This is a genomic window from Bradyrhizobium hipponense (genome assembly GCF_008123965.1).
Taxonomy (GTDB): domain Bacteria; phylum Pseudomonadota; class Alphaproteobacteria; order Rhizobiales; family Xanthobacteraceae; genus Bradyrhizobium; species Bradyrhizobium hipponense.
Genome location: NZ_VSTH01000012.1, coordinates 1 through 43,593, shown reverse-complemented (window position 1 = coordinate 43,593; position 43,593 = coordinate 1). Strand labels below are relative to the sequence as shown.

Genomic DNA, 43,593 nt, shown 5'->3' with positions numbered 1-43,593 from the left:
GTCGATCGCGTCCTCGAGCTTGCGCCCGAGATGATGGCGGCCTGATACGGCGGCATCGCCGCCGCCGGACTTGCAATTGGAAGTGCCCCCGCAAAAAGCGGGGAGGAAGCAGAGGTTCACATGCGAACTTGTCTCGTCGTTGATGATTCCAGCGTCATCCGCAAGGTTGCGCGCCGGATCCTGGAGGGCCTCGATTTCCAGATTCTCGAAGCCGAGGACGGTGAGAAGGCGCTGGAGGCCTGCAAGCGCGGCCTGCCCGACGCGGTGCTGCTCGACTGGAATATGCCGGTCATGGACGGCTACGAGTTCCTCGGCCATCTCCGGCGCATGCCGGGCGGCGACCAGCCCAAGGTCGTGTTCTGCACCACCGAGAACGACGTCGCGCACATCGCGCGCGCCCTGCACGCCGGTGCCAACGAATACATCATGAAGCCATTCGACAAGGACATCGTGACCGCGAAGTTCCAGGAAGTCGGCCTCATCTGAGCGACCGTCCGAAGGCCGAACGGAGCCCCCGGCGCTTGTTTTAACTGTACCGTTTCAGTCTGAGTTGGTGAGTAATGAGTGTTGCGTTCGCAGGAAGTTCGGCCACGAGCCCGTCGCGCGAAGCCGGGCCGCTACGCGTGATGATCGTCGACGACTCCGTCGTCATTCGCGGTCTGATCTCGCGCTGGGTCGGCGCCGAGCACGACATGGAGGTCGCAGCCTCGCTGCGCACCGGGCTCGAGGCCGTCAACCAGATCGAACGCATCAACCCCGACGTCGCCGTGCTCGACATCGAAATGCCCGAGCTCGACGGCATCTCGGCACTGCCGCAACTGCTGGCGAAGAAGCGCGATCTCGTCATCATCATGGCTTCGGCGCTGACCCGCCGCAACGCGGAGATCAGCTTCAAGGCGCTGTCGCTCGGCGCTGCCGACTACATTCCGAAGCCGGAATCGACCCGCGAAGCGTCCGCCGCCGACATCTTCCACCACGATCTGATCCAGAAGATCCGCCATCTCGGTGCGCGGCTGCGCAGGAAGGCTGCGGTCGCAAGCCCGCCGGTGGCGCCAGCCAGCCCAGCTCCCGCCGCGCGCGGACCGGTTGCGCGGCCTGCAGCGCCGGCACCCGCCGCGCATGCTGCGTCGTCGCTCTCATTGGTCACACGCCCGTTCTCGACCCAGGCACCAAAAGTCCTGCTGATCGGCTCTTCGACCGGCGGTCCGCAGGCGCTGATGTCGCTCGTGACCGAGCTCGGTCCGGTGATCGACCGCGTTCCGGTGCTGATCACCCAGCACATGCCGCCGACCTTCACCACCATTCTTGCCGAGCATCTGGCACGCTCGAGTCGCAAGCCGTCGAGTGAGGCGGTCGACGGCGAACCGGTGAAACCGGGCCGCATCTATCTGGCGCCGGGCGGCAGGCACATGCGCGTCGTGCGCAGCGGCGTGGACGCTGCGATCTCGCTCGACGACGGTCCCGCCGTCAATTTCTGCAAGCCCGCGGTCGATCCACTCTTCACCTCGGCCATCGACATCTGGCATGGCGCGATCCTCTCCGTGATCCTGACGGGCATGGGCTCGGACGGCATGCGCGGCGCCAAGGACATCGCCGCCGCGGGAGGCAGCGTCATCGCCCAGGACGAAGCCTCCAGCGTGGTTTGGGGCATGCCGGGCGCCGCCGCCAATGCCGGCATCTGTTCGGCGATCCTGCCGCTCAACCAGATCGGCTCCAAGGTCACTCGCCTGTTCGCGGGAGACCGCTCGTGACGCCCATGGACTATGAGTATCTGCGCAAGTTTCTGAAAGAGCGCTCCGGTCTCGATCTCTCCGCCGACAAGCAGTATCTGGTCGAAAGCCGGCTCTTGCCGCTGGCCCGAAAGGCGAGCCTTTCAGGCATTCCGGATCTCGTCCTCAAGATCAGGAACGGCGACGGCCGGCTTGCGAGCAGCGTGGTCGAGGCGATGACCACCAACGAGACCTTCTTCTTTCGCGACAAGATCCCGTTCGATCATCTGCGCGAGACCATCCTGCCCGGACTGATCCAGGCGCACGCGGCGCGCAAGTCGCTTCGCATCTGGTCGGCGGCTTCCTCGACGGGACAAGAGCCCTACTCGATCGCGATGTGCCTGAAGGAGATGGGCGCTTCTCTCGCCGGTTGGCGCATCGAGATCGTCGCCACCGATCTGTCGCAGGAAGTGCTGGAGAAATCCAAGGCCGGCGTCTACAGCCAGTTCGAGGTGCAGCGCGGCCTGCCGATCGGGTTCTTGGTCAAATACTTTACGCAGTCCGGCGACATCTGGCAGCTCAACGCCGACATTCGCTCGATGGTGCAGTTCCGCCAGCTCAATCTGTTGCACGACTTCTCTCATCTCGGCACGTTCGACGTGATCTTCTGCCGCAACGTGCTGATCTATTTCGATCAGGACACCAAGGCGGTGATCTTCGAGCGCATGGCGAAGTGTTTGGAGGCCGATGGCACGCTGCTGCTTGGTGCTGCCGAATCCGTCGTCGGCATCACCGATGCTTTCCGTCCCGTCGCGGACCGCCGTGGCCTCTACCAGCTCAATCCCGTTCGCTCCGGACGCCCGATGGGCGGATTGATGCCGCAGCCGCTGAAGATCGCCGCGGCGCGGTGATCTCTTATTTCCCTATTCCCTTGTGGGAGAGGGTGGCATAGGCGGCCTTCGGCCGCCGTCCTTAGAACGCCGATGCTTCGCATCGGCTATGGCGTAGCGACGAGACGGGTGAGGGGTTATCTCCGCGCTTGAACCTCTCGCATTGAAACGCGTGGATAGAACCCCTCATCCGGCGCTTCGCTGCCACCTTCTCCCACAAGGGGAGAAGGAAGAGCATCGTCCATCTCACAAAATCGCGTGCGGCAGGAAGCGCGAGCCGTTGCCGGTGATGGGGCTCTCGTCCTCGCGGATCGACATGCCGCACGGCTCATGGTTCACCAGCCAGCTTCCGATCACCGGATAGAAGTCTGAAAAGTTCGGCAGCGGCGCGAGCGCCTGGTGCACGAAGCCCTCAGTGCCGTAAGGGCCTGCGTGCGCGTCAAGCGGCACGCCGCCGCAGACCAACGTGACATTGGCGCCCTCGCGCGACAGCAGCGGCTTGCGCACGTAGGAGCTGCCAAGCTCGCCGGCGCGCGGATCGTCCTCGAAGAAGGCCGGCAGCAGATTGGGATGGTTCGGAAACATCTCCCATAACAGCGGCAGGATGCCCTTGTTGGAGAGCACCGCCTTCCACGGCGGCTCGATCCAGCATGTCCGCGCCTGGTCGAGCTTTGCGCCAAAGGCGTCGTGGAACATCCATTCCCAGGGATAGAGCTTGAAAGCGAGCGCGATGTTGCGGTCGTCGAGATCGACGAAGCCGCCGGCCTCATCGCGCCAGCCGATCTGCGCGATGTCGAGCAGCGTGGTCGATAGCCCCGCCTGGCGCGCGGTGTCCTCGAGATAGGCCAGCGTGCCGGCGTCCTCGTCATTGCCTGTGGTGCCGGTGAGATGCAGATGGCGGCCAGCGCCGATCGTCCTCCACGCTTCGATCAACCGCTCGTGGATGGAGTTGAACTGGTCGGCGCGCGCCGGAATGAGGCGCCGTTCGATGGCCTGCTCCAGCCAGGTCCACTGAAACACTGCGGCCTCGAAGATCGAGGTCGGCGTATCCGCGTTGTATTCGAGCAGCTTCGCCGGGCCTTTGCCGTCGAACTTCAGGTCGAGCCGGCCGTAGAGGCTGCGGTCGTCACGTGCCCAGCTCGCCGCGATCAGGTTCCAGAACACCTCCGGGATCTTCAATCGCCGCAGGTGGCGCTCGTCGCCGATGACGCGGCCGGCGAGCTCCAGGCACATCGCGTCGATCTCGCCGGTCGGCGTCTCGATTCCGCGCTCGATCTCGTCGAGCGTGAAGGCGTAGTAGGCCCGCTCATCCCAATAGCGCTCGCCGTCGATGGTGTGGAACGCGAAGCCGCATTGTTCGGCGGTCTGCCGCCAGTCGTCGCGTTCGCGGCAGACGATGCGTCGCATGTCTCAGCCGCCGCCGGAGAAGCCGTGGCCAAACGAGCCAAAGCCGCCACGGCTCACGCTACCGGAGCCCGAATCGGACGATGTCCCTGACGACGAATGGCCGGAGGAATCGCTGCTGAAGAAACTCGATCGTGACGACCATCGCGAGCCGCCGCTGCCACCCGAAGAACTGCGGCTGCTGCATGCGGTGCTCGTCTGCGCCGGCGCCGTTGCGGGAGGAGGGGGCTCGCAGCTCTGCCGCGGCATCAGCGTGTAGGCGGTGGTGCCGACCGCGATCGTGCCCATCACCAGCAGCGCAACCTGGCCGGAGCGTTTCACAGGCTCTCGCGGTGTTGGCGGCGGAGGCATCGGCCCGCGCTTGCCGAACTGTTTGCTGGGAGGCTTCGTTGCCATGTCAGTAGATCATGCAGGCGGCGTTCAGGAGGCCCGCGGCGAGCGAGGACAGCCCGAGCCAGATCGCCGGTGCAAGCTCGCCAGCGGCGATCTGCGCCGAAAGGTTCGGCACCGGCACCTTGACGAGAAAGAACACGACGATTTGGACGATCAGCGCGATCGTGGCCCAGATCAGGCAGTCCAGCACATTGGCCGAATGGGCAATCGCGCTGACCAGCGGGGCCACGAAGCCGAGCAGGCTGAGGCCGAGCGCAATCGCCGCCGCCGGGTCGTTGTTGCGGATGAGTTGGAACTCGTTGTGCGGGGTGATGCGGGTATAGACGAACAGATACGCCACGATCGCGATCAGCCCGGTGCAGAAATAGACCAGGAAAGCGGGCAGGCCGGCGAGTGATTGCAGGATCATCGTTCCCCCATCGTGCAGCGACCATTCGTCGGCGGGAGGAGGATAGCGGTTCAAATCTTAGAGGTGGGTGAAGCCGTATCGGCACAGTCGGTGCGACCTCTCCCGCCTGCGGGAAAGGTCGGCGCGAAGCACCGGGTGAGGGCTTTCTCAACACGAAGGCTCTCCCGATGCGGAGACACCCTCACCCCGCCCTCTCCCGCAAGCGGGAGAGGGCGAAGAGCCCCAAAAAACAAAACCCCGCCATTTGCGGCGGGGTCCAGGCTGGGAGGAGCAAGCCCCGAAGGGCTCGCGACGTAAACTGATCAGGCCGGAATGCGCTCTTCCTGCTCGTGCGGCTCGCGCAGCACGTAGCCGCGGCCCCACACGGTCTCGATGAAGTTGCGGCCTTCGGAGGCGTTGGCAAGCTTCTTGCGAAGCTTGCAGATGAAGACGTCGATGATCTTCAGCTCCGGCTCATCCATGCCGCCATAGAGATGATTGAGGAACATTTCCTTGGTGAGGGTCGTACCCTTGCGGAGCGAGAGCAGCTCCAGCATCTGGTATTCCTTGCCGGTCAGATGCACGCGCTGGCCGCCGACTTCGACCGTCTTGGTGTCGAGGTTGACGACGAGGTCGCCGGTCTGGATGACCGACTGGGCATGGCCCTTGGAGCGGCGCACGATCGCGTGGATGCGGGCAACCAGCTCGTCCTTGTGGAAGGGTTTCGTCATGTAGTCGTCGGCGCCGACGCCGAGACCCTTAACCTTGTCCTCGATGCCGGCGAGGCCGGAGAGGATCAGGATCGGTGTCTTGATCTTGGAGACCCGGAGCTGCTTGAGCACGTCGTAACCGGACATGTCGGGCAGGTTGAGGTCGAGAAGAATAATGTCGTAATCGTATAATTTACCGAGATCGACGCCTTCCTCTCCCAAATCGGTCGTGTAGACGTTGAAGCTCTCAGACTTCAGCATCAGCTCGATCGACTGCGCGACGGCGCTGTCATCTTCAATCAGCAAAACGCGCATGCCAGTTCCCCATAGTCGCCGCTCCTGGGCGTCAGGTCGGCCGCATTCGCGGCACTCAACAAAACGCCTTTGAACAACTGATTCGGATCCTGACGACAGATGGTTAACAAACTCTGATTCTGGAACGCAAGTCCCCTTGGTGCAATTTTTGTCGAATCGCCCTAAGGTCTTGCGCGTGAAGCAGCTTTCGTCACCCGATACCGTTCAAGTTCCACTTTAAGAGACGGGCCTAACCGACTCTCGCGACTCAGCCTTCTTTCTGAAGGGGAATCGCGCTCAGTCACAAAGACAGTGACGCAATGATTAACGATGCGGGTAAACACGAAGTTAAGCGCCGTTCAGAAATATGGCGAAACTTAAGGTTTGGGCCATGAAGCTCCAATTGATGAAGGCCTTAATGAAGACCCCACTCTTATGAAGGCTCTGGCCGAGCAGATCGGCGACATCGATGGTGTCAACATCTATGGCCGCGTGGTCGGCGTTCGCGGCCTGATGGTCGAGGTGGCCGGCCCGATTCACGCGATGTCGGTCGGTGCCCGGCTCGTGATCGAGACCGGCGCCAACCGTTTCATCCCCTGCGAAGTGATCGGCTTCTCCGGCAACAATGCCGTGGTGATGCCGTTTGCCGGGCTCGACGGCGTGCGCCGCGGCTGCAAGGCGGTCATCGCCAATGCCGCCAACCAGGTGCGGCCCTGTGCGGCCTGGCTCGGCCGCGTCGTCAATGCGCTGGGCGAGCCGATCGACGGCAAGGGGGCATTGCCGCAAGGCACCTCGCCGATGCCGTTCCGCAACGCGCCGCCGCCGGCGCATTCGCGCAAGCGCGTCGGCGCCCCGCTCGATCTCGGCGTGCGTGCGATGAACACCTTTCTGACCTGTTGTCGCGGCCAGCGCATGGGCATTTTTGCGGGCTCCGGCGTCGGCAAGTCGGTGCTGCTCTCGATGCTCGCGCGCAACGTCGATGCCGATGTCAGTGTGATCGGGCTGATCGGCGAACGCGGCCGCGAGGTGCAGGAATTCTTGCAGGACGACCTCGGCGAGGAGGGCCTGGCGCGCTCCGTCGTTGTGGTCGCGACCTCGGACGAGCCGGCCCTGATGCGGCGGCAGGCCGCATATCTGACGCTCGCGGTCGCCGAATATTTTCGCGACGAGGATCAGGACGTCCTCTGTCTGATGGACTCGGTGACGCGTTTTGCCATGGCGCAGCGCGAGATCGGGCTGTCCGCCGGCGAACCGCCGACCGCCAAGGGCTACACGCCGACCGTCTTCACCGAGCTGCCGAAGCTTCTGGAGCGCGCTGGCCCTGGCCTCGGCGTCGGCGCCATCACCGCGATCTTCACAGTGCTGGTCGACGGTGACGATCATAACGAGCCGATCGCGGACGCCGTCCGCGGCATTCTCGACGGCCATATCGTGATGCAGCGCTCGATCGCCGAGCGCGGCCGCTACCCTGCCATCAACATCCTCAAATCCGTCTCCCGCACCATGCCGAAATCGGCCGATCCGCAGTTCTGGCCGACCATCCAGCGGGCGCGCCAGGTCATGGCGACCTATGCCGATATGGAGGAGCTGATCCGGCTGGGCGCTTACCGGGCCGGCTCCAGCCCCGAGGTCGACGAGGCGATCCGCCTGCACGAGCCGCTGGAGGCCTTCCTGCGTCAGCGCAAGGACGAAAGCGCCTCGCTTGCCGACGGCTACCGGCAGTTGGCGCAAATCCTCGGTAATTTGGAAACGGAACGCTAACTTTGTCCCGTCATCATCCGTTCCACAGAGTAGCCAAGCCGGTCTGGGCCCAAATCGGCCCTGTGGGGAGACCGGTGTTGTCCCACGCGCAGCCAGGGGACTTCTGGGGAGTACGAGTCGATGAAGTCACGTGATACCCTTATTCGCCTGAAGAAGTTTCAGGTCGACGAGAAGCGCCGCAGGGTCGCCCAGATCGAGTCCATGATTGCCGACTTCCAGCGGATGTCGGTCGATCTCGAACGGGAGATCCAGACCGAGCAGGACCGCGCCGGGATCAACGATCCCTCGCATTTTGCCTATCCCACCTATGCCAAGGCCGCGATCCAGCGCCGCGAGAACCTGACCCGCTCGGCCGACGAGCTGAAGGGCCAGCTCGAGGAAGCCAAGGCCGCGCTCGGCGAGGCCTTCGAGGAATTGAAGAAGGTCGAGCTCCTGGACGAGCGCGACCAGGCCCGCGAACGGGCCGAGGAAAGCGCCCGCGAGCAGGCCGACCTCGACAGCATCGGCCTGATGCGTGCCCGCATGGGGGCCATCGCCTAAAGCGCAGCCAGCGACCAAGCCGCCGAGAATTTGAAAACCCGGACCCGCAAGGTCCGGGTTTTCGTCTTTGCTGTCCACAGCGTGACGCGCCCGCCCCTTGGTGGCGGGCTTTGCTGCGCGCTATGGTAGTGGGGATGAAGGCGGTGGCAGCGGCGGAGGTGTGTCCACTTCTCCCTTTGGGAGAGGTCGGCGAGGAGTGTCGGGTGAGGGATTACGGTCTCCCGTTCGCCCCGAGCCCCCTCACCCAATTTGCTGCGCAAATCGACCTCTCCCCGTCGGGGAGAGGTGAAGGAAGCGACGGGGCCGCGCGTTGGGGGACTGAATGCTGACGCCAGCAGAGCTGGTCGGGCTGATTGGGACGGTGGCGAAGGGCGATCAGGCCGCGTTCGAGCGGCTCTACGTCGCCACGCGCGCGAAACTCTATGGCGTCGTGCTTCGTATCTTACGCCGACAGGATCTCGCGGAGGAGGTCATTCAGGAGACCTACGTCAAGATCTGGAACAGCGCCGGCCAGTTCAATCCGGCGCTGTCATCGCCGATCACGTGGATGGCGTCGATCGCGCGCAACCGGGCTATCGACGTCGTGCGCAAGAAGACGGAAGTCTCGATCGAGGAAGAGCCCCAGGCGATGGAGGTCGCCGCCGAGAGTCCCGATCCGCTGGCGCGGCGAGAAATGTCCGAGGAGTTGAAGCGGCTCCTGGAATGTATCGGCCGGCTCGAGCCGGACCGTCAGAGGCTCGTGCTTCTCGCCTATTACAACGGCTGGAGCCGTGAGCAATTGGCGGAGAAATTCGCCGCGCCCGTCAACACCGTGAAGACGTGGCTCCGGCGCAGCATGTTGGATATCCGGGAGTGCCTCGGACTTTAGATGATGATGAGAGTGACTATGCAAGCGCGGCGTTCTCACGCCACCTCTCCCGCGGGGAGAGGTGAGGGACCCTGATGGCCTACACGGAGGACCATATCGCGCTCGCCGCGGAATATGCGCTCGGCACACTTGATGCCGACGAGCGCGCGCAGGTCGCGACCATGATGGCAGTGGACGAGGAGTTCGCCGCGATCGTGCGAGCCTGGGAATACCGGTTCGGCGTCCTCAACCAGATGGTCGGCACGATCGAGCCGCGGCCGATCGTGTGGGAGAATATCAGGTCCGAGATCGCGCGGACGGCCCATGCCGCGGAGCCGCCGGCGCTGCCGGAAGCCCCGCCGCCCCAGCCTGTACCGGAATCGTCCTCGGCGGACACCCCGTCGCAGGAATCTTCTTCGGAAGAGGTATCGCAGCCGGAGCCGCAGCCGCCACAACCGGATGCCATTCCCGACCTCGTCCCAATATTCATTCCGCAGGTCCATGCGCCGGACCTTGAGGTCGCGCGCGCGCCACCGGCGCCCATCGCTGACAATGGCAATGTGATCCGTCTCGAGAGCCGCGTGAAGCGCTGGCGTCGTATTGCCTCCGCCGTCGGCGCGCTCGCGGCCGCGCTGCTGGTGACGCTATCACTGCAGATCTTCCAGCCCGACGCGCTGCCGGGGCCTTTGCGTCCTGCGCCGCGCATCCAGACGGTCGAGGTGAAGGCGCCGCCGTCGCCGCTCACTGCGTCTGCGCAATATGTCGCGCTGTTGCAGGGCCAGGGCGGCGGCCCCGCCTTCATCCTCACCATCGACGGCGCGACGCGCAATTTCACGGTGCGCAAGGTCGGCGCGACACCGGAGCCCGGCAAGAGCTTCGAGCTCTGGCTGATTTCCGACAAGCTGCCGCGCCCGCGTTCGCTCGGCGTGATCGGTGCCGGCGATTTCACTGCGCGGCCGGTGCTCGGCTCCTATGATGCCGACGTCGTCAACGGCGCAACCTATGCCGTCACCATCGAGCAGGCGGGCGGCTCGCCCAACGGCCAGCCGACCTCGGCGCCGGTGTTTTCCGGTAAGCTGATCGAAACGGTGCCGCCCACACAGCCGCAGGCGCCGGCGAAGAAGTAGGATTCGCTGAAAGCCCCGCCGTCGTCCTGGCGAAAGCCAGGACCCATTACCCCGACGGCATGTTGTTGCAGCAAAACGCGGCCACAGCGTATCGTCGCAACGCAGGCCGGTGGTAATGGATCCTGGATCGGCGCTCACTCTGCACGCTTGTCCAGGACGACGCTGGAGTGGCATTGGGGGCTTCAACAAGCAATTTGGCGGCGCGAACCCAGCCTGTTCCTGTCGCCACGGTCCATCCCGTCGTCGCATTTCGACAAGCCCGAGCAAATCGGCCCTCCATTTGAACCTCCCCGCGATTCGCAGCGTCAAATCCGCGCAATCGAGTGTCGGCGTCGATTTTTGCGGCGCCCGAGAGGGGCGAGAAGTCAGATGGATGCAGCGAAGACGCCAGGCATCTTCATTCACCAATACGCAGGGCTGCCGCACGGCCCGGCATTCGAGCATTGGCGCGAGAGGGCCTGTGGTCCCTGCGGGCTCGATATCGGACCGAGCCATGGCGACAGCATCGATTGCCGCCTCCAGATCAGCGTGGTCGACAACATCGCACTCGCCGTTCCCGAAGGTGCCTCCGCGCAATATTCGCGTACGCAGAGCGGCCTGGCCGACGGCAATGACGATCTCGTGCTGATCTCGGCACATGCGGGCCTCGTCCGCGTGCGGCAGAACGGCCATGCCGTCGATCTCGAGCCCGAACAGATGATGCTGGTCGACATGAGCGTCACGGGCACCATCGGCCACACCGACGAAGATCGCTTCACCACCATCCGCATGCCGCGCCGCGCGTTGCTCGACATCAATCCGCGCGCCGAGGACAAGCTGTCCCAGGTGCTCTGCGACGGTGCGGTTGCCGAGACCGTCTTTCGCTATCACGCGCTCGCCGCCAATCACGCGCCGCATCTCGACGCCGTCGGCCAGCGTCTGACCGCGCAGCACATGGTCGATCTCGTCGGCCTCCTGCTTGGCACCGACGCCGAGCATGCAAGCCTGGCGCGTGGCAGGGGCCACGCGGCAGCGCGCCTCGAGCTCATGCGGGCCGATGTGATGGCCGGGCTTGGCCGCGCCGATCTCTGCCTGTCCGAGATCGCGACGCGCTCAAGCCTGAGCCCGCGGCAGGCGCAGCGCCTGTTCGAGCAGGCCGGCACCACCTTCACCGAATTCGTGCTGGAGCAGCGCTTGCTGCTGGCGCGAAAGCTGCTCGGCGATCCCCGCGCCAAGGCACGCAAGATCAGCGACATCGCGCATTCATCGGGCTTCTCCGATCTGTCCTATTTCAACCGCGCCTTCCGCAAGCGCTTTGGCGCGACGCCGTCGGAGATGCGGGAAGCTTGAGCTGCCTTCGATTTCGTTTGGAGGCCGGTGCTGGCGCTGTTGGTCCATCGGAGCGGATAGGCTATATCTGTCTGCGCGGGCAGACCGCTCGATCGCATATCGATCCCTCGGGAAAGCGTAGTAGACGGACATGGCGCGTATCGTCGTGCTCGGCGCCGGATTTGCAGGCCTGTGGGCGGCCATCGGCGCCGCGCGCAAGCGCGACGAGATCGGCAGAGCCGGCGACATCGACATTCACCTCATCGATCGCAACCCCTTTCACAATATTCGCGTGCGCAATTACGAGGTCGATCTCAGCGAGGTCGTCATTCCGCTTCCGCAACTGCTCGACCCCATCGGCGTCAGTCATGGTATCGGCGAGGTCGAGGCCATCGATTCCGCACGGCGCGAGATCGCGCTGGTCACGAGCAGCGGCGAGGAAACGCTGGCCTATGACCGGCTCGTGTTCGCGCTCGGCAGCGAAGTGATGCGCCCCGAAATTCCGGGCCTTTCCGACCACGCCTTCGACGTCGATAGCTATGCCGCGGCGCTTCGCCTCGAGGATCATCTCACAGTGCTCGGACGAAGCGCGCCGTCGCCTGGGCGTTCGACGGTCGTCGTGGTCGGTGCTGGGTTTACCGGTATCGAGGTTGCGGCCGAGATGCCCGACAGGCTGGCGCGTGCGGGTATCACCGGCAGCCGTCGCATTATCCTGGTCGATCCCAACGCCGCAGTGGGCGCCACCATCGGCGTGCACGCGCGCTCCGTGATCGAAACGGCGTTGTCGTCGCTCGACGTGGAGCTGCGGCTTGGCGCCCGCGTCGTGTCGATTGAGGCCGCCGGCATTCGCCTGAACTCCGGCGAGTTCATCGCCGCGCAGACCGTGATCTGGTGCGCCGGCATGCGCGCGAGTCCGCTCGCGGCGAGTTTTGCGGGCGAGCGCGATCGCCTCGGGCGCCTCCTGGTCGATCCCTTCATGCGGGTTGCGGATCTGCCCGGCGTCTTTGCGGCTGGTGACGTCGCCTCCAGCGTGGTCGACGGGCTGCATCCGACCGTCATGTCCTGCCAGTTCGCCCGCCCCATGGGTCGCTTCGCCGGCCACAATGTGGTGGCCGATATCCTGGGCTTGCCAATGCTGCCGCTGCGGATCGACTGGTACGTGACCGTGCTCGATCTTGGCAATTGGGGTGCGCTCTACACGGAAGGGTGGGACCGGGAGGTGCGGACGACGGGGCAGGCCGCCAAGGCAACCAAAGAGATCATCAACCGCAAGCGCATCTATCCGCCGCTCACCGGCAGCAAGGATGATCTTTTCGCAGCCGCCGCGCCCACAGTGCAGGCGCCGCCGCCGACCTATGGGGCGCGGTAGAGTCTGATGGGGTGCTTGTTGGAGGACGACCGCTGTGCCATTTGCTCCGTCATTGCGAGCGCAGCGAAGCAATCCAGAATCCCTCCGCGGAAAGATTCTGCATTGCTTCGTCGCAAGAGCTCCTCGCAATGACGAGTTTAAAGCGCGTGCGCTGGCAATGGGGTACCCCAGACATGAGAAAGCGCCCGTGGGGGGCGGGCGCTTTCTGTAGTCGACTTGGGGTTGGGGTCGTCTACATATCCACGTGGCGACTTTGGGGGGCTGGTAAAGAGCCGCGTGAATTCCTGAAACTCAAATCTCCTTAGCGAACGAGCGAAACGTTCGAGCTGGTGATAGCGACCGGCTTGCCGGCCTTCATAACGCGGGCGGTCTGGGTCAGACCTTCATCTGAACTCGTGCGCGCGGCGATACCGAGACCCGCCACCGCGATGCCGGCGACGAGCGCAACGACCACGATCTTCAGGTGGGTCGAACGATCCGCGCTGTAGATCGAGTGGTTCATGGAAGCCTCCTGCCGCCATCTACCCGAAGTAGTCACCCGCCAGTCCAGGCGGGTTCATGCTTCCGGTGCCCAACAACCTAGTATTGGGCGGATTCGTTCCCAAGGGGCGGTCACAAGAGCGTGACAGGACGTGAACTGCCGCGACCAAAAGCGGCGCCTGATCGTGCGATTTTACAATTATTTCAATGCGGTAATGTACATGCAAAGTGCCTGATCGGCTTTTGGTTCACAGGGCGCCAGGAACTCAAAAATCATTTGCCTGTGGCCGAAAAACATACGGCTTCTTAAGGCAAATCAGACGCTTCCGACCGTTTTCAACCTCGCCCTAGGGTGGATTTCTGCCTGCGACAGCACCGTGGTCTGGGCACGGAACCGCTCGACGAGCGAACGCACGAACGGACGAATTGCCGCAGACGTAACCAGTACCGGCGCCTCGCCTTCGCGGGCCGCGCGCTCGAACGCCTCGCGCACCGCGGTCATGAACTCCGACAGTTTCGACGGCTGCATCGCGAGGCTGCGCTCCTCGCCCTGGCCGGTGATGGATTCGGCAAAGGCCTGCTCCCATCGCGCCGACAGCGCGATCAGCGGGAGATAACCGCTGTAGGAGGTGTTCTGCGCGCAGATCTGCCGCGCCAGCCGGGCACGGACGTGTTCGACCATGGTCGCCGGATTGCGCGAGAAAGCCAGCGAGTCCGCGATGCCTTCGAGAATGGTCGAGAGGTCGCGGATTGAGATGCGCTCGGCGAGCAGAAGCTGCAGCACGCGCTGGATGCCGGAGACCGTGACCTGCCCGGGCACGATGTCCTTGACCAGCTCTCCCTGCTCCTTCGGCAACTCCTTGAGCAGCTTCTGCACCTCGCCATAGGACAACAGGTCCGACATGTTGCCTTTGAGCAGCTCGGTGAGGTGGGTCGAGAGCACGGTCGCCGCGTCGACCACCGTGTAGCCCTTAAGCGAGGCCTCTTCCTTCAGGCTGGCGTCCACCCAGGTCGCGGGCAGGCCGAAAGTCGGCTCGGTGGTGTGGATGCCGGGCAGCTGCACCTGGCTGCCGCCGGGATCCATGACCATGAACTGGTTCGGCCAGATCTTGCCGGTACCGGCGTCGACTTCCTTGATCTTGATGATGTAGGTGTTGGCCTCGAGCTGGACGTTATCGAGGATGCGCACCGACGGCATTACAAAGCCCATCTCGATCGCGAGCGAGCGGCGCAAGGCCTTGATCTGCTCGGTGAGGCGGTCGGTGCCGTCGGGACCGTTGACGAGCGGCAAGAGCGCATAGCCAAGCTCGATCTTGAGGTCGTCGATCTTGAGCGCTGCCGAGATCGGCTCTTCCTGAGCGGCGGCGCCCGGCGCACCGGGCGTGCCGGCGGGTGCGGCCTTGGCGGCTTCGTCGGCCTTGGCGGTCGCACGGTTGCGCTTGCGCGCCGACCAGGCCAGCGCGCCGGCGCCCGCGCCGAGCGCGAGGAAGGGGAGGGTCGGAATACCCGGCAGCGCTGCCAATACCAGCATGACCGCCGAGGACATCGCCAGCGCTTGCGGATAGCCGGAGAACTGCTTCATCAGCGCCTTGTCGGCCGCACCCGAAACGCCCGCCTTTGAGACGAGCAGGCCGGCCGCGGTCGAGACGATCAGCGCCGGCACCTGGGTGACGAGGCCGTCGCCGACGGTCAGCAGCGTGTAGCTGCGGCCGGCATCGGCAAAGGACAGGCCCTGCTGCGCCACGCCGATGATCATGCCGCCGACGACGTTGATGAAGACGATCAGCAGGCCGGCGATGGCGTCGCCGCGGACGAACTTGGAGGCACCGTCCATGGCGCCGAAGAAGCCGCTCTCGTCTTCCAGCGCCTTGCGCCGCTCCTTGGCGATCTTCTCGTCGATCAGGCCGGCGGAGAGGTCGGCGTCGATCGCCATCTGCTTGCCCGGCATGGCGTCGAGGTGGAAGCGTGCCGCGACCTCGGCGATACGACCCGAACCCTTGGTGATGACGACGAAATTGACGATGACCAGGATGGCGAAGACGATGATGCCGATGACGAAATTGCCGCCCATCACAAAGCTGCCGAAGGCCTCGATGACATGACCGGCGGCATCCGTGCCCTCGTGCCCGTGCGACAGGATCAGGCGGGTCGAGGCCATGTTGAGCGACAGGCGCAGCATGGTCGAGATCAGGAGGATGGTCGGGAAGGCGGAGAATTCCAGCGGCGCCTGAATGAACAGCGACGTCATCAGGATCAGGATCGAGAGCGTGATCGAGATCGCCAGGAATAGATCCAGCACGATCGCGGGCAGAGGCAGGATCAGCACCACCAGGATGGTGAGGATGCCGAGCGCGAGCGCGATGTCGCCGCGCTTGAGGACGTTGACGATCTCGGTGAGGGTGGGGAGGCCGGGCTTCGCCCCGCCTACGCCCTGTCCCGCGGTGACATCGACCATGGTAGCTGCCTCCCCGCGCGATTGTCGCCCGCGCGCCCCAAACGTCTGCGCGGCGGCCGATGGGCCGCCGTTTCGAAAGTGAGGCACCGCACTGGCGTCCACGGGAGCTCCCGTTCTACGCGGCTGACGACACTCGACTCCACTGGGCAATTTTTGCCCGGTGTATGGTTAGCAAAGGGTTAACGGGGGGCTGCGGCAAGAGTGCAGGGGTGTGGTTTCCGGTATCCAAAGGATGTCATTCCGGGGCGCGCATCGCGCGAACCCGGAATCCATCGTGCGGCAAGCGGTGTGGAGAAATGGATTCCGGGTTCGCGCCAAGCAAGTGGCGCGACCCGGAATGACACCGGGGAGGGGACCGCTATTTCGCCTTCTCGATCTTCGTCACAGTGTACCCCGCCGCCGCCTCCTCGGCCTCGAAGGTTACCTTGTCGCCGACTTTGACCTGCTTGAGCACCACGGGGTCCTTGACCCGGTAGACCATGGTCATGGGTTCATCCATGCCGAGGTTCTTGGCTGGCCCGTGTTTGAGCGTGATCTTTCCCGCGCCCTCGTCGATCTTCTTCACCTCGCCGTTGACGGACGCGGCTTGCGCGGGTGCGCCCGCGGTCAGGCCGAGCGCCAGTGTCAGGGCTGCGGTCATGCGGATGATCGGTTTCATGGTTCTCTCCATTGGTTATTTCACCGTGACGCGGCCGACCATGCCGTAGTCGCGGTGGTCGGGGATCAGGCAGGAAAATTCGAACGTGCCAGCCTTGCTGAACTTCCAGAGCACCTCGGTCGTCTTGTTCGGCGCGAGTCGCACCCCGTTGGGCTCGTCGTGCTCCATGTGCGGATGCTTCTTCATCACCTCGGCGTGTGCGAGATTCTCTTTGGTGGTGGCGAGCAGGAATTCATGATCCTCCTTGCCGACGTTGCGCAGCACGAAGCGGATCTGCTCGCCGCGTTTGACCTCGATCCTTGACGGTTCGTAGTTCATCTCGCTCATCGCGATCTCGATGATGCGCGCAGGCTTTTTGGGATCGCCTGGCTCGCCGGCCGAGAAGGATTCGTGGCCGTGATTTTCATGCGCGCGGCTGGGTGCAATCGAGAGCGCAGCCAGCGCCAGGACCAGTTTGATCGTCTTCTTCATTATCGTCTCCAGTTGGTGGTTCATCGAAACTTCACATCTTCATCTTGTGCATCGGCGTCTCCGGCTGCCGTGCAGGTTCTGCCGCCGGTGAGGCGACCTCGTAGGCGACGGTGCCTTGCGGGAACTGGTAAGGCCCGGGATCGCGGTAATCGTCGCGCGCCATTCCCTCGCGGATCTTCATCACCGTGAACATGCCGCCCATCTCGATCGGGCCGAACTGCCCGGTGCCGGTCATCATCGGCAACGTGTTGTCGGGCGCTGGCATCTCCATGTTGCCCATCGCCATGCCGGTCGAGCCCATCGCCATGCCGTCTGGCGCGAGCTTGCCGACGGCCTTCGCGAGATCCTTGCGCGACACGCCGATCAGATTGCGCATGTCGTGGCCCATTGAGTTCATCGTGTGATGCGACTTGTGGCAGTGGAACGCCCAGTCGCCGGGATTGTCGGCGAGGACGTCGAACACGCGCACCGCGCCGACCGGCACATCGGTGGTCGTCTCCGGATATTGCGCGCTCTCCGGAATCCAGCCGCCGTCGGTGCAGGTCACCGCAAAACTGTGGCCGTGCAGATGGATCGGATGGTTGGTCATGCTGAGATTGCCCATGCGCACGCGCACCTTGTCGCCGAGCCTGACCGGGAGCGGATCGATGCCGGGAAACACCCGCGAATTCCAGGTCCACATGTTGAAGTCGGTCATCTCGTTGACTTTCGGCAGATACGTGCCGGGCTCGACGAGGTAAGTGCTCATCACGAAGACGAAATCGCGGTCGACGGGACGGAAATTCGGGTCGCGCGGATGCACGACGAACATGCCCATCATGCCCATCGCCATCTGCACCATCTCGTCGGAATGCGGGTGGTACATGAAGGTTCCGCTCTTCTTCATCTCGAATTCGTAGACGAAGGTCTTGCCGGGCTCGATGTGCGGCTGGTTCAGCCCGCCGACACCGTCCATGCCGCTCGGCACGATCATGCCGTGCCAGTGCACGGTGGTGTATTCGGGCAGTCTGTTGGTGACGAAGATGCGGACCTTGTCGCCCTCGACCGCCTCGATGGTCGGGCCCGGCGACTGGCCGTTATAGCCCCACAGGTTCACCTTCATGCCTTCGGCGAACTCGCGCACCACCGGCTCGGCGACAAGATGGAATTCCTTCCAGTCGCCGTTCATGCGGAACGGAAGGGTCCAGCCGTTCAGCGTGACGACCGGGCGGTAGTCGGGGCCGCTAGCCGGATGTAGCGGCGGCTGCATCACCGCCTTATCCATATGCGGAGCTTCCGGAATGCTCGCGGCCTGGACCCGGCCTTGAATCGCGCTCGCGCTCACGAGCGCCGCGGTGCCCAAAAATCCTCGGCGGGAAAACATGTTGGCCTCCATCTCAGTGGCCGCCCTCGGCAGGTGCTGCCGCGGCGATGGTGGTCGGATTATCGCCGCCGGAGGCGGGCGAGCCGCCGCCATTGACGACAGTCTGCAACTCGGACTGCGCGAGGAAGTAGCTTTGCTTCGCATCGATCGCCCGGCGCAGCGATGCCAGACGCTGCCGCGCTTCGGTCAGTAGCGCGAAGATATCGACCTGCATGCTGGAGAAACGGATCTGCATCTCCTCGGTGATGATCTTTCGCAACGGCACGATCTCGCGCTGATAGTGGCTGGCGATGTCATAGGTCGATCGGTAGGTGCGGTAGGCATCGCGCGCTTCGGAGCGGACGTTGACGGCGCGCTCGGTCAGGCGATTGAAGGCGAGATTGTAGGTCTCCGCCGCCTGCCGCACCCGCACCTCGCCGCCGTCGAAGATCGGGATCTGGAACTGCACGTCGAAGCCGCGTTCGCGGAACGGCGCGCTGTCCGGATCCTGGGTCCGGCGGGAAATGCCGGCGAGATCAAGCAGCGTCACGAAGCGCGTCGCTTCGGTGAGGTCGAGCGCTTTGGCCAGCGAGGTCAGCTCGAGCCGCGCGATCTGCAAGTCGATGCGATGGCCGACGGCGTCGGCTTCGATGGATGGAAGCGTCAGTGGCCGGCGCGGCAATGGCGGGAGCTGAGTGGGCAGACGGAAGTCGAGGCCGTCGTCCCACAGCCCCATCAGGCGCGCGAGCCTTTCCCGCCCACTCGTCGCGGCCTGACGCGCGGTGGCGAGATCGGCGGTGGTCTCGGCGTAAAATACCTGCTCGCGGGCCTGGTCGAGCTTGTTGAGCGAGCCGGTCTCGCCGAGCTTGACCGCGAGCTGCGCGGTCGATTCCGCCGTCGATTTCGCGTCCGTCAGCAGCACCACCATCTCGTTGGCCGCGACAGCCCTGACATGGGCGCGCCGCACATCGGCGGCGAGCCGGAGCGTCGCCAGTGCCGCGCGCAACTGCGCCTGCCGGAAACGCTCGCGCGCGATGTCGGAACGGAACGGTAGCGTTGCCAGCGCCAGGATGTCGCCAACCACCTGGCGTTCGATCTCGCTCGCGCCATTGCCGCTGATGCGCGAAACCGAGAACACCGGATTGGGCGGCAGGCTCTGTTCGACGAGGTCAGTTTCGGCCAGCGCTAGCTCGTTATAGGCGGCTTGAAGTCCCTTGTTGTTGAGCAGCGCGATCTGCACCGCCGCGTCCGTGCTCAGCGTGCGCGACAATAGCCGGCGGACGGTTCCGCTGGCCGCCTCCGCGCCCTCAGGCGACCGGACGAAAGCCACGTCCTTGTGGATAGTCTGGCTGGTCAGGTCCGAGACCGCGGACATGCCGCTGTCAGGCGAGAAGGCGGCGCAGCCGGCAAGACCGGGTGCGGAGAGGCCGAGCGCAGCCAGCAGCAGGCCGCGCGCAAAATGGTGTGCCATGGCGCGCTCCTACGGGTGTTGCTTGGGCTGCGGTGCAACGCTGTCGTTGCGTTCGCGCCATGGTGCCGGTGTCGCGGGCCGCAGGCTGGTGTAGGGAGCGATGGTCGAGCGATAGCCGACAGGCGCGACCCTGGCTGCTGGATTGGCAGGGTCGGCGCTGGCGAGCGGCACGGCGGCCGGCATGCAGCCGGACAGCGCCAGTCCGACCGCGGCCAGCAGCGTCCATCCGAGTCGAAAGTGCCGTCCACGCGCCGAGAATACGGCGGTGGTTCTCGCCCCGAGAAGCGTAAGCATGAATCATCCCTGATCTGTCTGAGGACCACAGGCGTGCGCGCGCAGACGCACGACGCCTCAAGTCGTGACGATGTTCAGGTCAGACGATGGGAGGGCGGTAGAGCAGGGGCGGCGCCTCGCTGTGCACGCGAACGGCGACCTCCGGGGCGCAAGTGGAGATCGGCCGGATCGGCTTTGCGATATCAGGCAGATCGGCCGGCAGCGCCGTCATGCACATCGTCCCGCAGCACGGGCCCGGCTTGCCTTTGCCGTCGTGATGATGCTGTGCGGGCGCATCCTGCGCAGCGGCGTGGTCATGACCATGGCCCTTGGCATGATCATGCGCCGCGTTGCCCGCGTGATTGTGGCTTGTCTGATGATGCGCCGGCACAAGATCGCCCAGCACGGCGTCATCGGTCAGGCATGGCGCCGCCGTGCCCAAGGCAAGTGCCGCGGCCGGCGCGACGACGCAGAACAGATAGGCGAGGGCAACGAGCCATCCCACCTTCATCCGTACTGATCGCGTCAACCGAAGGAACATGCGTCCGAAATACCTGTCGCGCGCCATGATGCACACGCAGATTGCAAATTAATGTCAAATCGGGATTTCGCCAAGCACTTCTTACCGCAGTGCACCGCGCATGCCCAATATCGCGGCACAATGCTTGACCGTGGGACGATCACCGAACATGTTCCGCGCGTGCACGCGCCGAATCCAGGACAACGACCTGCTTCTTTCACCCCTGACTCCCGTCAGGCCTGGGTGCGGCTCATTATTGCGCTTCTGATCGGATCGATCGGCGCCGTCGGCATGTGGGCGGTCGTGGTCGTGATTCCCGTGGTGCAGGCCGAGTTCGCCGCCACGCGCGGCGCGGTGTCGCTGGCCTTCACCCTCATGATGTTCGGGTTCGGCCTCGGCGGCGTGATCGCCGGCAAGATCACCGACCGCTTCGGCATCGTGCCGGCGATGGCGATCAGCATCGCCTTCCTCGGCGTCGCCAATATGCTGGCCGGGCTCTCGACCATGCTCTGGCAGTTCGTCGCCGCCTACTTCCTGATCGGGCTCGGCACCTCGGCGACCTTCGCGCCGCTGATGGCGGAGGCTTCGCACTGGTTCGAGCGCTATCGCGGGCTGGCCGTGACCATCGTCGCCAGCGGCAATTACGTCGCCGGCACTATTTGGCCGCCGATCGTGAGCTTCGGCATGCAGAACTACGGCTGGCGCTACACCCACATCGGCATCGGCCTCGTCTGCGCCAGCCTGATGACGATACTTGTGCTGGTCCTGCGTTCGCAGATGGGTGACGACAAGGTCCGCAATCACGCCAACGCGGCGCCGCCGCGGATCGACCTCAAGCTTTCGACCAACACGCTGACGATCCTGCTCTCGATCGCCTCCATCTCCTGCTGCGTTGCCATGGCGATGCCGCAGGTCCACATCGTCGCCTATTGCGGCGATCTCGGTTTTGGCGTGGCGCGAGGGGCGGAGATGCTGTCGCTGATGATGGCCTGCGGCATCGTCAGCCGGATCGGCTCGGGATATCTCGCCGACAAGATCGGCGGCATTCCCACGCTGCTGATCGGATCGGTGGCCCAGGGCTTCGCGCTGGTGTTTTACCTGTTCTTCGACAGCCTCACCTCGCTCTATCTGATTTCCGCGATGTTCGGCCTGTTCCAGGGCGGCATCGTGCCGAGCTACGCCATTATCGTGCGCGAGGCGATGCCGGCCAGCGAGGCGGCAACGCGCGTCGGCATCGTGATCTTCGCGTCGGTGTTCGGCATGTCATTCGGCGGTTGGGTCTCCGGCGTCATCTTCGACGGCACTGGCTCCTACGCCGCGGCGTTCGCCAATGGCGTGGCATGGAATGCGCTCAATATCGGAATCGTCGTGCTGCTGCTGATCCGCTCGCGCATGAATTCCGTCAGGACCGGGCCGGGCTTTGCGACCTAGACCGCCTGTCCCGCCTTCAACAGCGAGCAGCCGGTGATCTTGTAGCTGCCATCGCTCTGCTGCTCGAGCGTGTAGAGCGCCTCCCAGGCTTCGCCATTGGCATCGACGATGTGGACGCGCTGCGCGATCCGGCTGCCTTCGATCTTGCTCTCGCCGAACTCAAAACTCTTGTGCCGGTAGACCGGCGCGTAGCCGTTTTGCACCATCGACATGAAGATGTCCGGTGCGGGGAATATTTCCCGGATCGCTGGCGCGGCGTAGGAATAGGCAGCCGCCGAATCATCGCGGACGAATGCCTGCTCCTGGGCGCGGATCACGCCCTGTGCCGCCGCGACATCGTCGGCCGCGCGTGCGGAAGTGCCACTCAGCAGCACAAATATCAGGACAAGGAGCGCATGCACGGCAAAACCTCGCTTGGTCATCCGGTCCAGCAAGGGTAGCGCCACGCGGATGTTCAGGCAAACGGCCTAATGTGACAGCGGATCGAGGAAGGGCGTGTCGACCGCGCTGACATAGAAGACCACGACCCTGGTCTCGCCGTTCGTCCGATTGTAGCCGGTCATCGCAACGTTCGGAGGTTCCACCAGTGCCTCACCGGCCTTCACCGTCAGCGGCGGCTTGCCCTCGAGCTCGAGTGTGAAGGCGCCTTCGAGCACGTAGACAGTCACCGGGAAGCGGTGGCTATGATAGGGCGTCTTGTCGCCCGGCTTGAACGATGCGGTCATCACCCGCACGGACTGCTTTTCGTCCTTCGGTAAGCCTTCAACCACTTGGCCAAGCACCAGATTCGGTTTGGCGATACCCTGTGCCCCGTGGTCCTGCGCGGCGGCTGCGGCCGACCATCCCAGAACGATTGCGGCACTGAGAACGAAATGGGGGCGCATCCGAAGTCTCCATATGTAAGTCGCTGAAAACATCAGCCTAGTTGCCGTCGTTCAGGCGCGGGAGCTGCAACATTGCGGCCAGCGGCCGCAGAAGTGCATAATCGTCTTATGTTCGACTGGAACGACCTCAAATATCTCCTGGCGGTCGCGCGGCACGGCAGCACCATTGCCGCCGGCAAGGCGCTCGGCCTCAGCCAGTCGACCGTGCACCGGCGGCTCGATGAGCTGGAGCGGCGGCTCGGCCGCGCTCTGGTGACGCGTCAGCCGAGCGGCTACCGCCTCACCGAATTCGGTCACATCATGCTGCCCTATGCCGAGCGGATCGAAGCCACCATCGACGACTTCCAGCGCCGGACGATCGACGCCGAGCAGGATATGAAGGGCGTGATTCGCGTCACCTGTCCCGAGCCGATCGTCGCCCGGCTCATCCAATCCGGTCTCGTCGGCGATTTTCACGCGCTGCATCCCGCGCTGCGCGTCGAATTCGTGATGAGCGACGGCTATCTCGACCTGTCGAAGGGCGAGGTCGATATCGCTTTTCGCTCGGGCGATACCGACGACGAGCTGGTCGGGCGCAAGATCGCCGAGTCGATCTGGGCGGTTTACGCCAGCCGCGAGTATCTCGACCGGCACGGCCCCCCGGAGCGTGTCGAGGACCTCACGCGTCATTTGCTGGTCGGGCTGGACGAATCCCTTGCCAATCACCGCGCCGTCAAATGGCTGAAGGAGGTCGCGCCCAATGCCAAGATGGCTGCGCGCGTTAACAGCGTGCTTGGCCTCGTTTCCGCGATCAAGTCCGGCGTCGGTATCGGTCCGCTTCCCGTCGCGCTCGGCGATGCCGAAGCCGATCTCGTCCGCGTCCTTGGCCCGATTCCGGAATTGACGCGGAGCTGGCGCATCCTGACGCATCCCGATCTCCGGCGCGTGCCGCGGATCGCCGCCTTCTTCGACTTCATCGTGCGCCAGCGCGAGGCGCTAAAGCCGATCCTGACAGGGTGACGCTAGCGAATCCGCTTTGCGGACGGCTTTGCTGGTTTGGCGGAGCGCACTTTCGCTTTGGCTGCTGTCTGAATGCACAGCCCATCGACGAACACGTCGAGCATCCGCAGCACCGAGGACTGCCAGCCGGGCTGGTCGTGCATGTAGCACATTCCGATCAGGGCCCTGAGCAGGTCTTCCGGGCTGATATCGGCACGCATCTGACCGGCCGCGACCGCACGGTCGAGCAGCGAGCCGATCGCCTTGGTCAACCGGTCCATCGAGAAGGCGGCGAGTTCCGACGAACTCTGGAAGGTTAGCGCCAGCGCGGCCGACATGCCTTTTTTTGTGGCAACGAATTCGACAGCGGACCGCAGCCAGCGGCGCAGCGCATCGACGGGGTCCTTGGCGCTTCGCAAATGCTCGGCGAGCTCGCTGAGCTGCTCGACCTCGCGCCGGTACACCGCCTCGTACAAGTCCTCGCGCGTCGGGAAATGCCGGTAGAGCGTGCCAATGCCGACGCCGGCGCGTTTTGCGACGGCCTCGAGGCTCGCCTCGGGGCCGCCCGCGTTGAACACGGTTTTCGCCGCCTCGAGCACGCGCTCGCGATTGCGCACGGCATCGGCGCGGGGCTTGCGGATCTGGTCGGCGTGGTCGTCCATGCCGGCAATGTAGATCACGAATTGGTTAGATTGAACCCTTGGCTAGGCTGCATCGCGTTGTCTGCGCACTGGCTTTTGACGAATTCCAAATATTTTCCGGCAACCCTTGTTAAGCGGAGGGCGCCTCCGTATCTTCGTCGATACGTTGGCTCGGATCGTGTCCGGTCGGCGCAGAAATCGACGGCGGCCACGGCGGTGGCGCGACGCGCGATCACTCATGTCCATATCTGATCGGAGCCTTGTATGAACCACTCCATCAGCCTCACCGTGAACGGTGCGCGGCGCGACTTCGTCCTCGACGATCCGCGCGTCACGCTGCTCGATCTCCTGCGTGAGCGCCTCCATCTCACCGGAACCAAGAAGGGATGCGACCGCGGCCAGTGCGGCGCGTGCACCATTCTCGTCGACGGCAAGCGCATCAACTCATGCCTCGCGCTCGCCATCAGCCACGACGGCGCCGACATCCTCACCATCGAAGGTGTGGCGCATGGCGACCAGCTTCACCCCGTACAAGCCGCCTTCATCGCCCATGATGGCTTCCAGTGCGGGTTCTGCACGCCCGGCCAGATCATGAGCGCGATCGGCATGATGCGCGAAGGCCAGGCCGGCAACGATCCCGAGCGGATCCGCGAATGCATGAGCGGCAATCTCTGCCGCTGCGGCGCCTATGCCGGCATCGTCGATGCCGTGCTGGAGGCGCAAGGACGCATGGACGAAACCAACCAGAGGCGCTCCGCATGAAACCGTTCGATTATGTCAGGCCGACCACGGTCGAGGAGGCCGTTGCCGCGGCCGCCCAGCCGGGCGCCGTCTATCTTGCTGCCGGCACCAATTTGCTCGATCTGATGAAGGGGAATATCAGCCGCCCGGATCGCCTGGTTGATGTCACCCATCTCGGAGGGCTCGACCGCATCGAGCATCTCCCCGACGGGGCGCTGCGCATCGGCGCGCTCGTGCGCAATGCCGATCTGGCGCATGATGCCGAGTTCGTACGGTCCTATCCTGCCGTGGCAGAAGCGCTGCTCTCCGGTGCCTCCGCGCAACTGCGTAACGCCGCGACGGTCGGCGGCAATCTGTTGCAACGGACGCGCTGCGCCTATTTCTACGACACCGCCAGCCGCTGCAACAAGCGCGCAGCCGGCAGCGGTTGCGATGCCCGCGATGGTGAGAACCGGTCGCACGCCGTGCTCGGCTGGAGCGACAGCTGCATCGCCACGCATCCTTCCGATTTCTGCGTTCCGCTTGTCGCACTTGATGCGGTCGTCGAGATCGAGGGCAGTAACGGCCGGCGCGAAATCGTACTTGACGAATTGCATCGCTTGCCCGGCGATACACCGGCGCGCGACTCCACGCTCGAGCCCGGCGACCTCATCGTCGCGGTGCGTCTGCCGCCGGCGGCACGCGGCTTCGCCGCGCATGCGGGCTACCTCAAGGTTCGCGAGCGCACGTCCTATGCCTTTGCCGTCGTCTCGGCCGCTGCTGCGTTGCAGATCGAGAATGGCAAGATCAAGCAGGCGCGGCTCGCGCTCGGTGGCGTCGCCGCAAAGCCGTGGCGCGCGCGCACCGCAGAAGACGTGCTCAGGGACGTCGCGCCGACGGCAGACGCGTTCCAGGAAGCCGCCTGGCGCGCGCTCGGTGACGCCAAGCCGTCCGGCGACAATGCCTTCAAGATCGAGCTCGCGCGCCGCATCGTGGTGCGCGCGCTGACACTCGCCGCGGCCGGTACACCGGCGCGCCTGCCGCCGCTGCCAGCCTCTCCCTTTGCCTCGACCTCCGGAGCCCTCCATGTCTGAGCTCAACCTCACCAGTGCGCCCGCCCATTTACGGCACGGCTCGAACATCGGCCAGCCGCTGACCCGCCGCGACGGAATCCTCAAGGTCAAGGGGCAGGCGACCTACGCCGCCGATAACCATCCGCCCGGCATGCTGTTTGCGGTGATGGCTGTGTCCAGCATCGCGCGCGGCCGCGTGACCTCGCTCGATGTCACTGCTGCCAGGCGCCATCCCGGCGTCGTCGATGTCATGACATCAGACCACAAGCCGCCGCTCGCGATCGATCCCGAGATCAAGACCAATCCGTTCGTGTTCCGGATGGAAGCGTTGCACAGCGACGAGGTCCGCTACGCCAACCAGCCGATCGCCGTGGTGATCGCGGAAACGCTGGAGGCGGCGACGGAAGGCGCGGCGTTGCTGGCGCCGCACTACGAGACCCTGCCCGCGCTGATCGGGCTCGATGCCGGCGACAGCTTCGTGCCGCCGGTGGTCGGTGTCGGCAATCCGACGGAAAATCACCGCGGCGATGTCGAGGCGGGTCTTGCTTCGGCCGAGAAACGGATCGAGGCCGTTTACGAGACGCCGCCGCAATATCACAACGCGATGGAGCCGCATGCGATCGTCGCCGCGTGGGACGGCGACAAGCTATCGGTCGACATGCCGACCCAGGGTCTATTCCTGTCGCGCGCCCGCATCGCCGAACTGTTCGGCATCGCGCCGGACAAGATCCATATCCGCAGTCCTTTCCTCGGCGGCGGCTTCGGCTCCAAGGGGCTGATGTCCGGCCCGCCGACGCTCGGCATCATGGCGGCCAAGCTTGTCGGCCGGCCGGTCAAGCTCGTGCTGCGCCGTGAGCAGATGTACGGCCCGGTCGGCCATCGTGCGCCAACGCGCCAGCGGCTGCGCATGGGTACCGACGGCGAGGGACGCCTGACCGCGCTCGATCACCATGCCAGGACCGTATCGAGCACGTTCGATGACTTCTACGAGCCCGCGGCCGACGCCTCACACACCCTTTATGCGGCTCCCGCGATCCGCACCTCGCACGACGCAGTGCGCGTCAACACCGGCACGCCGCTGTTCATGCGCGCGCCGGGCGAAGCGACAGGCTCGATTGCGCTGGAGAGTGCGATCGACGAGATGGCTTGGGCCTGTGGCATCGATCCGCTCGCCTTCCGCCTGAAGAACTATGCCGAGGTCGAGCCGATCACGGGCAAGCCGTTTTCCTCCAAGGCGCTGCGCGCCTGCTACGAGCAGGGGGCGGCGCGCTTCGGCTGGGCGAAGCGGCCGTTGCAGCCGTGGCAGATGCGTGACGATGCCGGGCTTCTGGTCGGCTGGGGCATGGGCACGGCGACCTTCCCGGCCTTGATGTTCCAGGCCGAAGCCCGCGCGGCGATCCGCCGTGACGGCACGGGTGTGATGGAGATCGGCGCGCATGACATGGGGCAGGGCGCCTGGACCGCGCTGGCCCAGATCGCGGCCGACGGGCTCGGGCTCGACATCGATCGGGTGGAGTTCAAGGCCGGCACATCGGACTTGCCCGATGCCGGCATTGCCGGCGGCTCTGCACATACCGCGACCGCCGGTGCGGCGATCCACACCGCCGGTGCAGCTGTGATTGCAAAACTCGCCGATCTCGCCGCGAACGATGAGCGCTCGCCCTTGTTCGGCGCCGGCAATGCCGGCGTGATCGCGCGCAGCGGAAAGCTATTCCGGCGCGACGACGAGAGCCGCGGCGAGAGCTACGCCGAGATCCTTGCGCGCGCGGGGCTCGCCGAGGTCGAGGCGCGCGGCACCGGCGCGCCGAATCCGGCATCGATGGAGGAATATGCCATGCATGCCCATGGCGCGGTGTTCGCGGAGGTGAAGGTCGATCCCGAGCTCGGCCAGGTCCGCGTCACCCGCATGGTCGGTGCCTTCGCCGCCGGGCGTATCGTCAATCCGCATCTGGTGAAGAGCCAGCTGTTCGGCGGCATGATCTGGGGCATGTCGTTCGCGCTGCACGAGGAGGCCATTACCGATCGGCGCAGCGGCCGGATCATGAATGCCAATCTCGCCGAGTACCACATCCCCGTGAATGCCGACGTGCCGCCGCTCGACGTGATCACAGTCGAAGAGCACGATCCGCACGTCAATGCGCTCGGCATCAAGGGCGTCGGCGAGATCGGCATTACCGGCAGCGCCGGCGCGGTCGCCAATGCCGTCTGGCATGCGACCGGCGTGCGCGTCCGCCGCTTTCCGATCCGGATCGAGGAGCTGTTGACACAGCTCTGACACTTCCGGCCTGCCGCCGCTTCAAAACGTCGGTGGCGTGCAGGCCGAGATCACCTCGCACGGCTTGCCGCCGACGCAGCGGAACCGGTGCGGGCGGCGGCTCTCGAAGTAATAGGCATCGCCGGGGTTGAGGATGCGCCGCTCGTCCTCGACGGTGACCTCAAGCTTGCCGGAGATCACGATGCCGCCTTCCTCGCCCTCATGCACCAGATGAACGCGCCCGGTATCGCTGCCGGGCTCGTAGCGCTCTTTCAGGATCTGGAGGCTACGGCCGAACAGATTGTCACCGATCTGGCGGTAGGAGATCGGCTTCTTGCCGACCTCGGTTAGCTCCTCGGCGCGGTAGAAGATCTTGCGCCGCGTCTCCGGCTCCAGCGCGAAGAATTCGGCAAGCCCCATCGGGATGCCGTCGAGGATGCGCTTGAGTGCGCCGACCGACGGGTTCATCTGGTTGGATTCGATCAGCGAGATCGTCGAATTGGTGACGCCGGCGCGCTTGGCAAGCTCGCGCTGCGACAGCTTCTGGCGTGTCCGGATGAATCGCAGCCGCCCACCGATGTCGACGCTCATGCCCAGTCCCTGTTGCAGGTGTTGCGGATCGCGCAAATATGGACCGGCAGCCCCAGTAAGATCAATGGGTTGCTGGCAGGCAGAAAAGGACTTGTTGTGCTTTTGAAGGCGTGGTTCGGCTAATGGGTCAGCAAAGGAGCGTGGCCCGTGACCCTTCATCAGATTCCGAACACCATCAAGACCGATTCGTTCTGGATGCCGTTCACGGCCAACCGGCAGTTCAAGAAAGCGCCGCGGCTATTCTCCTCGGCCGAAGGCATGCACTACACCACCGTCGACGGCCGCAAGGTGATCGATGGCTCCGCCGGGCTCTGGTGCGTCAATGCCGGCCACGGCCGCAAGCAAATCGCCGCCGCGGTCGAGCGGCAGCTGATGACGTTGGACTTCGCGCCGTCGTTCCAGATGGGCCATCCGCTGGCGTTCGACTTCGCGGAGCGGCTCGCCGAGATCGCGCCGAAGGGCCTCGACCGCATTTTCTTCACCAACTCCGGCTCCGAGTCGGTCGATACCGCGCTGAAGATCGCGCTCGCCTATCACCGCGCCAACGGCCAGTCGAGCCGCACCCGCCTGATCGGCCGCGAGCGCGGCTATCACGGTGTCGGCTTCGGCGGCACGTCGGTTGGTGGCATGGTCGCCAACCGCCGCGCGTTCGCGACCCTCCTGCCGGGCGTCGATCACATCCGCCACACCCATGATCTCACCCGCAACGCCTTCGCCAAGGATCAGCCGGAGCACGGCGCCGAGCTCGCCGACGATCTCGAGCGCCTCGTTGCTCTGCATGGTGCCGAGACCATCGCCGCCGTTATCGTCGAGCCGGTGCCGGGCTCGACCGCGGTGCTGCCGCCGCCGAAGGGCTATCTCCAGCGCCTGCGCGAAATTTGCGACAAGCACGGCATCCTTCTGATCTTCGATGAGGTCATCACCGGTTTCGGCCGGCTCGGCGCGCCATTTGCCGCCAACTTCTTCGGCGTCACGCCGGACCTGATGACGACCGCGAAGGGCATCACCAACGGCACCGTGCCCTGCGGCGCGGTGTTCGCGAGCCGCAAGGTGCACGACGGCCTGATGGTCGGCCCGGAGAACCAGATGGAGCTGTTCCACGGCTACACCTATTCGGCGCATCCGGTGGCTTGCGCGGCCGGCATCGCCACGCTCGACATCTACAAGGACGAAGGCCTGCTCACGCGCGGTGCTGACATCGCCGACTACTGGCGCGATGCGCTGCATTCGCTGAAGGGCCTGCCCAACGTCGTCGATATCCGCAATTGCGGCCTGATGGGCGCGGTCGAGCTGTCGCCGCGCGACGGCGCGGTCGGTGCGCGCGGTTATGACGTCATGGTCGACTGCTTCAATCGCGGGCTGTACTTCCGCATGAGCGGCGACTCTTTCGCCCTGTCGCCGCCGCTCATTGTCGAGAAGAGCCACATCGACGACATCGTGTCGATCCTCGGCGACGCCATCAAGCGGGTGGCCTGATAATTGCTCTCGCCGTTGCGAGTTGTTTCCTGGCAGCGGCGAGCGCGATGCCGCGGGAGTTTGACCAAGCGTGAAAGTTCTGATCCTCGGCAGCGGTGTCATCGGTGTCACCTCTGCCTACTACCTCGCGCGTGCCGGCCATGAGGTGACGGTCGTCGACCGTCAGCCGGAGCCGGCGCTGGAGACCTCCTTCGCCAATGCGGGCGAGGTCTCGCCCGGCTATTCCTCGCCCTGGGCCGGCCCCGGTGTGCCGGTCAAGGCGATCAAATGGCTTCTGATGAAGCACGGCCCGCTGGTGATCCGGCCGAAGTTCGATCCGGTGATGTGGGTCTGGCTCGCCAAGATGCTGCGCAATTGCACGAGCGAGCGCTACGCCGTCAACAAGAGCCGGATGATCCCGATCGCGGAATACAGCCGCGATTGCCTGCGCGATCTGCGCCGCGACATCGGCATCCAGTATGACGAGCGTTCGCAGGGCACGCTCCAGCTGTTCCGCTACCAGTCGCAGCTCGACGGCACCGCTGAGGACATCGCGGTGCTCAAGCAATACGGCGTGCCGTACGAGGTGCTGAGCCGGGAAGGCTGCATCGCAGCCGAGCCGGCACTGGCGGGCGTGAAGGAAAAGTTCGCCGGCGGGCTTCGGTTGCCGCAGGACGAGACCGGCGACTGCCATATGTTCACGCAGGCGCTGGCCAAGCACGCCCAGGCGCTCGGCGTCCGCTTCATGTTCAACGCCGGAATCGACCGCATCGTCACGGATGGCACCCGCGTCAGCGGTGTTGCGACCAGCGCCGGCCTGTTGCACGCCGACGCCTACGTCCTTGCGCTCGGAAGCTGGTCGTCGCGCCTGGTTGCGCCGCTCGGCATTTCGCTGCCGGTCTATCCGGTGAAGGGCTATTCGATCACGGTGCCGATCAAGGACGCTTCAGGCGCGCCGGAATCCACGGTGATGGACGAGAGCTACAAGGTCGCGATCACGCGGCTTGGGAATCGCATCCGCGTCGGCGGCACCGCCGAAATCTCCGGCTATTCCGACAAGCTCTACGACGCCCGCCGCGCCACGCTCGACCACTCGCTGACCGACCTGTTCCCGCGCGGCGGCGATCTCTCCAAGGCGACGTTCTGGAGCGGCCTGCGCCCGATGACGCCGGACGGCCCTCCCGTGATCGGCGCGACGAAGTACGCCAATCTCCACCTCAACACCGGCCACGGCACGCTCGGCTGGACCATGTCCTGCGGCTCCGGCCGCGTGCTGGCGGATATGCTGTCGGGCAAGAAGCCGGACATCGATGTCAGTGCGCTGACGGTGGATCGGTACGCGCACAGGTTCGGCTAAGGCTCTATCCGCTCGTTATTGCGAGGAGCCCTTGCGACGAAGCAATCCAGGGTGTCTCCGCGGTGAGAGTCTGGATTGCTTCGCTTCGCTCGCAATGACGATGTGGCAGCATTGAGCCCTCTTCGCCTCTCGCCGCTTGCGACAGGGGCAATCGCATTTGAGAGCGGTTTCCCTGCGGCCATCCTTCGAGACGCCCGCTCCGCGGGCTCCTCAGGATGAGGACGGAGTGCGCGGCAGCCGTTTCAACGGGCACCGATGCCGGTTAGCCTCATCCTGAGGAGACTGCGGAGCGGTCGTCTCGAAGGACGAGGCGCGCGCTCAGGCAGCCCTAAAAGGCCATATGCGATTGCCCTGCCGCTTGCGGGAAGAGGCCGGAATTTACGGCGAGAGGGAGAAGACTCAGTTCGCTCCCGTCACGCAGTTCACCCAGAGCACGACTGCCTTCGCATCCTGCGCCGGATTGGAAAACCGGTGCGGCCTCCGGCTGGCAAAGCGAAAGCTGTCCCCCGTCTTCAGCGACCATGTCTCGCTGTCCACCGTCAGCATCATCTCGCCCTCGAGCACGAGGCCGGCTTCCTCGCCGTCGTGGGTGTAGAGTTCGTCTCCGGTGGAGCCGCCGGGCTCCAAGTGTACCAGGAACAAATTGAGCCGGTTGTCGGCGCCGGCCGGACTGAGCAATTGTTTGGAGACGCCCGTGCGCCAGAGTTTCAGCTCGGGCCGCTGCAATCCGCGCGTCACCACCTGATCGGATGTGCCGTCGCCGTTCGGGCTCGCGCCGAACAACGCGGCGATGCCAACGCCGAGTACGTCGGCGAGCGTCGCCAGCACGCGGAGCGAGGGTGACGAAAGGCCGCGCTCGATCTGGCTGAGGAAGCCGATCGAAAGCGAGGTGCGCTCTGCGACCGTTTCGAGCGAGAACCGCCTGACACGTCTGAGATCGCGGATGCGGCTGCCGACCGCGACGTCCATCGCGGGCTCGGCCGGCTTCGCGCTAGCCTTGGTCTTCGGCTTTCGCGCCGGCTTTGCGGCGGCCGGTTTGCGCATTCTCTTGCCACCGCTCACGTCAAACCGCTTCCTTCATGTGCATGAAAACCGCTTGCGTCGGCCGCCAAAGTGTGACCAAATTTTCATATTGGTGAAAATAGGCCGAAACGGCGTGGCCCGCAACGTCTGAGATCACGACACGCGCGAGTACCGCCACCGGCCGGACCCAAAGGGGGATGCGATGCCGTTGAAGCGTTTTGTTCAGGCCGCGGTCGCGGCGCTTACGCTGTTCGCCGTTGTGCCGGTTTCGGCGCAGCAGGTCCTGAAGGTCGGCTCGACGCCGACCGGCATTCCCTTCACCTCCCTCGATACCAAGACCAACACCATCCAGGGCATCATGGTCGATCTCATCACCGAGATCGGCAAGGATGCCGGTCTCAACGTGCAGATCGAGCCGATGCAGTTCTCGGCGCTGATCCCGTCGCTGACGTCCAGCAAGATCGACATCATTGCCGCCGCGATGTTCATCACGCCGCCGCGCAAAGATGTCGTCGACTTCTCCGATCCGATCTACACCTACGGTGAAGGCCTGGTGGTGCCGAAGGGCGACACCAAGGCCTACGCCACGCAGGAAGATCTGAAAGGCGAGACCGTCGGCGCCCAGGTCGGCACCGCCTTCGTCGACGCGCTGAAGAAGTCCGGCCTGTTCGCTGACGTCAAGGCTTACGACACCATCCCCGACATCCTGCGCGACGTGAACACCGGCCGCCTCAAGGCCGGCTACGCCGATTACCCGATCGTCGCCTACAATCTGAAGCAAGGCGGCTTCCCCGAGGTGCGCCTGGTCGACGGCTACAAGCCCGTCACCGTCGGATCGGTCGGCATCGGTGTGCGCAAGGGCGAGACCGCGCTGCTCGGCAAGATCAACGCCTCGCTCGCCAAGCTCAAGGCCAACGGCACCATCGACAAGATCCTCGATAAATGGGGCCAGAAGGCGCAAGGCTAGTCGAAAGGGCTGATCGGTGAAGGCGGCCCGATGAAAGGCTTCTGGCACGACACCGTCGAGTTTTTCCCGATCCTGATGAACGGCGTCGCGCTGACGATCGTCGTCACCATCGGTTCGCTGCTGCTCTCGACAGTGCTGGGCCTGGTCTGGGCGATGATGCGGGTTTCCGGTATCAAGGTCCTGTCGACGATCAGCGCCAGCGTGATCAACGTGATCCGCGGCATTCCGATCATCGTGTTGCTGTTCTACCTCTATTTCGTGATGCCCGATCTCGGCGTTACGCTGTCGGCGTTGCAGGCCGCCATCCTCGGGCTCGGCATCGCCTACTCGGCCTATCAGGCGGAGAACTTCCGCGCCGGCATCGAGGCGATCGACAAGGGCCAGATCGAGGCGGCGCAGTCGATCGGCATGGGCTGGTGGCTCACCATGCGCCGCGTGGTGCTGCCGCAGGCGGTGCGCATCGTGCTGCCGCCCTATGGCAACGTCATGATCATGATGCTGAAGGATTCCTCGCAGGCCTCGACCATCACGGTGGCCGAGCTCGCGCTCCAGGGCAAGTTGATCGCGTCCTCGACCTTCAAGAACACCAACGTGTTCACGCTGGTGGCGCTGATGTATCTCACCATGAGCATCCCGCTGATCCTGCTGGTCCGCCACTTCGAAAAGCGGGCGGGCAAGAAATGATCGAGCTCACCGATGTCCACAAGAGCTTCGGCGCGAACGAAGTGCTCAAGGGCATCTCGGCCTCGGTGCAGAAGGGCGAGGTGGTCTGCATCGTCGGCCCCTCCGGCTCCGGGAAATCGACGATCCTGCGCTGCATCAACGGGCTCGAGAGCTATGACCGCGGCGCGATCAGCGTCGAGGGCCTGAAGGTCGACCGCGATGCGCCGTCGATCGTGTCGATCCGCACGCAGGTCTCGATGGTGTTCCAGCGCTTCAACCTGTTCCCGCATCGCACTGTCCTCGAAAACGTTGTCGAGGGTCCGCTTTATGTCAAGAAGGAGCCGCGCGCCGCTGCGCTCGAGCGTGGCCGGGCGCTGCTCGCCGAGGTGGGGCTTGCCGAGAAGGCCGACGCGCATCCGCCGCAGCTCTCCGGTGGCCAGCAGCAGCGCGTCGCGATCGCACGCGCGCTCGCGATGCAGCCCAAGGCAATCCTGTTCGACGAGCCGACTTCGGCACTCGATCCTGAATTGGTCGGCGACGTTCTCGGCGTGATGCGCAAGCTCGCCGATGATGGCATGACCATGGTCGTCGTCACCCATGAAATGGGTTTTGCCCGCGATGTCGCCGACCGCGTGCTGTTCATCGACGGCGGCGTCATCGTCGAGCAGGGACAGGCCAAGGCCGTCCTCAATCAACCCCAGCATCCGCGGACGCAGGACTTTTTGCGCCGCGTGCTGCATCCGCTCTGATCGGTCCTTGCCATGAACGCGCCCGCCCGCCTGCCTCTGCCGCCGTCACTTTATGCCGACACCGCCGTCGCGCCGGCCGCAACGCCGCCGCTCGACGCAGACAAGAACGTCTCCGTCGCGATCGTCGGCGGAGGCTTCACGGGTCTCTCCACAGCGCTGCATCTGGCCGAGCAGGGCGTCGAGGCCCTGGTGCTGGAGGCGCAGGAGCCGGGCTGGGGCGCATCCGGCAACAATGGCGGCCAGACCAATCCCGGGCTGAAGCACGATCCCGATCAGATCGAGGCCGACTTTGGCCCCGATCTCGGCCGCCGCATCATCGACTTCGCCTATGGCACCACGAACTTCACCCACGAGCTGATCCGCCGCTACCAGATCCCCTGCGACGCGCGGCAGAACGGCACGCTGCGCGCGGCCTACAATGAAGCGAGCGCGGCGGCGATCGACCAGACCGCGCAGCAATGCATCCGCCGTGGCATGCCGGTGAAGCTCTTGAACCGCGACCAGTTGCGCGAGATGACCGGCACCGATCGTTATCTCTGCGCCATGCTGGACACGCGCGGCGGCGATTTGCATCCCCTCAGCTACGCCCGCGGTCTTGCGCGCGCCGCGATCTCGGCAGGCGCGACCGTCCATGGCGAGACGCCGGCGCTGTCGCTTCGCCGCGACGGCAGCCGGTGGCGAATCGAGACGCCGCATGGTGTCGTGCATGCCGAAAAAGTGCTGCTCGCCACCAACGGCTTTACCGACGATCTCTGGCCCGCGCTCCGCCGGACCATCGTGCCGGTGTTTTCCTCGATCGCCGCCACCGCGCCGCTCTCCGACGAGATTGCCCGTTCGATCATGCCGGCGCGTCCCGTCCTCTACGAGAGTGGTCACATTACGGTCTATTACCGCATCGACCAGCAGAACCGTCTCTTGATGGGCGGTCGCGGCCCGATGCGCTGGATCAGCTCGCCCTCCGACGTCGCCTATCTCATCCGCTACGCCGTGCGGCTATGGCCGCAGCTCAAAGACGTTGCCTGGACCCATGGCTGGAATAGCCGGCTCGCCATCACCAGGGATCATTATCCGCACGTGCACGAGCCCGCCGAAAACATTTTGATCTCGCTCGGCTGCAATGGCCGCGGCGTCGCGCTCTCGACCGCGATGGGCGCCCAGCTTGCGCGCCGCCTGATCGGCGGTGCCAAGGCCGAGATCGACATGCCGATCACCGGCATCAAGCCGATTCCGATGCACGCGTTCTGGCCGGTGGGCGTGACGACAGCGGTGTTCGCAGGTCGGGTCCGGGACCGGTTGGGTATCTAAACGCATTGCGCCGCCCCTGTAGGGGGCAGCGTTTGTCGTTCCGATCAGAGATTTCAACAGCGGCCCTGCTTCCACAGGCCGGGCGGGCAGCCCATGCCGCGCCAGCCGACTTTGCGCCCGTGGTACCATCCCGGCGGCGTGCCATGATAATGGCCCATCGCGTGGCCGTGACCATGCCCATGACCGCCGTGGCCACTTTTGGCAACAGCTGGGCCGGTAAGCGCGAAGCCGGCCGCAATGATCAGCGACGCAGCGAGCGCAAGTTTCTTCATCATGTCCTCCACTGGGGCGAGCGCACTTGTCCATTCCACGAACGAACTGTGGACAGGTAAGTTCACTGCAAATGTGGAGAGAGCGTGACGCTCAGGCTTCCGCGACTGCATCAGCCCATGGCTGGAAGATCTCGACCGCGCCGGAGTTGACGTCGCCCTCGCGCATCACCACGCTCGGGCAGGCGAATTTCATCGGCAGCGCCTGCACCTGGGTCTCCTCGTAATCGAAGCGCGCCGCGAGCGCCTTGCGTACGTCCGTGGGCAAGCGGCTATCCCCGATCACGACTGCGCCCTCGCTGGCGTCGATGCGCGGCTGATGGATTGCCGTGTCGAGGTCCATGCCGAAATCCATCGCAAACGACGCCAGCTGCATCACCGCCGGCAGGATGCGGCGACCGCCGGAGGCGCCGATCGCAAGGCGCCTGCCGTCCCCGGTCTCGGCGATGACGGGCGTGTAGTTGGTGAGGCAGCGTTTGCCGGGGGCGAGCGAGTTGGTCGTGCCCGGCGTCGGATCGAACCACATGATGCCGTTGTTCATGGGGATGCCGGTGTACGGCGTCACATATTTCGAGCCGAAGGTCGAGAGCAGCGTCTGCGTCACCGCCGCCATGTTGCCGTGGCGGTCGACCACGGAGAAATGCGTGGTGCAGGCCGGCGCCAGATATTCCGCGCCGAGCGAGCGCTTGCCGTCGGCATCGCCCATGTCGCCCAGCCGCTGGCGATAGGCCGATTGCAGGGCAAGCGCGTATTCGGCATAGGCTGCCGCATCCGGCGTGCTCGCCGGCTTCAGGTTCTGCTGCAACAGGCGCAGCGCATGCGCCAGCGTCGGGCCGGCCGTGAGCTCCGGCGTCGCAAACACCTTGCCGCCACGATAGGGAATCGCCAGCGGCTCGCGCAGATGGGCGCGGAACGTGGCGAGATCCTCCACCGAGAGTGAGCCGCCGTCGGCGCTGATATCGGATGCGATGCTTTTGGCGAGGTCGCCCTGGTAGAAATCGCGCGGGCCGGCAATGGCCAGATGCGCCAGGGTCGCTTTCAATTTCTCCTGCGGCAGCCGCGTCTCGGCCTTGATGCCCCAGGGCGCGTTCGGCGGCAGGCCGTCGTTCAGGAAGGTTTCCGCACTGGCGGGATAGCGCCTGAGGTCGGCCGCAGTACTGGCGATCATGAGCGTCGTCCACCAGTCGACCAGCAAGCCTTCGCCGGCGATCGTCGCGGCCGGTGTCAGTAAATCCTTCCACGGCAATTTGGCGTGGCGGCGATGCGCCTCCTCCATGCCGGCAACGACGCCGGGCACCGCGATCGAGCCGGGGCCGTGAATGTTGCGGTCGTCCTTCACCCGCGGCCAGGGAAACAGGTCGGAGGCGGCGCCCTCGCCGGTGAGCGGATAGTCGGCGACGTGCAGGCTTTGCGGCGCGCGCATGCCGTAGTCGATCACCTCGTAGCGATTTTCCGTGGCGCGGTAGAGCACCATCGCGCCGCCGCCGCCCATGCCGCTCATCCAGGGCTCGAGTGCGTTCAGCGCGAAAGTGGTCGCGACGATCGCGTCGACGCAGTCGCCGCCGGCCGCCAGCACCTGCGCGCCGACCTCGGCCGCTCGCCGCGATTGCGCGGCGACGATACCGGACTTGGCCTTGATTGCGGGTTTGCGGATGTATTGGGCGCGGCTGAACTGGTGGGGCATGATGTCTGTCGTGGCTTCGTTGCGTTGATGTCGAGGCTCCACAATGGCGAAGCGCACGCACAATGCCACATCGCGGCCAACGAGAACATCCAGAGGGAGAAGCGACATGGCTGGTGTGAAACAAGCGCGGGATGGCGCGGCTACAGAGCCGTCGAGACGGGCACTTTGTCTCCGCGTCGTCATGGCGGGCTTGTCCCGGCCAGCGCTTCGCGCTTTTGCCCGGGCATGACAAAGTTTGCGGGAGCAGTGCTAAAAAAGAGACGAAGCCGCAGCGCTCAGAGCGGGCGGTCCAGGCGGCTGGCCTGATGCTTGGCGCGCCATTTCGGGCCAGGCCCGCGCATGTAGTGAAGTTCGGGACGGTAGGGATTGCCTGCGGTCCGCACCAGCGTCTGCCATTTGGCGGCCACGAAGCTCAGGGGCTGGCGGAGCAGGCTCAATGAAGTGAGCAGCACGGCATCACCTCAATGTGGCTTGCCGAGCATGGCGGTGAAGGGGACATCGAAAATCTCTTCGCCGTCATCGCCGCTGATATGGATCACCCAGTCGCGCCAGTCCTCGTTGCTGGGCGTCAGGATCATCGAGCGCATGATCTGAGCGGCGCGGTCGCGCGCCTCGGTCAGATTGGCGACAGCGGTGCCGTAGCGATCGACCAGCGTGCCTTCGGTATTGGAGCAGTGGAAATACATCTGAACCATATACGCCTCCTGTTAGAGAGCGGCTTGGACGGCAAACCGATACCATCCGAAACGACCGAAAGACATTCGGGCCAAGCCCGGTAAGGGAATCTACGGAGATTGGTCGGAACGAAGACCCTTGGAGGTTTAATCACAGCGGAGTGATGATCAACTGGACGGCGTCCTTGCAGCGTGGAACTCTGGACTTTCGACGGGAAAGTCCGGGAGATCGCCGTGAATCGCCTCATATTCTGGTGCGAGCGCCCAAGCCTGCGCGCATGTGTCGCCGCCTTCTTTGGAGCCTTGGTCTTTGGAGCATTGATCTTTGGAGTCCTGATCTGTCTCGCCTCGGTGGCGTCTTCGCAGCCGCTCCGCAAAAGCGGCTATGCGATCGGCACGGAAAGCTGCGGCAGCGGCGATCTCGGCTTTCCCAGAATCCCGATCGACATGAAGGCGGGGTTTTGCGCCGGTCTCGTCGCCAGCGAAGAGGATCATCTCAAGTTTCCGCGTTCGATCATCCAGGTGCCCGGCCACGATCTGTTCGTGGTCGCCGACATGGGCGGCTGGGGCCACACCGACGGCCGGTTGCTGCTGCTCGATCCGCATGCCGCCGAGGGCAAGCGGTTCAAGGAGCTGCTGACTGCGATCGAGTATCCATTCGGCCTCGCGATCGGCCCGGACCGGAAGCTCTATGCCGCGACCGCGGAGACGATCTTCCGGTTCGATCCGCTTGCGGACAATCCGCGCAGCACCGTCGAGACCATCATCCGCCATCTGCCCGGCCGGCGGATCACGCTGCCCGATGGCACCAGGCTCGACGAGAGCGCGCATCCGCTCAAGCAATTCGTGTTCGACAGGAACGGGCGGCTGTTCGTCAATGTCGGATCCCACAGCGACGATTGCATCACGCCGGCGCCGATCACCCGCGCTTGCGCGGCGACTGAAGGTGCCTCCGCGATGGCTGCGATCTGGCTGTTCACACCGCCTTCAGCCGGCGTCTTTGCGGCGTTGAAGCCGAATGATCCAGATCCGCCGCACGCAGTTTACGCCCGGGGCTTGCGCAATTCACTGGCGCTGGCGCTGCACCCGAATTTTCCCGATGCCGGCTACGCCTTCCTGCAAGGCGAGAACGGCCGCGACCTGCCTGATATCTTCAAGCCGAACGAGGAGCTCAACGCGATCGAGCAGGGCAGGCACTACGGCTGGCCCTATTGCTACGATCTGTCGACTTCGAGTCCCGAATTCAAACTCGTGCTGCAATCCGGGATCTACAAATCGCTCTGCACCGCCAATGCACTGTACAAGGCGCCGTTCTCGCTGATGCCGCCGCACGGCGCGCCGCTGGCGATGCTGTATTATCACGGCGCCAAATTCCCGGAGCTGGAAGGCAAGCTCCTCGTTGGCCTGCACGGCTATCGTCCGACCGGCAGCCGCGTCCTCGTCTACGATGTCGACGATCACGGCTTTCCGAGGCCAAGCCCGGCGCCGGTGCGTTACCATGTCAGCTGCGCGGCCGATCCGACCCACAGCTCTCAGACCGATGCCGGCGAAGTCGCCGCCGCGCCGTTCGAGGAGTTGATCGCCGGCTGGCACCGCGTCAACGGCGCGCGGCCGCAGGGCGCGCCGGTCGGCATCACGGTCGCGGAGGACGGCGCGATCTGGCTGGTCGAGGACAAGAACCAGACTGTGATCCGCATCGATCGCGCCGTGGGCGATGCCCCGGAGCCGCTGCCCTGCGACATGCGCAGCCAGGCGCTCATCGACGAGCTCGCGGCGTTCGTCGCAAGGGACGCGCAGAACCGCATCCGGCTGACCACGCTGCGCAAGGGACTGGTCGAAAAGCACTGCCTCGGCTGCCATTCCGATTTCGGCCTGAACGCCGGACAATCGGACGCCGAGAAGGACACCACCGTGCTGCGCTTCATGCTGTCGCAGGACGGCTGGATCTATCCAGGCGATCCCGCCTCCGGCAAGCTGCGCACGCGGCTGCGCGGTCTCGGCGCTGAGAAGCTGATGCCGCCTGGCGGCGAAAAACTGCCGAAGACCGAGCCCGGCTATGCCGGCCTGATCGAGACAGCAGACCTGCTCGTTGCCAAAATGGTTCCGGGCGTGCGGATGCGTATCAAGTCCGGCCCGCCGCAGCGAAAATTCTTCAGCAAGGCGAACAAGGAATGCGGCGAAATGCCGGCCGGCAAGGTCGTCGTCGTGACACAAAGGAGCGCTGTAGACAAACGCGGCTTCAGCCGATTCTTCCGGCTGGCCGATCCCTATTTGAATGGCGAGTGCACCGACGACGATGGCTATTACATCCGGCAGGAATTTCTGGTGCCTGTGCAGTAGCGTCCTTCTCGTTCTTGCGGCGGCACCGGTCCGGGCCGAAACCAGGCTGTTCGAAAGCGTGCAGGTGACGCCGCCCGGCGAATACACCTTCGGCATCGAGGGGCCGGCCGTCGATGTCGAGGGCAACCTCTTCGTGGTCAACCTCGGTAAGCCCGGCACCATCGGCAGGCTGCCTCGGGGCGGCGCGGCTTCGCAGCAATTTTCGGCACTGCCCGAAGGCAGCGTCGGCAACGCCATCCGCTTCGATCGCAACGGCACCATGTTCATCGCCGACTACAAGAAGCACAACATCTTCGCGATCGCGAAGGGCGCCGCCGAGCCGGTCGTCTGGTTTCACTCCGACGAGATGAGCCAGCCCAACGACATCACGCTCGCCCGCGACGGCACGATCTATGCAAGCGATCCGAACTGGAAGGGCCGAGAAGGCCACATCTGGCGCATTGCCAAGGCCGCTGACGGATCGGTGCAGGGGCAGGTCATGGCGGCGCCGCGCGCGATGGGCACCACCAACGGCATCGATCTCAGCCCGGACGGTAAGACGCTCTACGTCGGCGAATCCAGCAGCGGTCAGATCTGGTCCTACGCGATCAGCGGCAATGCGCTCATTGATGCAAAGCTGGTCAAGGCATTTCAACCCGATACCGTCGATGGCATCCGCACCGACGTCGCCGGCCGCCTCTACGTCGCGCGCATTCTCAAGGGCACGATCGCGCTGATGAAGACCAATGGTGCAGTCGAGCGCGAGATCGCGCTGAAGGGCAAGGAGCCGACCAACCTCGCCTTCGGCGGCAGCGACGGCAAGACCGTCTTCGTCACGCAGCGCCAGGGCGGCTTCATCGAGTCGTTCCGGACCGATCAGCCGGGCCGCGAGCACTGCCTTCAGCGCGAACGCTGCTGAACGCAAAGGACTCGAACTCGGTCTGCTTCCAGCGCAGAGCGGCGTGGCAGCAGCGGCACTCTTCTTGCTTGCATCTGGCCGCCGCGGGTATCAAGACATCCGTGGTACGTCAAAGAGCATGCGACCACGGAGTGTTGAGTGAAAGCCGTCCATACCGAACTGCACCGCAGCCACGATCCGCAATTCTTCCTGGTGCGCGGCGTCGTCAAGCGCACCACCGAGCAGCCCGAGCGCGCCGACCGGCTGCTCCAGGGGCTCAAGGACGGCAAGCATCAGCTGGTCGAGCCGACCAGGTTCGGGCAGGGGCCCCGCGCGCGCATTCACAGCCCGGAATATCTGTCGTTCCTGAGCGAAGCCTGGGACGCCTGGACCACGCTCGGCGATTCCGGCCCGGAGATGATCGGTAACATTCATCCCGTGCGCCATGCAGCGACCTATCCCACCCACATCGTTGGCAAGCTCGGCTGGCACACCGCCGATACCGCGGCGCCGATCGGCCCGGGCACCTGGGCCGCGGCTTGCGCGGCAACCGACGTCGCCGTCACCGCGGCGCAGATGGTGATGGACGGGGAGGATGCGACCTACGCGCTCTGCCGTCCGCCCGGCCATCATGCCTATCGCGACATGGCCGGTGGCTTCTGCTTTCTCAACAACAGCGCGATCGCCGCTGCTCATCTGCGGACCAGGCATGAGCGCGTCGTGATCCTCGACGTCGACGTCCATCACGGCAACGGCACGCAAGGAATTTTCTACGCGCGATCTGACGTCTACACGGTATCAATCCATGCCGATCCCGTCGCGTATTATCCTTACGTGTGGGGCTATGCCCATGAGCGCGGCGAGGGGCCGGGCCTCGGCACCAATCTCAACATTCCCCTGGCCATCGGCACCGGCGACGACGGCTATATCCAGGCGATGGATGTCGCGCGCAAGGCGATCGAGTCCTTTGCGCCCGGCGCGCTCGTCATCGCGCTCGGCCTCGATGCCTCCGAGCACGATCCGCTGAAGGGCCTCGCCGTCACCACGCCGGGCTTCCGCCGCATCGGCCAGACGATTGCGAAGATGGGCCTGCCGACCGTGTTCGTGCAGGAGGGCGGCTATCTCTCGGATATTCTCGGTGCCAATTTGACCTCGGTGCTGGCGGGATTCGAAGAAGCGCGCTGATCTTCGCCTCTCCCCTCCGGGCAGGGCGATCGCATATGGGTGGACGATGCGGCGACATCGGCA

The 43,593-nt window shown here is 64.8% G+C and carries 44 protein-coding genes; 23 read left to right on the top strand and 21 right to left on the bottom strand.

The genetic code is table 11. The features are described 5' to 3' along the window. Positions 1 to 120: 120 nt before the first annotated feature. From FXV83_RS01975 to FXV83_RS01965, 3 genes are all read left to right on the top strand, one after another. On the top strand, positions 121 to 486 hold the full coding sequence (locus FXV83_RS01975; RefSeq protein WP_007600538.1) for a response regulator: 366 nt from the start codon (positions 121 to 123) through the stop codon (positions 484 to 486). 74 nt (positions 487 to 560) lie between these two features. Then, positions 561 to 1,751 (top strand): protein-glutamate methylesterase/protein-glutamine glutaminase, encoded by a 1,191-nt coding sequence (locus FXV83_RS01970; RefSeq protein ID WP_148737244.1) that lies wholly within the window; start codon positions 561 to 563, stop codon positions 1,749 to 1,751. Beyond that, positions 1,748 to 2,620, top strand: a complete 873-nt coding sequence (locus tag FXV83_RS01965; protein ID WP_148737242.1) for a CheR family methyltransferase — start codon at positions 1,748 to 1,750, stop codon at positions 2,618 to 2,620. The genes FXV83_RS01970 and FXV83_RS01965 overlap by 4 nt, the downstream gene beginning before the upstream one ends. 225 nt (positions 2,621 to 2,845) lie before the next feature. Here FXV83_RS01965 and FXV83_RS01960 read toward each other — a convergent pair whose 3' ends face one another. From FXV83_RS01960 to ctrA, 4 genes are all read right to left on the bottom strand, one after another. Continuing rightward, positions 2,846 to 4,006: a glutathionylspermidine synthase family protein gene (locus FXV83_RS01960; RefSeq protein WP_148737240.1), complete on the bottom strand. Its 1,161-nt coding sequence runs from the start codon at positions 4,004 to 4,006 to the stop codon at positions 2,846 to 2,848. 3 nt (positions 4,007 to 4,009) lie between these two features. Then, positions 4,010 to 4,399 (bottom strand): hypothetical protein, encoded by a 390-nt coding sequence (locus FXV83_RS43815; RefSeq protein WP_148737238.1) that lies wholly within the window; start codon positions 4,397 to 4,399, stop codon positions 4,010 to 4,012. Position 4,400: 1 nt separating this feature from the next. Then, positions 4,401 to 4,805 carry a DUF350 domain-containing protein gene (locus tag FXV83_RS01950; RefSeq protein ID WP_148737236.1) on the bottom strand — a complete coding sequence of 135 codons (405 nt, stop codon included), beginning with the start codon at positions 4,803 to 4,805 and terminating at the stop codon, positions 4,401 to 4,403. A 302-nt stretch (positions 4,806 to 5,107) separates the two neighbouring features. Next, positions 5,108 to 5,809, bottom strand: coding sequence for a response regulator transcription factor CtrA (gene ctrA / locus FXV83_RS01945; protein ID WP_015688285.1), 702 nt, complete (start codon positions 5,807 to 5,809; stop codon positions 5,108 to 5,110). Between the two features lie 414 nt (positions 5,810 to 6,223). On the opposite strand from ctrA, the gene fliI reads away from it, so the two are divergent. The 6 genes from fliI to FXV83_RS01915 all read left to right on the top strand — a co-directional run bounded on the left by fliI (position 6,224) and on the right by FXV83_RS01915 (position 12,740). After that, positions 6,224 to 7,549, top strand: a complete 1,326-nt coding sequence (gene fliI, locus FXV83_RS01940; protein ID WP_148737234.1) for a flagellar protein export ATPase FliI — start codon at positions 6,224 to 6,226, stop codon at positions 7,547 to 7,549. A gap of 120 nt (positions 7,550 to 7,669) precedes the next feature. Beyond that, on the top strand, positions 7,670 to 8,089 hold the full coding sequence (fliJ, locus tag FXV83_RS01935) for a flagellar export protein FliJ (protein ID WP_148737232.1): 420 nt from the start codon (positions 7,670 to 7,672) through the stop codon (positions 8,087 to 8,089). Between the two features lie 322 nt (positions 8,090 to 8,411). After that, entirely contained in the window at positions 8,412 to 8,957 is a 546-nt protein-coding gene (locus tag FXV83_RS01930; protein WP_148737230.1) for a sigma-70 family RNA polymerase sigma factor, read from the top strand. 74 nt (positions 8,958 to 9,031) lie between these two features. Further along, positions 9,032 to 10,063, top strand: coding sequence for an anti-sigma factor (locus FXV83_RS01925; protein WP_148737228.1), 1,032 nt, complete (start codon positions 9,032 to 9,034; stop codon positions 10,061 to 10,063). 369 nt (positions 10,064 to 10,432) lie between these two features. After that, positions 10,433 to 11,392 carry a helix-turn-helix transcriptional regulator gene (locus FXV83_RS01920; RefSeq protein ID WP_148737226.1) on the top strand — a complete coding sequence of 320 codons (960 nt, stop codon included), beginning with the start codon at positions 10,433 to 10,435 and terminating at the stop codon, positions 11,390 to 11,392. A gap of 130 nt (positions 11,393 to 11,522) precedes the next feature. Beyond that, positions 11,523 to 12,740, top strand: a complete 1,218-nt coding sequence (locus FXV83_RS01915) for an NAD(P)/FAD-dependent oxidoreductase (RefSeq protein ID WP_148737223.1) — start codon at positions 11,523 to 11,525, stop codon at positions 12,738 to 12,740. A gap of 301 nt (positions 12,741 to 13,041) precedes the next feature. Here the strand turns inward: FXV83_RS01915 and FXV83_RS01910 are convergent, their stop codons facing one another. The 8 genes from FXV83_RS01910 to FXV83_RS01875 all read right to left on the bottom strand — a co-directional run bounded on the left by FXV83_RS01910 (position 13,042) and on the right by FXV83_RS01875 (position 20,401). After that, the gene (locus FXV83_RS01910; protein WP_148737221.1) at positions 13,042 to 13,242 is read right to left on the bottom strand and encodes a hypothetical protein; all 201 of its coding nucleotides are present in this window, start codon (positions 13,240 to 13,242) and stop codon (positions 13,042 to 13,044) included. A 294-nt stretch (positions 13,243 to 13,536) separates the two neighbouring features. After that, a complete protein-coding gene (gene flhA / locus FXV83_RS01905; RefSeq protein WP_187435593.1) occupies positions 13,537 to 15,675 on the bottom strand; it encodes a flagellar biosynthesis protein FlhA in 2,139 nt (712 codons plus the stop codon). A 358-nt stretch (positions 15,676 to 16,033) separates the two neighbouring features. Continuing rightward, a complete protein-coding gene (locus tag FXV83_RS01900; protein WP_187435592.1) occupies positions 16,034 to 16,333 on the bottom strand; it encodes a copper-binding protein in 300 nt (99 codons plus the stop codon). A gap of 15 nt (positions 16,334 to 16,348) precedes the next feature. Then, positions 16,349 to 16,804 (bottom strand): cupredoxin domain-containing protein, encoded by a 456-nt coding sequence (locus tag FXV83_RS01895; RefSeq protein ID WP_148737216.1) that lies wholly within the window; start codon positions 16,802 to 16,804, stop codon positions 16,349 to 16,351. 31 nt (positions 16,805 to 16,835) lie between these two features. Further along, complete coding sequence (locus FXV83_RS01890; RefSeq protein WP_148737214.1) at positions 16,836 to 18,167, bottom strand: multicopper oxidase family protein; 1,332 nt, start codon at positions 18,165 to 18,167, stop codon at positions 16,836 to 16,838. Between the two features lie 13 nt (positions 18,168 to 18,180). Further along, entirely contained in the window at positions 18,181 to 19,617 is a 1,437-nt protein-coding gene (locus FXV83_RS01885; protein ID WP_148737212.1) for a TolC family protein, read from the bottom strand. A 9-nt stretch (positions 19,618 to 19,626) separates the two neighbouring features. Further along, positions 19,627 to 19,911, bottom strand: coding sequence for a hypothetical protein (locus FXV83_RS01880; protein WP_148737210.1), 285 nt, complete (start codon positions 19,909 to 19,911; stop codon positions 19,627 to 19,629). A 79-nt stretch (positions 19,912 to 19,990) separates the two neighbouring features. Further along, on the bottom strand, positions 19,991 to 20,401 hold the full coding sequence (locus FXV83_RS01875; protein ID WP_347341023.1) for a hypothetical protein: 411 nt from the start codon (positions 20,399 to 20,401) through the stop codon (positions 19,991 to 19,993). A 252-nt stretch (positions 20,402 to 20,653) separates the two neighbouring features. Between FXV83_RS01875 and FXV83_RS01870 the strand changes: the two genes are divergently transcribed. Further along, positions 20,654 to 21,841, top strand: coding sequence for an MFS transporter (locus FXV83_RS01870; protein WP_187435591.1), 1,188 nt, complete (start codon positions 20,654 to 20,656; stop codon positions 21,839 to 21,841). On the opposite strand, the gene FXV83_RS01865 is transcribed toward FXV83_RS01870, so the two are convergent. Then, positions 21,838 to 22,263: a DUF4864 domain-containing protein gene (locus FXV83_RS01865; protein ID WP_148737248.1), complete on the bottom strand. Its 426-nt coding sequence runs from the start codon at positions 22,261 to 22,263 to the stop codon at positions 21,838 to 21,840. The two genes, FXV83_RS01870 and FXV83_RS01865, sit on opposite strands and share 4 nt — an antisense overlap. A gap of 45 nt (positions 22,264 to 22,308) precedes the next feature. Continuing rightward, positions 22,309 to 22,725 (bottom strand): cupin domain-containing protein, encoded by a 417-nt coding sequence (locus FXV83_RS01860; RefSeq protein WP_187435590.1) that lies wholly within the window; start codon positions 22,723 to 22,725, stop codon positions 22,309 to 22,311. A 93-nt stretch (positions 22,726 to 22,818) separates the two neighbouring features. Between FXV83_RS01860 and FXV83_RS01855 the strand changes: the two genes are divergently transcribed. Next, positions 22,819 to 23,724 carry a LysR family transcriptional regulator gene (locus FXV83_RS01855; RefSeq protein ID WP_148737204.1) on the top strand — a complete coding sequence of 302 codons (906 nt, stop codon included), beginning with the start codon at positions 22,819 to 22,821 and terminating at the stop codon, positions 23,722 to 23,724. A gap of 2 nt (positions 23,725 to 23,726) precedes the next feature. Here FXV83_RS01855 and FXV83_RS01850 read toward each other — a convergent pair whose 3' ends face one another. Beyond that, positions 23,727 to 24,365 (bottom strand): TetR/AcrR family transcriptional regulator, encoded by a 639-nt coding sequence (locus tag FXV83_RS01850; protein WP_187435595.1) that lies wholly within the window; start codon positions 24,363 to 24,365, stop codon positions 23,727 to 23,729. Positions 24,366 to 24,608: 243 nt separating this feature from the next. Between FXV83_RS01850 and FXV83_RS01845 the strand changes: the two genes are divergently transcribed. Genes FXV83_RS01845 through FXV83_RS01835 form a run of 3 tightly spaced genes read left to right on the top strand, consistent with a single transcriptional unit; the run spans position 24,609 to position 28,412 of the window. Then, the gene (locus FXV83_RS01845) at positions 24,609 to 25,106 is read left to right on the top strand and encodes a (2Fe-2S)-binding protein (protein WP_148737201.1); all 498 of its coding nucleotides are present in this window, start codon (positions 24,609 to 24,611) and stop codon (positions 25,104 to 25,106) included. After that, the gene (locus FXV83_RS01840; RefSeq protein ID WP_148737199.1) at positions 25,103 to 26,158 is read left to right on the top strand and encodes an FAD binding domain-containing protein; all 1,056 of its coding nucleotides are present in this window, start codon (positions 25,103 to 25,105) and stop codon (positions 26,156 to 26,158) included. The genes FXV83_RS01845 and FXV83_RS01840 overlap by 4 nt, the downstream gene beginning before the upstream one ends. Continuing rightward, positions 26,151 to 28,412 carry a xanthine dehydrogenase family protein molybdopterin-binding subunit gene (locus FXV83_RS01835; RefSeq protein WP_148737197.1) on the top strand — a complete coding sequence of 754 codons (2,262 nt, stop codon included), beginning with the start codon at positions 26,151 to 26,153 and terminating at the stop codon, positions 28,410 to 28,412. The genes FXV83_RS01840 and FXV83_RS01835 overlap by 8 nt, the downstream gene beginning before the upstream one ends. A 21-nt stretch (positions 28,413 to 28,433) precedes the next feature. Here the strand turns inward: FXV83_RS01835 and FXV83_RS01830 are convergent, their stop codons facing one another. Continuing rightward, a complete protein-coding gene (locus FXV83_RS01830; protein ID WP_148737195.1) occupies positions 28,434 to 28,982 on the bottom strand; it encodes a cupin domain-containing protein in 549 nt (182 codons plus the stop codon). Positions 28,983 to 29,129: 147 nt separating this feature from the next. Here FXV83_RS01830 and aptA point away from each other — a divergent pair, with 147 nt between their 5' ends. After that, positions 29,130 to 30,458, top strand: a complete 1,329-nt coding sequence (gene aptA, locus FXV83_RS01825; protein WP_235939282.1) for an omega-aminotransferase AptA — start codon at positions 29,130 to 29,132, stop codon at positions 30,456 to 30,458. A 70-nt stretch (positions 30,459 to 30,528) separates the two neighbouring features. Next, positions 30,529 to 31,794 carry a D-amino acid dehydrogenase gene (locus tag FXV83_RS01820; RefSeq protein ID WP_148737193.1) on the top strand — a complete coding sequence of 422 codons (1,266 nt, stop codon included), beginning with the start codon at positions 30,529 to 30,531 and terminating at the stop codon, positions 31,792 to 31,794. 399 nt (positions 31,795 to 32,193) lie between these two features. Here FXV83_RS01820 and FXV83_RS01815 read toward each other — a convergent pair whose 3' ends face one another. Continuing rightward, entirely contained in the window at positions 32,194 to 32,838 is a 645-nt protein-coding gene (locus tag FXV83_RS01815) for a helix-turn-helix domain-containing protein (RefSeq protein WP_187435589.1), read from the bottom strand. A gap of 181 nt (positions 32,839 to 33,019) precedes the next feature. Between FXV83_RS01815 and FXV83_RS01810 the strand changes: the two genes are divergently transcribed. From FXV83_RS01810 to FXV83_RS01795, 4 genes are read left to right on the top strand one after another with little or no spacing between them, the layout of a single operon-like run. Next, positions 33,020 to 33,784: an ABC transporter substrate-binding protein gene (locus FXV83_RS01810; protein WP_148737189.1), complete on the top strand. Its 765-nt coding sequence runs from the start codon at positions 33,020 to 33,022 to the stop codon at positions 33,782 to 33,784. 30 nt (positions 33,785 to 33,814) lie between these two features. Next, entirely contained in the window at positions 33,815 to 34,468 is a 654-nt protein-coding gene (locus FXV83_RS01805; protein WP_148737187.1) for an amino acid ABC transporter permease, read from the top strand. Then, positions 34,465 to 35,196, top strand: a complete 732-nt coding sequence (locus tag FXV83_RS01800; protein WP_148737185.1) for an amino acid ABC transporter ATP-binding protein — start codon at positions 34,465 to 34,467, stop codon at positions 35,194 to 35,196. Before FXV83_RS01805 ends, FXV83_RS01800 begins: the two co-directional genes overlap by 4 nt. A gap of 12 nt (positions 35,197 to 35,208) precedes the next feature. After that, positions 35,209 to 36,501 carry an NAD(P)/FAD-dependent oxidoreductase gene (locus tag FXV83_RS01795; RefSeq protein WP_148737183.1) on the top strand — a complete coding sequence of 431 codons (1,293 nt, stop codon included), beginning with the start codon at positions 35,209 to 35,211 and terminating at the stop codon, positions 36,499 to 36,501. 53 nt (positions 36,502 to 36,554) lie between these two features. Here FXV83_RS01795 and FXV83_RS01790 read toward each other — a convergent pair whose 3' ends face one another. The 4 genes from FXV83_RS01790 to FXV83_RS42355 form a co-directional block, all read right to left on the bottom strand. Next, positions 36,555 to 36,773, bottom strand: a complete 219-nt coding sequence (locus FXV83_RS01790) for a hypothetical protein (RefSeq protein ID WP_187435588.1) — start codon at positions 36,771 to 36,773, stop codon at positions 36,555 to 36,557. Positions 36,774 to 36,864: 91 nt separating this feature from the next. Then, complete coding sequence (locus FXV83_RS01785; protein ID WP_148737179.1) at positions 36,865 to 38,454, bottom strand: gamma-glutamyltransferase; 1,590 nt, start codon at positions 38,452 to 38,454, stop codon at positions 36,865 to 36,867. Positions 38,455 to 38,729: 275 nt separating this feature from the next. Continuing rightward, the gene (locus FXV83_RS42360) at positions 38,730 to 38,906 is read right to left on the bottom strand and encodes a hypothetical protein (protein ID WP_187435587.1); all 177 of its coding nucleotides are present in this window, start codon (positions 38,904 to 38,906) and stop codon (positions 38,730 to 38,732) included. A 9-nt stretch (positions 38,907 to 38,915) separates the two neighbouring features. Further along, positions 38,916 to 39,149, bottom strand: coding sequence for a DUF6894 family protein (locus FXV83_RS42355; RefSeq protein WP_187435586.1), 234 nt, complete (start codon positions 39,147 to 39,149; stop codon positions 38,916 to 38,918). A gap of 213 nt (positions 39,150 to 39,362) precedes the next feature. Here FXV83_RS42355 and FXV83_RS01775 point away from each other — a divergent pair, with 213 nt between their 5' ends. The 3 genes from FXV83_RS01775 to FXV83_RS01765 all read left to right on the top strand — a co-directional run bounded on the left by FXV83_RS01775 (position 39,363) and on the right by FXV83_RS01765 (position 43,530). Then, positions 39,363 to 41,468, top strand: a complete 2,106-nt coding sequence (locus tag FXV83_RS01775; RefSeq protein WP_148737177.1) for a PQQ-dependent sugar dehydrogenase — start codon at positions 39,363 to 39,365, stop codon at positions 41,466 to 41,468. Beyond that, complete coding sequence (locus tag FXV83_RS01770) at positions 41,425 to 42,366, top strand: SMP-30/gluconolactonase/LRE family protein (protein ID WP_187435585.1); 942 nt, start codon at positions 41,425 to 41,427, stop codon at positions 42,364 to 42,366. Before FXV83_RS01775 ends, FXV83_RS01770 begins: the two co-directional genes overlap by 44 nt. Positions 42,367 to 42,504: 138 nt before the next feature. Then, the gene (locus FXV83_RS01765; protein ID WP_148737173.1) at positions 42,505 to 43,530 is read left to right on the top strand and encodes a histone deacetylase family protein; all 1,026 of its coding nucleotides are present in this window, start codon (positions 42,505 to 42,507) and stop codon (positions 43,528 to 43,530) included. Positions 43,531 to 43,593: the final 63 nt, after the last annotated feature.

Bases quoted from the DNA above. Each gene is read 5' to 3' on its own strand.
- FXV83_RS01975 (WP_007600538.1), top strand. From the start codon at position 121: ATGCGAACTTGTCTCGTCGTTGATGATTCCAGCGTCATCCGCAAGGTT.
- FXV83_RS01970 (WP_148737244.1), top strand. From the start codon at position 561: ATGAGTGTTGCGTTCGCAGGAAGTTCGGCCACGAGCCCGTCGCGCGAA.
- FXV83_RS01960 (WP_148737240.1), bottom strand. From the start codon at position 4,006: ATGCGACGCATCGTCTGCCGCGAACGCGACGACTGGCGGCAGACCGCC.
- FXV83_RS43815 (WP_148737238.1), bottom strand. From the start codon at position 4,399: ATGGCAACGAAGCCTCCCAGCAAACAGTTCGGCAAGCGCGGGCCGATG.
- FXV83_RS01950 (WP_148737236.1), bottom strand. From the start codon at position 4,805: ATGATCCTGCAATCACTCGCCGGCCTGCCCGCTTTCCTGGTCTATTTC.
- ctrA (WP_015688285.1), bottom strand. From the start codon at position 5,809: ATGCGCGTTTTGCTGATTGAAGATGACAGCGCCGTCGCGCAGTCGATC.
- fliI (WP_148737234.1), top strand. From the start codon at position 6,224: ATGAAGGCTCTGGCCGAGCAGATCGGCGACATCGATGGTGTCAACATC.
- fliJ (WP_148737232.1), top strand. From the start codon at position 7,670: ATGAAGTCACGTGATACCCTTATTCGCCTGAAGAAGTTTCAGGTCGAC.
- FXV83_RS01930 (WP_148737230.1), top strand. From the start codon at position 8,412: ATGCTGACGCCAGCAGAGCTGGTCGGGCTGATTGGGACGGTGGCGAAG.
- FXV83_RS01925 (WP_148737228.1), top strand. From the start codon at position 9,032: ATGGCCTACACGGAGGACCATATCGCGCTCGCCGCGGAATATGCGCTC.
- FXV83_RS01920 (WP_148737226.1), top strand. From the start codon at position 10,433: ATGGATGCAGCGAAGACGCCAGGCATCTTCATTCACCAATACGCAGGG.
- FXV83_RS01915 (WP_148737223.1), top strand. From the start codon at position 11,523: ATGGCGCGTATCGTCGTGCTCGGCGCCGGATTTGCAGGCCTGTGGGCG.
- FXV83_RS01910 (WP_148737221.1), bottom strand. From the start codon at position 13,242: ATGAACCACTCGATCTACAGCGCGGATCGTTCGACCCACCTGAAGATC.
- flhA (WP_187435593.1), bottom strand. From the start codon at position 15,675: ATGGTCGATGTCACCGCGGGACAGGGCGTAGGCGGGGCGAAGCCCGGC.
- FXV83_RS01900 (WP_187435592.1), bottom strand. From the start codon at position 16,333: ATGAAACCGATCATCCGCATGACCGCAGCCCTGACACTGGCGCTCGGC.
- FXV83_RS01895 (WP_148737216.1), bottom strand. From the start codon at position 16,804: ATGAAGAAGACGATCAAACTGGTCCTGGCGCTGGCTGCGCTCTCGATT.
- FXV83_RS01890 (WP_148737214.1), bottom strand. From the start codon at position 18,167: ATGTTTTCCCGCCGAGGATTTTTGGGCACCGCGGCGCTCGTGAGCGCG.
- FXV83_RS01885 (WP_148737212.1), bottom strand. From the start codon at position 19,617: ATGGCACACCATTTTGCGCGCGGCCTGCTGCTGGCTGCGCTCGGCCTC.
- FXV83_RS01880 (WP_148737210.1), bottom strand. From the start codon at position 19,911: ATGCTTACGCTTCTCGGGGCGAGAACCACCGCCGTATTCTCGGCGCGT.
- FXV83_RS01875 (WP_347341023.1), bottom strand. From the start codon at position 20,401: ATGAAGGTGGGATGGCTCGTTGCCCTCGCCTATCTGTTCTGCGTCGTC.
- FXV83_RS01865 (WP_148737248.1), bottom strand. From the start codon at position 22,263: ATGACCAAGCGAGGTTTTGCCGTGCATGCGCTCCTTGTCCTGATATTT.
- FXV83_RS01860 (WP_187435590.1), bottom strand. From the start codon at position 22,725: ATGCGCCCCCATTTCGTTCTCAGTGCCGCAATCGTTCTGGGATGGTCG.
- FXV83_RS01850 (WP_187435595.1), bottom strand. From the start codon at position 24,365: ATGGACGACCACGCCGACCAGATCCGCAAGCCCCGCGCCGATGCCGTG.
- FXV83_RS01845 (WP_148737201.1), top strand. From the start codon at position 24,609: ATGAACCACTCCATCAGCCTCACCGTGAACGGTGCGCGGCGCGACTTC.
- FXV83_RS01840 (WP_148737199.1), top strand. From the start codon at position 25,103: ATGAAACCGTTCGATTATGTCAGGCCGACCACGGTCGAGGAGGCCGTT.
- FXV83_RS01835 (WP_148737197.1), top strand. From the start codon at position 26,151: ATGTCTGAGCTCAACCTCACCAGTGCGCCCGCCCATTTACGGCACGGC.
- FXV83_RS01830 (WP_148737195.1), bottom strand. From the start codon at position 28,982: ATGAGCGTCGACATCGGTGGGCGGCTGCGATTCATCCGGACACGCCAG.
- FXV83_RS01815 (WP_187435589.1), bottom strand. From the start codon at position 32,838: ATGCGCAAACCGGCCGCCGCAAAGCCGGCGCGAAAGCCGAAGACCAAG.
- FXV83_RS01810 (WP_148737189.1), top strand. From the start codon at position 33,020: ATGCCGTTGAAGCGTTTTGTTCAGGCCGCGGTCGCGGCGCTTACGCTG.
- FXV83_RS01805 (WP_148737187.1), top strand. From the start codon at position 33,815: ATGAAAGGCTTCTGGCACGACACCGTCGAGTTTTTCCCGATCCTGATG.
- FXV83_RS01800 (WP_148737185.1), top strand. From the start codon at position 34,465: ATGATCGAGCTCACCGATGTCCACAAGAGCTTCGGCGCGAACGAAGTG.
- FXV83_RS01795 (WP_148737183.1), top strand. From the start codon at position 35,209: ATGAACGCGCCCGCCCGCCTGCCTCTGCCGCCGTCACTTTATGCCGAC.
- FXV83_RS01790 (WP_187435588.1), bottom strand. From the start codon at position 36,773: ATGAAGAAACTTGCGCTCGCTGCGTCGCTGATCATTGCGGCCGGCTTC.
- FXV83_RS01785 (WP_148737179.1), bottom strand. From the start codon at position 38,454: ATGCCCCACCAGTTCAGCCGCGCCCAATACATCCGCAAACCCGCAATC.
- FXV83_RS42355 (WP_187435586.1), bottom strand. From the start codon at position 39,149: ATGGTTCAGATGTATTTCCACTGCTCCAATACCGAAGGCACGCTGGTC.
- FXV83_RS01770 (WP_187435585.1), top strand. From the start codon at position 41,425: ATGGCTATTACATCCGGCAGGAATTTCTGGTGCCTGTGCAGTAGCGTC.